Raw genomic sequence first — 57,671 nt, 5'->3', positions numbered from 1 at the left:
TTAGAGCAAGCAATCCTAGAAATGACTATGCTTATTGCTGAAATGAGTGTTAATAAATGAGTATTTTTGAAGCATTAAAGACGATTGATCCAAAAAAGGCAGAGTATTTTAAGTTTAAGTTTCCTGATTTACGGTATGACCAATCCAAACCATTGAAAACGGAAGATGATTTCTTACGATTAGTCGAAAGGAAAACAATTAATCCATTTTTGAAATGGGAAAAGAGTCCTGAGTATAAGAACCTTATCCAATTGTATTTGGACACTAAAATTGCAGATGATTACAAAGAGATATATCAAGTTGTGGCCAAGAATGCAAAATCAGGGGACGAGAAGGCAATTAGATTATTTTTAACCCTACAAGTGGATATTCAGAAAAATTCTAAAACGGCTGCTAAATCATTTGAGGATGATAATGAGGCAGAAGTGGTTGAAGATGATGGGTTAGTCCTAGATTGATATTCAATATAGCAATATAGCAAACTGACCTTTCCCGCATGTTTCCCTGATATTTCCGATAGCCTGTATTTCATCTTTCCCAACCATGTTTCCCGCCTTGGGAAATTTCCCAGACGTTCGGAAAGGTAAAATGGGAAAGAGTGAGATGTGGGAAATGTGCTTAATTTTTAATTTACCAATATAAGTTTGAGTTAGAGAGGGTTCCTAAATGGAACTCTCTTTTTTGTGATTGAGAGGTGAGAAAAAAATGGCAATCAAAACTAAAAATGAACGACTAAATAAAGTTTTAAATTCTTTTCCTTTGTTCGCTAAAAATATGATTTACATAATCGACAACAACAATGAGAAGGTAAAGTTTGAATTAAATTTGGCACAACTGGAACTTGAAGAATTAATGGAAAATAATCGTTTTGTAAACGTAAGTAAGGCTCGACAAGGTGGGATAAGTACCTACTCGGTAGCCAAAGCGCTATTCAGGGCGCTAACTAATGAGAACGAAAATATCCTAATTGTTTCGTATAAATCAGATTCAAGTAAGGCGCTCTTTGAGAAGTTAAAGTCGATGAACGAGTGGTTACCTAGAGATAAGTATCCAGATGTATTTCCAAAGGTAAAACGTGATAACAGAGATGAATTACTCTTTAGTAATGGATCAAGGATTACATGTCTGGTGGCTTCTAATAAGAGCATAGGGCGTGGTTCCACTTATTCATGGATTCACATGTCAGAGTATGCTTTCTATGACCGTCAGGAGATGCAGATACTTTCAGCAGAGCAATCTTTACAGAAGGGTAGCAAGAGTATCCTAACTATTGAAACAACGTCAAATGGTACTTCTAACAACTTTTACAGGCTTACAATGGCATCCATGAAGGGCAACTCGAAGTACAAAACTATGTTCATTCCCTTCTATCATGACTTGTACAAGAAACAGTTCAAATATGAGCATGATGAGGCAGAAACTTGGTACAAAGAGAGTAATAAGGGTGTAAGGCTATCTGTGAAGGAATTAGAGCCTGATGAGAAGGTTTTATATGACGCAGGAGCCAACTTACGGATCTTAATGTGGAGACGCTACAAACTACTTGATATGACCATGCAGGAGTTCCAACAGGAATATCCATCCAATGTATTAGAGTCATTTATTAGTACAGGTAGCAGTGTATTTAATCAATCTATGATAATACAACGGTTAAATTCAGTCATAAAGCCATTTAGTAAGCGTGACGTCATGGATGAAGTACCTGTATTACTACATAAGTTTATCGGTAAAGGACTAGACATCTTTCATTTACCTAAGAAGAACAAAAGGTATTACGGTGGAGTGGATAGTGCATCAGGTGGAGGAAATGACTTTTCAACTATCTCCATATTTGATGAAGAAGGGCAACAGGTAGCGTCCTACTACAGTAACACAACACCAGTTTACGAGTTCGCAGAGGTAATTGACTGTATAGGTAAGTTTTATGGATATGCGTTCCTATGTGTAGAGAGGAATAGTTATGGATTACCAGTTTTGGAGAGGTTACGTAAGTCATTTAATTACCTTAATTTATATAAACAGAGGTTATTTGATACGAAAACAGGCAAGAAGAAGACGCAATTAGGCTTTACAACTACAGCACAAAGTAAAAGCGTCCTTATATCCGACTATAAAGAGAACTTCGAGAAAGGTTTAATCCTAATTGAATGTAAAGAGTCTCTACAGCAAATGCAATTGTTTGTTGAATCGGCTAATGGATCAATGGGGAATAAGAAAGGCGAAAAGAACCATGATGACTTGGTTATCGCTAATAGTTTGGTAGTTCAAGCAATGAAGGTAGGCAAATGGTATGTATAAGTGCTCAGGTTACGGCTGAACCCGAGTAAGTTTGCGAGGTCATGAAAGAACCTCACTAAAATAACAAGAAAGAGGAGGATTAATATTGAGCAATTTAGATGAATTTATCAAAGACAAGTACAATGACCCTTATTGGTTTGTTGAGTTTGTTGGTGAAATACCCAATCAATTAAGAGTACAAGACGTACAAAGTAAGAAAGAATATTTGGATGGCAGCCATGCAATCTTAAACAAACCTAGTTATAAGTATAATGGCAAAGAGTTCGTTCCACGTAAGATTGTATTACAGTATGCTAAGACGTTATTAAACTTCCAAAAGGCTTATTTATTACAGTTACCAGTTACATTGACAGGTAATGACGAGGTAGTTAAATACTACTCACAAGTCACAAGGAAAGGTAAGTATGACCGATTAAACATAAAATTATTGGATAAAGTCCTGAAGTATGGTCAAGTGGCTGAATATGTGTATCTACATAATGGAGTTATTAAGTCTAAAATCATTGATGCTTCAGAAGGATTCCCAGTATATGACCATGAGAACAACCTATTAGCGTTTGTAGAGGCTTATGTAGTGGATGCAATCAGTTACTTTATTGTCTATAAGGAAGATGTAGTCGAGAAGTACAACAACAATGGTGGAGATATGAGGATGACAGAGAGGTACGCAAACCTTAGTGGATTACCTATCATATACCACAATGACAATGAACTGTATGAGAATCAAGGTAAATCAGAATTAGATGACTGGATCAGTATCTTAGATTCAATGGAGGACTTAATAAGTAAGTATACAGATTCCTTCTATAAGTTTATGAACCCTATTCCAGTAGCCATAGGGCAACAGTTAAAAGGGCAAGGATTACCTACAGATGTTATTGGTGGAGGAGTTAACCTAGATGATGGTGGGGAGTTTAAGTTTGTTAGTAATCAATCAGATTATAAATCATTCGAAACAATCTATAAGACTCTAGTACAATCCCTATTGGATGTATCACAGACACCTGCAGTCAGTATGAATAAGACTGATATAAGTAATCTAAGTGAGGTTAGTATTAAGTTGCTATTCCAATTGGCTAACATCAAGGCTGGTATGAATGAAGTGTTTATGCGTGAAGGCTTTGAGGAGAGGTACGAGAAGATACGTGTACTATCTGAAGAGTATAAAGGTATTGTGTTTAATGATGATGAGTATGATTCATTAGACATGGTGTTCCAGTATGCTCAACCAAGTAATGATAAAGAGATAATCGAGAACATTAAGTTGTTACGTGAGTTAGGCGGTATGAGTCTTGAGTCTATGTTAGAGAAGAGTCCATATACTACAGATGTACAGTATGAGATGAAACGGTTAAAGAGTGAGGAACCAGTCGAGGTAGTGGTTGATAAGGTTAATGATGATGAGGATAAGAAGGAAGATGACAAGGAAAGGGACTTGGCAGTTTAGTAAGAATGTAGGCAGGAGTAGGCGTGAGGCGATGTAATGATATGTTGTCTCGCACGTTCTTGTTATATCAGCGCAGGGTAAAATATGCAGGGAAACCGAGTACCAAATGGTACACGTGTATGATTAATTTTTTTATATGATTAGGGTTCGACGTCGAATCGAGACTATAATTATCATGTCCTTTAGAGTATGCAATATTGCAGAGTCATCTAAAGCCTATAAACACTGGAAAACACTGATATATGGGCAATGTATAGAATTATGTATGTCCAATAAAATAGGCAGTCTGATAAACGTTGACCTATAAGGGTTTATAATGGCCATATGTGCGTATAATCTATATTTTACGCATAGTTGAATGTATAAATAGTACATAATATCTGTATAAAATAAATCTTTTATATGATGAGTTCCACATATAATAAACCTTATGAGTAGAACTCAAAGCCTATTGTGATACCCCTAGTTGACCAGTTTCTTCCACAACATACCCCTTTACACATGAACAAAAAAATATATCTTTTTAGAATAATACAGTAAAAAAAAGAATATATACCTTATATTGCCAATGTGGTAAAATTTAACCATAACTATTGGGAGGGGTATGATGGAGGTAATAAACGAACCAAATAATTTATTAATTAAAAAAGGTAAAAAGCACACAAAATTAATAATTATTTCTATAGTTGGAGTTTTGATAACACTTGGAATTGTCATGGGTTGGATGAAATATCAACAAAATAAAAAAGAAGAATATGCAAACATTTTAGCAGAAACTTCTGTTGATATGTATTATGAATTTTTAATGTCAAGTATGGTTCTTGCTTCATACTCGAATGTTTGGGAAAAAGCAATAGATGACGGAAGAGACTTTAATGTGGCTTTAGTTAGTTTTCGTGATGATATTTCAAATAAGGGTATAATAGAAGAAACAGAAAAAGGCCAGGATAAAATTCGTGGAAATATGAAGTTGTTACAAAATCCACCAAAAGAATATATGGAATCATATATTGTATTAAAACAAATGTATGGATCATATTCAAAAATGGTTGATCAAACTTTTTCACCCTCTGGTTCATTAATAGACTTTAACAGAAAAACGAATGATTTATATAGTCAATTTGAACAACAACAAGAAGAATTAACCATCACACTTCCTGCTGATATTAAAAAGTTGAAGAAAAAGTATGAAAAAGAAAAGAAAAAAGAAGATAGTGAAAGTAAATTATAAATTCAGGAGGTCGTAATGAGCGATAATTATCATGATGTAAGAATAAAAGAACTAAACGAGATACTAATAAAACAAAAAAAAGAAAATGAACTTCACTCAATCATGGGGAGAATAATGAATGCTTCTGATGGTTTAACTTTGGTATCTTTATTGGAAAAAACAGAAATTTTAATGAAATATGGGTTTATAAATGAGGAAGAGTTTAAATTTATAACTGAAAAATTTGAAATGGATTACAAGTAGGGCTAAATGCCTTACTTTTTTTGTTTAGTAAAGGAATATTCTCCCTGTATGTCGAAAGATATAGGTGTATGGGGGGTGAACTTATAATGAAGGTACAAGTAATATGTGAAGTTTGTAATAAACTTGTTGAATTAGTGCCGCTAACAAATGGTCAACATGCGGATATTGGCAAAATCGAAAGTGATTTTAGAATTCAAGAAATTGAATTAGATATGGATTATAATGTAGATGAAATTGATGAAGTTACAGCAGAAGTAAAAGAGTTACGGATTGATTGTAATTCTTGTGGAAACTATATTGTATTAAATGAATTTCCTACTCATGTATATAGATAAAAACTTAATCAACACTCTCATTAAATTGAGGGTGTTTTTTAATGCCTAAAAAAGGAGGACAAATAATGAATAACTTACAACGTCTACAATTAGAGACAAAAGGTATCAAACTTGAGCAAGAGGAACTAGTGGTCTATTTACAAGAGAATTATTTAGAACCATTTGATGAATATTATGCTATATCACCTATAAATAAACGTAATATCTATTCAGCAGCATTAAATATTCTCGAATCAATTGCTAATGACGTCAGCAGAATGAAGACAGTTAAAATAGATGATACAACGGTTTCTGACTTCTCTGAATCTATTCAAAATAGAATTGATCAATTAGAAAGAAAGATACGTACACTTAAAGTAGAAGAACAATCATCTGGTACTAATTTCTTTATGTTGTTTGACAGTTAATTATTAACTCTTATTACCAATTTCTACTTACTCCATTATCTTATGACTATGGCTCTGAGTAATGACTGAGGGACGGTAATTAGCGTTAGTAATAAGAAGTACGAGTATCCAGTAATAAGATGAGTTATAAGATGAATAGGAGGTAAATGAATGTTTGGAATTAATCAAGAAGATTTAGATTACATATTTGAATCAGCAGGACAAGAAGTATTAGTAAATGACAATCTAATGAATGTAATCGTAACTAATCCACCATTTGGAGAGTATGAAGAGAAACATATACATAGCATTCAGAGGGTTTTACAGGGTGATATGGTGACTTTAGAGGGTAATCACTACCTATGCCTTGTAGAGAGTGTTACTAAGCGCGGAGGCAAGTACAAGACTAGAATTAGACATTGTAATTTTATTGTAGAAGTTCCAACAGAACCTACCTCTATATTAATTGGCTATAGTGACTTCGGAGAACCGATATACGAAGAAGTCCCCGGAGTGCCAATTGAAGTACCTTCATTCCTAGAAACTAAATCCTATTCGGTTACAAGTGGAGTATGGGTTACTTCTAACAATGAAATTCTTGTCACTATGAAGGATAGCGCGGAATACAGGAGTTTAATTGAATTAGGGGATGAATTTAAGGTAATGGGTAAGACATGGAGAATTACTAATTTACTTTTAGATAAAAAAGGGTTAATCACTGTGAATTGTGAGAGACGATAATTAATTCCTTCATGTGTTGATGACTGATTAACCACATTATTTTCCTTTTCTTAACTATTTGTAGACAAATGCAAATAAGTAAGGTATATTTTTCTTAATAGAAAAAGTGGTCGGTTAAGGTGGTTGAACCCCGATGTATCAATGATGATGATGCAAATGGGTATGAAACCATCCCAAAAGAAAATTAATCAAATGATGAGCGCCATGAATAAACAACAAACAAAATAAGATAGCATGAAACCTTGATATATCATTGTTCTTGGAAGATTGGATGCGAAATTTTATATAATATCGAAATGGTTGATCCATTTGGACTGAATCCTTCCACCGATTTTATATAAAATTTTGGTTTATCTTTCATTTTTGTTTCTTAAGCCACTTTTTCTGAATGAATGATTCAGTTAAGGTGGTTTTTGTTTTGGAATGGATAGATAAAAGCAGAACAGTATTTACTGAATGGAAAATTTAAAAAGAACGCATATTTATTTTAGTGGAAAAGGTAAGTCCCCATTCTAGTGAGGGCTTTTTTATTTGGAAAATAAAAGGAAAACAGAAAATGATACTTGTCCACACCTTCTATCAAAAGATGCATATATTGTATTAAGGAGGGTATTAGAATGATGAATGATTTAGTTAAAAAATGCTTTGAGGATGCTTGTTCGGTGTGGTTTCCTAAATGTGAACATAAATTTGAACACAAATGTAAATTTAAAGACAACAAATGGGAATCAAAATTCAAATGGAAATCTAAATGTAAATGTAAAAAATAAAATCTATTCTAGTCATTTTTGTATTTAAGCACTTAATCAATAAAGAGTGAGTGAATATATAAAATTTAGTAAAGTAAGCACCTGAGAAATCGGGTGTTTTTTATTTGAATGAACTTAATAAATAGAAAGCACATTATAGTGTGTAAGTTATTCAATAATTTTAACACCGAGTCTTATTTTAGGGTCATTAACTTCGGCAACACTATTAAAAGCGTAAAGTGGGGATTTCATTGCAATAATAATGTAATCAATAAAGGTGTGGGAGTGTTGAGTTTTTTGAGTTGACAATATAAACTGTAAATATTAATATTACAGTAATCTCCTTGAGGAGGATGCATAAAGTGAATAGTGACTTTACAATAGCTGTGCATAGTTTAGTCTATTTAGCTTATTTACCAGATCATATGGCAAGCAGTGAGTCTATCGCAGAAAACGTTTGTACAAACTCGGCAAGGATTCGGAAAATGATGAGCTGCTTAAGAAAAAAAGGATTTGTTAAGACTAAAGAAGGTGTGGGCGGAGGCTATATTCTAGACTGTGATCCTGAAAAGGTCAGTTTGGCGGATATTTATATAACGGTCTCACACGGAACCTTGAAACCAAAGTGGTGTACAGGTGATCCTGAGAAAAGATGTGTCATATCTTCTAATACTCAGGTAGTCATGGATCAAATATTCGATGAAGCTGAATTATATTTCGAAAAATATTTAGAAGATATAACGCTAAGCACTTTTTTGGAAAAAATTAAACAATGTCCGTGATATTGATTTAGTTTTTTCTTTACACTAAATGTATATTTTATTATTACAGTTAATAACTTTGAATATCAAATGAACATAAAAGGGGTGTTAAGGAAATGGTTGAAAATAATCAGTTCAAAAATGGGGATTGGGTACAGGGAAAATCAAGAGATGGGGAACTTATCCATGGTTTCATTGAAACCGTAAGTGATAATCGAGAAATCGTTAAAGTGAATGTGGTGGAAAGTGACAATGAAAAAGCGGTAGGGAAATCGATTTGGATTCCGAGTAAATGGACTGAAAAATTACCGGATCTAGAAATCAGTAATGAAACTCATCTAATGGCCTTAATAGATTTGGCGTTACTTTCTAAAGATGAAACATGGTTTATGGAGTTATCCGGTAAATTGGAATCCATCAAAATCCATCCGAAAATAAATGCGAGGAAATCAGAATTTCTTATGCCGGGAAATAGAATCGCAAGAATTGATTTAAATAGATGATGAGTAAAGATCTTAAATATTTCGGATAATACAAGGAGGAAATGATCATGACAATAGAACATGTAACAGATGATAATTTTGCTAGTGAAATCAAGGAAGGTTTAGTATTGGTTGATTTTTGGGCACCGTGGTGCGGTCCGTGTAAAATGATTGCCCCAGTGCTTAATGAAATAGACTTGGAAATGGGTGATCAGGTTAAGATCGTAAAACTTAATGTGGATGAAAATTCAGATACGACAAGCGAATATGGAGTGATGGGAATTCCAGCTCTAATTCTATTCAAAGATGGAGAAAAGGTAGATCAAGCTATTGGCTTCCAGCCAAAAGAAGTCATTTCGGCATTAATCAGAAAACATGGATGATTATTATCATAATTTGCGGATGTATATTATGAATTAAGGACTTATATCAACAACATGGTGGGTAACTAAATGGAGGAATACTAATTGAGTTCTAAATATACACCATTATTTGAATCATTCGATTTAGGAAAGAAATTAGTAGTGGCCTTTGACAGGACTTCAACCGACGCCGAAGTTAGCTAGTATGAACGTTTTTTCATCGAGGAACCGGAAATATCAGGAATCACCATGGAGGATACACTAGGATTAATTGATGGATTTGTAACAAAGGATCTGGATTATCTTTCATGTTTCTATAATGGATTTCTGGTCGAAAGCTAGGAGGGGAACTGAGGTTGACCAACCTCGGATAGAGATTATTATAGAATGTATCGGGGATCAAGTTACTTTAATTGGTGTTAGTTCCATCTATAAAGCGGATGATGCGATCAAAGCACTGCAATCGGGCGTTCCGTTAATCGCATTAGGCCGTGAAATCATCATCGATCCTGAATGGTTACAAAAAAGTGGAACAAGGCAGGGAAGCTGAAATCGTGACAAAAATAAACAGCAGCAACTTGATATTCCAGCGCCATTATGGGAAGCGATCATTCACTCTCCAGGATGGTTGAATAAATAGACGCACATATATTAGTGAAATAAAAATTGCGTAATGGTTTTCATAAAACCCCGGATAAGGAACACATATAAAAGTGTTTCTTAATCCGGTTTTTTTTTGGAAGGATCATTTATATGATTGAAGTGATTTTCAGATTGAATCTTTGTAAAGAATGAAAAACTGAGTATTCTTTTTCCAAGCTGTTTCGGAAACTAAGACATACTATTTTTCATTGACCAGCAAAAGTCTCAACGGCAGATACATTTGGGAATTTTGGTGAGGAAAGGGAGTTTCTTTAAGGAACGCTTAGAAGAGGGAGGAGGACACGGCTCTTCCAGGTCTCAGTATTTAGGGGACCAATTAATTTAGTAAAGCCTTCACACCAGAAGAGTGTCTACATTTTTTTATGGCTTGTACAATTGGGATGTTGATGGAAAGAAGCCTTTTCCTCCGGATAAATTTGATAAGAAACAAACCCAAGAAATAAAAGAAAGTACAATTGATTCAAAGAGTGGCTACTGGGTGAAAGATGAACGAACAAAACAGTTTGCCTATTCATTCCACGCGACCGAAGACCGCAACGGTTTTGTATGAGGAACGATTGTAACACTTGGAAATACACATGATAGTCAAATCTTATAGCCATTTGTTGAACAATTGATTGAGAAAGTTGGAAAAACGGAAGCCGTTGCCGTAGATGCAGTTTATAAAACACCAGCAATTACAAACTACCTATTTAACAAAGAAAGCATACCGGCTTTACCCTATTACGTCCCTGAACAAAAGAAGGGTTCTAACGCAAACATGAATAGGTATACGATGAACATGTTGATGGTTTCATTTGCTCAACGGGTGAGCTATTAACGTATCCAACAACCAATAAAGAGGGCTATCTCGAGTACAAATCTCGCAAACACATCTGTGCAAGCTGCTCATCTTTATCACGGTGTACAGAAAGAAAAGTTTATCAAAAAGTGGTGACACGGCATATCTGGCAAACATATGTGGAAGAAGCAGATCATCTGCGTCACATCAAGATGTAAAACCTATCTATGCGAAACATAAAGAAACGATTGAGCGTGTATTCGCAGATGCAAAAGAAAAGCATGGCATGCGTTGGACTACTTTAAGGGGACTTAAAAAATGATCGATGCAGGATGCTTACTTTCGCTGCCATGAATGTAAAGAAGATGGATGGCCAGTTGGACATGGCAAGCTCTAAAACTGACCTAACATAGTGGGCTCGTAGAGTCCTAATCTCTTAAATTCAGGCGAACATTCAAAGGGGATTTCAAAAGGGGTTCGGAATGTTTAATTCCGAACCCCTTTTGTCTACAAACTGAACACGGAGTGGCTTTATCGAACTCCGTGTTTTTCATAATGTAGGATTTGCAAGCCCGAGTGATTTCCTTAAAAAAGAAAGGAATCAAGTGAGTATGGGCCAGCTCCGGTTATCGCAATGCCAATAGCAACTGCAAGAATGGCAAGATTATATTCATAACCGTCTTGAGTTGCCCAGTAGCCATTCGCTCCATGGACTTTAACGATCGCAACAAGCATGGTTAGTGCAATTAATATACCTGCAAAGGGTGTAAGGAGACCTAAAGCAAATAAAGCTCCGCCAATAAGCTCTGATAGACCAGCAAATAGTGCCATGGTAACTCCTGGCTTCATACCAATCGAATCAAACCAGCCACCTGTACCTTTCAAGCCATAACCGCCAAACCATCCAAATAATTTTTGAGCTCCATGTCCAACAAATGATAACCCGATTACTACACGTATAACTAATAAACCTATACCAATCATTTATGATTCCTCCTGGAATTTATTTTGAATTTAGATATCTTTAATTCGAGATTATTGCCCAAAAAAATAAAAAGTATTATCTCGAATTAATTAATCTTTAATTAAAGATAATATAGTTTAAGCGATTTGTCAAACCTAATTTTTATCATTTTCATTTGAATGACCTGTTGAATGAACCTGGACTAGTATTTGCTAAGCCGCTGTTCTTAAATAATTCCTTAATTGTACTTTCTGGTAGCGCCCTATAAATAAAATTAAATATACTGATCACGAGTAAATGCGCGAAATTCACAAAATTCGTTTTTTCTCGGATACGGGTGAATCTGGGACTGTCTGCTGTATTAAGTACTGAAAACAGATCTTCATATGAGGTGTTTATTAATGGGTGCTGCAAATGGAATTTAACAACATACAACAGGTGCCAATGGGGGAGGAAGTCTTGTGAACAGTGTCTGGGGATTTCCTATCTTAGCTGGATATCCTATTGTTCTGTTGTGGCAAACAATGCACCGACATCCGATGTTGATATGGCAAAATGATTCATATGCATCATTTTATGAAAAAACAGGAAAACAGGCATCGCACTTAGCGCTTGCCTGTTTTTTTATATAGCAAAGGTCATGCCCATGTATTCAAATTGTGAAAGAATGTAAAAAGGAGAGATTGACGGCAAAATAATTCATATAATAAAATATGTGGTTATCTATGGGAGATGAACTGAGTTAAAAATCTGTACCGGTTTTATAAAAAAGTTCATTATATTTATTTAATAATTGATCAAGTTGCTGGCTATATTCAACGGCAACATGCGAGTTTAAACCATCTTTAGCGACAATCTTGATAAGTTCATTTCTCTTTAATTCAATCTGTTCGAGAAATTCATTCTTTTTAGCCATTATATTTCCTTTCTGGCCCCAACATTTTTTCAAGGTACCCTTAATTTATGCGTTCGTTGTAAAATATGTATGAATATAACAATTATATCGGCTTGGACTAATGAATTCAATAAGTTCTCTTAATCCGTCGCCCCATCCAGTTATAAGCAATTGGTTGTCATGAAATATTCACAGTTCCATAAATGTATTTTTTTATCTTATTTGTTACAATGTTTATAGGTTGACATACATAGGAGTGAGCTTATTTGAATGATATTAATATGTTTTTAGCTTTTGGGGCGGGATTTCTAAGTTTTATTTCGCCATGCTGCTTACCGCTATATCCGGCCTTTTTATCTTATATTACTGGTATGAGTGTTGGTGAAATCAAATCCGAGAACGCCATGCTCCAAAGAAGAAGCATGCTGCATACTTTATTCTTCCTTCTTGGGTTTTCTCTGGTTTTTATTGCAATAGGCTTTAGCACAACATACCTAGGTGCTTTTTTCGCGAATTACAAAGAATTAATCCGGCAAATCGGTGCCATCCTGATTATCATTTTTGGCTTATTCATTGTTGGAATATTTCAGCCAAAATCTTTGATGAAAGACAGTCGTTTTGAATTTAAGAACCGACCTAGCGGATATATAGGTTCCATTCTTATCGGACTTGCCTTTGCGGCTGGATGGACCCCATGTGCAGGTCCGCTATTAGGTGCTGTCATATCACTGGGGGCAACTAATCCTAGTGCTGCGATGAGCTATATGACTGCCTATATTTTAGGATTTGCCATACCTTTTTTCATATTATCCTTCTTTGTCGGAAAATTGAAATGGATTAAAAAGTACAGCCAATACATCATGAAGGTTGGCGGATATTTAATGATAGTAATGGGTGTGATTTTGTTTTTTAATTGGATGACCAAAATAATCGCAGTCCTGTCTAGACTATTCGGTGGCTTTACGGGATTTTAGTCCATAATAAGCTATTTTTTCAATAATATTCTATTTGGATTACCTGCTGTTAGGTCTTATGGTGTGTCATTTCCTCCTTTCTCGTGTCATCCCTGTTGATTCTGCGTCTAAAGTTATATATTCTGAAAAATATTATATATAAAAATCATTATATTGCTTATGCGTGCTCTTGTTTGAATGAGGAGGACGCCTATGCTGACGCTAGAGTATATGATAATGACGCTTCAATTTGAATCCTGACCTTGTAACGATGGATATGAACATTCCAATTATGAGCGGGGGGCAGGATGCCGCAAAAAAATTAAGAAGGGTATTTCAGGCTGCAAAGGTTATATTGTTCTTTGCCCTGGATCAGCAAAAAGTGGTTGTCGAGGCAATAGAAAACGGGGCGCAAGATTGTATCTTCAATCCTTTTGACGAGGGCAGGGTATTGTATAACATCAAAATGGTCTTAATTAATAACACTCTTCTTGTTTATCTCAAATAGGTAATATATACTTTGTTTATAAATTGAAGTCATAATTTTTAATGGTACTTACCTATTTTTAGTTTAAAGGGATGGTTAAGAGATGATATATATATCAACAGGTATAGCGATTGTGATGGCTATAGGTGTTTTCGTATTACGGATGAAGGAAACGAAAAAACCAGTGAATGAAAAGAAAATCATCTTACCGCCGCTGTTTATGAGTACGGGTGCGTTGATGTTTATTTTCCCGATGTTTAGGGTGACTCGATACGAATTGTTGGAGGCTCTTGTTGCAGGGATGTTATTTTCCATCTTATTGATTAAAACATCTAAATTTGAAGTTAGGGATGAAAAAATTTACATTCTGCGCTCTAAAGCGTTCATATTCATATTGATTGGTCTCATGGTGATTCGACTGGTGGCAAAACTGATGCTGGGAAGCACGATTGAAATCGGTGTATTGAGCGGAATGTTTTTCTTACTTGCTTTTGCGATGATCGTTCCGTGGAGAATCGCCATGCTTTACCAATACAGGAAAGTTAAAGCAGCCAGTTTCGGCCGAAGTAGCATGGTGTGATATACATGTATTTAGGATTTATCATAGGGACAATAAAAAAAAACCTGAGTCGATTCATAATGACTCAGGTTTTTCATTAGCATGGGAACTTTTCATGAGGGTAAAAAAATTAATCCGAAAACCTAGTAATTTCATCCGGATTATACTATATTAGTAGTATTATTATTATTTTACTTAAGGGGGAAACGGTTCATGTTACAAATGATTGTGTTCGGGATTATTTGTGGTTTACTGCTTGGATTTGTGCTTCAAAGAGGCCGTTTCTGTGTTGTTGGTGCATATCGAGATTTGATTTTAGCTAACGATGGACGGATGTTCTTAGCTACATTCGTTGTTATAGCGATACAAAGTATTGGTGTTTATGCATTGAAGGATACAGGGGTCATTCAGTTTGGAAATGATGGTTTTCCATGGTTGGGAACAATCGTCGGTGGCTTTATTTTTGGTATTGGAATGGTTCTGGCAGGCGGTTGCGCCACTGGAACATGGTATCGTGCCGGAGAGGGCATGATTGGCAGTTGGGTTGCCCTTTTTGGATATATGCTTGGGGCAGCAATGACGAAATATGGTGTTTGGAAAGTGGCTGGGGATAATCTGCTGTCCTATCGGACAAGCGATACGTACATTCATGAAACATTGAATGTTTCGCCATGGGTCCTTGTAATTATTGTGACACTTTTGGTTGGCATCATGGTGATTCGCGAATTGAGAAAACCTAAACTACCAATCTTTAAAATCAAACAGAAAAAAACGGGATTGGCCCACATATTATTCGAAAAACGGTGGCATCCCTTTGTTACAGCATTATTGGTTGGCCTGATAGCAATCATTGCTTGGCCGCTAAGTGCAATGACAGGCAGGATGTTCGGACTTGGAATCACAGCGCCTTCTGCGAACATTCTAACTTTCCTTATAACAGGCGATGATGCGTTAATCGATTGGGGTACGTTTTTAGTATTGGGTATTTTCCTCGGGGCTTTCATTGCTGCCAAAGGGAGCGGGGAATTCCGTTGGCGCTTGCCTGATATAAAAACATTACGTAACAATGCTATTGGCGGTGTAATCATGGGATTCGGTGCAAGTGTTGCCGGAGGATGCACAATCGGCAATGGTCTGGTGAACTCGGCGTTATTTGCTTGGCAGGGTTGGATCGCGATTGTCTTTTTCCTACTAGGTACATGGGTAGCGACTTATTTCACGATTATCCGTAAGCAAAAGCAGGCAGCGGCTATATCCAAAGCGTCTTAAGATTCGAGGCGAAAATTTTTAATCAAGGAGTGGAATATAAATGGCGAAAGTATTGGAAACGACTGGAATGGTATGTCCATTTCCTTTAGTGGAAGCAAAAGAAGCGATAGTGGATATGGCAAAAGGAGAGGAATTGATCATTAATTTCGATTGCACACAAGCGACGGAGAGCATTCCGCGTTGGGCCGCTACTGAAGGTCATGAAATCACGGAGTTTGAACAAATCGATGACGCTAAATGGCGTATTATTGTAAAAAAAGGGAATTAAATGATTTGAAGAAAACGTGCTCGGGTTTCCTGTGCACGTTTTTTTTATTTTTCAAGGCTGAATTATTGGCGTTGAAAGCCTCTAGTGATAACATGACTTTAACCATAGTAAAGGAGTCGATGATAAATGGTAGATGAGGTCATATTAAATGATGTTCCACTGCATGTTACTGATTTTCATTCTGAAACCGTAAAGGATTCTGAAGGTAAGGAAGTCAGAAAAGTCAGTTTTAATTTCAAGGTTACACATAGTGAATATCATGATATTACAACACTGCTTTATCAAATGGTATTTGATTTAAAGATACCACAGTCAAACGAGGAGTTTCGAGCAGAGATTTTTAACTATGCAACTTCGGTCACAAATCTATATGAAGAAAATGCGGTGGGGGATTTTTCGCTCGTCTTGCTGGAAATGAACGGTCAGGAATGATTGCATTGCCAGTCTTGTAAAGATATGGGTTACTGTCTATAATAATAGTGACGATCATTCTATACATATGAGGTGGTACTTTGCTTAGTGGATGGTTTTTATGGTTTATTCTATTTTGGGTAGCCCTTTTAATAATATTGATGAGCATAGGTGGATTTTTCATGTTTCGCAAGTTCCTGAAAAGGTTCCCCAAAGAAGATGGGAAATCCGATATGGATTGGGAAGAATACTATTTGGAACAAACAAAGCACTTATGGTCAAAACAGCAAAAGGAATTACTAGAAGATTTAGTGAGCCCTGTGCCAGAACTTTTTCGTGATGTTGCACGTCATAAAATCGCGGGGAAAATCGGTGAGTTGGCGTTAAAGGAAAAAGCGGGAGATATTACGGAAGATTTAGTGATACGCGGTTATATCATTGCTACACCAAAACGTGACCATAAATTTTTACAAAAAAAATTAGCTGAGAGAAAGGTGAATATGGGTCCATATGAACACCTATTCAGCTAATGATGAAAAAGGCAGACTCTTTTGGAGTTTGCTTTTTTATTCTGAATAATTCAAAAGAATGGGGCAGTGTGGTAAAAATTAGAACATTTGTACCCAAACCATGCTATTCGTTAAATTTTTGATATAATAATAGGAAGAAAAATGAGGACGGAGTGAAACTATGAAATTTATCCATACGGCTGATTGGCATTTAGGGAAAATCGTTCACGGGGTACATATGACAGATGACCAAAGGCATGCGCTCTTGCAATTCATAGAAATTGTCGAAGAGGAAAAACCGGATGCTGTTGTGATTGCCGGTGACCTATATGACCGTTCCGTTCCGCCTACTGAAGCGGTAGAGCTTCTTGATGAGATTCTTTATACGATTAATGTGAAAATGAATACACCGATCGTAGCGATATCGGGAAACCATGATTCTGCGGAGAGGCTTGCATTCGGTTCATCATGGTATCGTCATAGTCAGTTATACATTCATGGGAAATTGACAAAAGCATGTGAGCCGGTTCGCATTAAAGGCGTGAACTTTTATTGTGTACCATATGCAGAACCTGGGACGGTCCGCCATCTTTTTGAAGATGATAGTATCCATTCACATCAAGCAGCTATGAAGCGGATAACAGGAACGATTGCCGAAAATTTCAACAAGGATGAGCCGAATGTCTTCGTAGGACATGCTTTTGTATTAGGCGGGAAAACGAGCGATTCGGAAAGGGTCTTGTCGGTAGGTGGTTCGGGCTGTGTTTCATCCGACTTATTCGATGCGTTCGATTATACGGCACTTGGGCATTTACATAGTCCAGACGCGATACGTCATCCAAAGGTGTTTTACTCTGGATCACTATTAAAATATTCTTTTTCTGAGGCTAAGCAGAATAAATCGCTTTCCATCGTCGATATGCAAGAAGATGGAAGCTTTAATATACGCTATCGTTCTTTGGCACCCAAGTTCGATATGAGGGAAATATCCGGAGATATGGAAGAGTTACTCGACCCCGTTTTCTATCAATCGCAAAAAAGGGATGACTATTTAAAAATAACGCTAACTGATGAGGGGGCACTGATCGATCCGATTAACCGTCTACGCCAGATTTATCCGAACGTACTGCATCTAGAGCGAAAATGGGATTTGACCGACCTTAGAAGGAAAAAATCCTTCTCTTCTGTAAAAGATGAACGGAAATCAGAATTGGACCTATTTGAAACGTTTTATCAAGAAATGACAGATCGGGACTTTGATCTTCAAAAGCAGGATTTGATGGTTTCGGTAATTGAGGCTGTTAAGAAAGAGGAGGCTTCGAAATGAGACCGGATATTTTAACGATGCAGGCATTTGGGCCATATGCAGGAAGGGAAACCATTGACTTTAATTCCCTTGGAGAACGGACCATGTTTGTCATTTCTGGAAAGACAGGAGCAGGGAAAACTACGATTTTTGATGGGATTAGTTTTGCGATATATGGAAAAGCAAGCGGTGAAGATCGAAGCGGGCAAGATTTGCGAAGTCAGTTTGCCGAAGATGATATGTTGACGGAAGTCTCGTTACAATTTACCCTACGTGGAAAAACGTATTTGGTGACCCGATCGCCGCAGCAGGAACGCAGGAAAAAATCAGGTGAAGGAACAACAACAGTTGGAGCAAAGGCTGAATTATATGAGCTATTGGCAGACGGTGAAAAATTGCTGGGTGCAAATGTACGAGAAGTTGAAGAAAAAATCAAAGTACTCATTGGACTTGATGCGAATCAATTTCGGCAAATCCTGATGATTCCACAGAATGAATTCCGAAAACTGTTAACTTCCGACAGCAAGGATAAAGAACAGATTCTCCAGAAATTATTTCATACTGAACTTTATAAGCGAATAGAAGAAAAATTAAAAGAAGAGGCCTCCATCCTAAGAAAGAAAAGTGAAAAAAGTGCTCAGCGGCGAATTGAATTAATGAAAGGCATCCAGCCTGGCAACCATGAAGAATTGCAGGTACAGTTACAAAGGGAAGAACCTAATGAACAGCAGGTTTTACCAATGTTACAAAAAGTCATTTTGCAAGCGGCAGAAAAAAATGAGGATATAAATAAACAGATACAGGATAAGCAGAAAGCTCGTGATCAAGTAAACCAAGAACTTTCAAAAGCTGTCGATTTATTAAATCGATTTTCGGAAAAAGAAAAACTGCGCGAAGAAAAGGAGGCCCTTGAAGCAAAGCTGCCAGAAATGGAGCTAGTGAAAGTCCATATAAAAATGGCACACAAAGCGGCCTCGCTTGAAAAGCAGGAACAATACTATTTGCGAATCGGCAAACAAGTACAAGATGCGAATGCCGAACTTCAAAAGTTAAGCACTCAGTCCGAGAAGCTACGGACTGAGCGCATTGAGAAGCAGGATTCCTATGATAAGGAAAAGTTGAAGGAAAATCAAAGAGTGCAGGCAGTCCGGACTGTTCATCAGCTTGAGCAGGTAAAAGAAGCTGTCATGACTTTCGCAAGCTTAAAAGCACAAGTTACTTTAGATGAAAAAGAGTGGCAAACTAGTAAACGGCTTCGTGAAAAAACTGTTTCGGAACATCTGTCGATAGAAGCGGAAGCAGAGAAAGTTGCTCAAGAAAAAACAGAAGCGGAAAAAGCGGCTGTCCTCTATCGTGATCAGGAAATTGAAGCAGAAAGAAATAATCAATCGTTATCGAAAATTAAAAAGCTTCAAGAAGTTCTTTATGAAATCCAGAATACGAAACGAGTTCTGGATGAAAAGGATAATCGGTTCCAGGCGTTGCAAAAAGTACAAATTCAGGACAAGGAAAAACTGGAAAACCTGAACCGAAACTGGAGATCAGGCCAAGCGGGCATGCTTGCTTCCATGCTGCACTCCGGAGAAAACTGTCCAGTGTGCGGTTCGCAAAGTCATCCAAAACCAGCGCAAATGCATGAGCATATGCCGACAGATTTGGAACTGAAAGAACAAGAAAACAAGCTGAAAACTGCAGAAGAACTAAAAGGCCAAGCTGAAAGTGAATATTATCAAGTGAAATCCAAATATGATGCACTGCTAGTGTCTTCACAAGAAAAGCTTAGTGACTTACAAAATGACATGCCGGAGTTTAGGTGTGAAGATATTGATGAGCATTTGCTACAGTTTGTACAAAAAGGAAAAGGGCTGCAAGAGCAGCTAAAAGAATTAATACGGAAAAAATCTGTATCCAATGATCTGGAAAAAAGGTTGGTGGATTTAAAAGAGAAAGCATCCCAGCTTAAGGATAATCTGGTCTCCTTAGAAAGGAAAGAGGACCAAGGGAAAACCAGGTATATAGAAAACTTTACAAAACTAACAGGATTAACCGATTCCTTGCCAGACGGAATACGGACAGAGGAAGAATATAATGCAGCTTACCAAATGGCTGTAAAAACACAGAAACGCTTACAATTGGCCTTTGAAGATGCACAAAAAACCCTTCAATCGGTGAAGGAAAGAGAAGCGGCCATCAATGCAAAAAAAGAATCGTTAAGTGGAAATTTAGAGGCTTTAAATGAAGAATTGAAAGAGGAGCGGGAAAAGTTTATTACAGATATGACCAATCAAGGCTTTTCCAATTATAAAGAATATACGGCAGCAAAAAAATCGGAAGCGGCTCTTGGAAATTTGGAAGACCAAGTTCAGCAGTATAATCAAAAATGGCAAAGTGTTTTAAGCCTGTTTCATGATTTGGAAATGAAATTAAAAGATGTGACCAAACCGGATTTTGAAGGATTGAAAAAGACTTTCGATTTCATAGATGAAGAATTGGAGTCGTTACGCCAAAATCAGAATGAGTTGAAGGCTGAAAAACGGACTAACGAAGAAATCGAAAGGAAATTGGCGCAAATCAGGGAAGATCAAAAAAGTTTGGATGAAAGGTATAGTATCGTAGGTCATCTGTCTGAGATTTCCAAAGGTCAAAACTCGTTCAAAATAACTTTTGAACGTTATGTACTGGCAGCCTTTTTAGATGATATCCTAAAAGAAGCCAATTCAAGGCTGCTGAAAATGACAAGCGGCAGATATCAGCTGTTGCGAAAGCTTGATCCTACACGCAGGAATATCCAGAGCGGTCTTGAGTTATCTGTGTATGACCAATATACAGGGCATGAGAGGCATGTCAAAACACTTTCGGGAGGCGAGAGCTTTAAGGCATCCCTTGCACTTGCCTTGGGCCTTGCGGATGTTGTCCAGCAGAATGCTGGCGGAATTTCACTTGAAACGATGTTCATAGATGAAGGTTTCGGTACACTCGATCCTGAATCTCTTGATCATGCGATAGAAGCATTAATGGATATACAAAGCACCGGGAGATTGGTCGGGATCATTTCCCATGTACCGGAATTAAAAGAAAGAATTGATGCCCAGCTTCAAGTCATTTCGACACAAAAAGGAAGTCGAACGTCCTTTTATTTTGCTGGTTAAAATTAAGAAAAAAGAATGGCTAAGGGGTAGGTTTCCTTAGGCCATTCTTTTTATATTTATGAATGAACTACTCAATGTTAATATCTTCAGCTGTTTTTCCGGGGGAAAACTTATGGATGCGAATCACCAATATCGGATTCGAGAATTCAGCGGAAATTCTTCGTGAGCAAATCGAAAAGGGGAAAGGAATCTTTCTCTGTGTGGGTAGTGTATCTTCTTTTTTTTCAAGAAAATGCTTTTCGGTATCGTCAACGATGATCGATAGCTCATTATCACATAGGCAAACTTTTATATCTTTCACATCATGATCTTCCAAAACCGCTTCCACCATATACTCATCGTCGCTTTCGTATATATCAATTGAAAAAAGTTGATGATCCAACGCACAAGTTTCCGGATCCAGAAAAAAACTTTTTACCCATTCATCAAACTTTTCAACCTCATTCATTTGCGATCCGTGTTGATTGTCTTGCATGTTGATACCCCCGGTTTTCCTTTGATGTATTATATGTTTAGTATGAAGAATGGTGATTGAAAAAACTAAAAAGTAGAAGTAAGGGTAAGAAAAGTGATGACCAGTTCTATATGAGCTGGTCATTTCTTTATAATTGATCTTGTTGATCTATTAAGCGCATATCCAACTCACATCTATATCTTCATATCCGAAACCAGGGTTTAATGCTGTCAAAATGAACAATTCCTATCATTGTTAATTCATTATAAATGTATCGTTAAATGTAATTTTTAAATAATTTACCAAAAATAATTGCAATTCTGAAAATTTAGTAGTATATTATGTAATATAAACGGAGGGAAATAAAACGTAATATAAAAATTAGAGGAGTGTTGATGAATGAGTACAGCAGTCGAAACGAAGCAAACGCTTACAATCCAAAAAAACAAAGAAACTGGAGTGGCGGAGGTACATCTTCATATTAATAAGTCGAATGCCTATACGCTTGATTTTTACAAAGAATTAAATGCTGCAATTGATGATATTCGTTTTGATCCAGATATGAAAGTAGCTGTATTAATGAGCGATATGCCTAAATTTTTCTCGGTCGGAGCGGATATTAACTTCCTCAAAGCTGCTGATCCGGTTTTTAAAACACAATTCTGCTTATTCTGTAATGAAACTCTTGATAAAATTGCCCGTTCACCGCAAATTTGGATTGCATGCTTGGAAGGTCATACAGTAGGTGGGGGACTGGAAATGGCCATGGGTTGTGATCTTCGCTTTATGGGTGATAAGGCAGGGAAAATCGGTTTACCGGAAGTTAACCTTGGGGTCCTTGCAGGTACAGGGGGGACACAACGTATGGCTAGATTAGTTGGTCACTCCAAGGCAATCGACCTAAATATCACAGGGGAGTCCATCTCGCCTCAGGAAGCTAAGGAAATACGATTAGTAGATCGGGTTTTTCCACAAAATGAAATACGTGAAAAAACATTGCAATATGCCAAAAATGTCGCAAGTAAAGCTAGTTATGCAGTAACCAATATTAAACTATCGATAATGAACGGTAAAGAAATGCCTTTAAATGCGGCGATCCGTTATGAAGGGGAAATACAGAATCTTTTATTCCGCTCAGAAGATGCTAAAGAAGGTTTAGCTTCCTTCCTTGAAAAGCGTGTCCCACAGTGGAAAGGTAAATGATTGATTTGTCCTTTTAAAAGTAAAAAAGCAATATCGGTTCCTGCCGATATTGCTTTTTTTACTACGAATGCTACTGGAAGGATGGTGTAACTATAATGGAAGAAACTCATATGAAAAGGCGAGTGAACGAAACGAAATTCCAAATTCATTGGGGTGATACAGACCGGGCAGGAATTGTCTATTATCCGAATTATTATAAATGGTTCGATATAGCGGGTCATAATTTTTTTCGTTCTATAGATATGAGCCCTAAATATTTGGAAGAAGAGAGGGGAATCATCATCCCATTGCTCGAAGCGAAGTGTACTTTTGAAAAACCGCTGTACTATGACGATGAGGTGACAATATACACGCATGTGAATGAGGTGAAAACAAAGACCATTCGTTTTCATCATGAAGTTTATTGTGGAAAAAAAAGGACTGGGTACGGTTATGAAATTCGCGCTTGGACTTCCATCGGGGATGATGGGTTTAGGGCAGTACCCATTCCAGAAAATATAAAAGGAATATTAAAAGTTATATAGCAATATGAAGGGGTGTTTATCTCCGATAAGTTTGAAAATTGAGCCAATTTAGATTACATTAAGAAGAAAAGGCTTTATGAGAACAGGAGAATCAACATGAAACCAAGGTCATTATTGTATACTCTTTTTGGTGATTTCGTCCAATTCTACGGTGGGGAAGTATGGATTGGGACACTTATTAAAATGATGGGACATTTTGGTGTTTCTGAATCCTCTGTGCGTGGAGCGATTCTGCGTCTCGTTCAACAGGATTTGATAACTGGGCGGAAAATAGGCAATAAAAGCTATTATTCATTAACTCAAAAAGGGAAACGCAATATGGATGATGGTGTCAAACGTGTCTACACGATCCGGAATAATCATTGGGATGGTTTGTGGAGAGTGGTTACATACTCCATCCCTGAGGAGAAACGTGTGCTGAGGAATCAAGTGCGTAAGGAATTGAGCTGGACAGGTTTCGGGCTTTTGTCCAATAGTATTTGGGTCAGTCCCAATCCTTTAGAAAAACAGGTTCTGACGTTGATGGATACATATGATTTAAAGGACTACCTGATTATTTTCAGTTCTAGTCAAGTCATCACCCACTCAAATGAAGAGATTTTACGTGCTTGTTGGAATCTAAATGAAATAAACAAAAACTATTTAACTTTCATACAGCAATATGAAACGAAGCTCCAGGACATGCAGCAGGCTGTTTGGGAAGATAGCATTTCAAATGAAGAATGTTTTTATGAACGAACCCGGCTTGTTCACGAATATAGGAAGTTCCTTTTCCTGGACCCTAGTTTCCCGCTTGATTTATTACCTGAAGACTGGCATGGGATCAAGGCTAGGGAGCTATTTTGGAATATTCATCAGCTTACCTCGGTCAAAGCGGTGAAATATTTTGAATCAATCATGGAATATCCTCCTGATAAAGCGGGATTTGTAAATCGTGAGAAAGCAATCAACCCGTTTTCAGAAATCTATCATGATTAAAGGGGGATGCAAAAAATCGATTGCCCATGCCATGTGGGATCATTTGGAAGAGATGATTGACCTTGATTATGAGTAATATGCGATTAATAAAGGGAGAGCTACTGGTTTACGAACAGGCATTGCTCTTGTATTGCAATCAAAAGCGTAGAGGTTAACGATTGAAACAAGGGATAGAAAGGAAGTGTTGTTTTCCTTTCAACAAAGATGGAATCCAGTTTTAGGAGTGATAACCATTTCTGAGCCATCAGGAAACTATCAACAATTAACGGATTATTTATTTCGCATAGGGATACCTGTTCCATTCCCCATGAAGCATGTTTATTGTTATTTATTTCGAATGCAAGAAGAAATCGTACTGGTGGATGTTGGTTTTCCAACAGAAGTCGCTAAGAAGTATTGGGAAAAAGTCCTTCAGGAATTGTCCATCAATCCAACAGATATATCAAAGATTATCCTGACCCATTTTCATCCCGACCATACTGGTTTAATCGACTGGATGCAGCAAAGAACCGGTGCACGCGTTTATATGAGTAAAGTGGAAGCCAAGATGATTAGAACTGTGTTTGGCGGTAATACAAAACAAGCCGAAGCAACATATGACTTATTTGGTAAACATGCTGTTCCAGAGCCTTTGTTGACGAAAGTGAAAGAGAATGTAATGTTTCTTTCAAATAAAGTGAATCCACTTCCTGGAATTGAGGATTTTGAAGATGAATATTTAGAAAGTCCTGGAGGAAGATGGAGCGTCAAAACATATAGTGGTCATGCAGAGGGACATCTATGCTTTTATCAGGAGACCCAGAAAATCATGTTAATAGGCGATGTCGTCTTGAATAAGATTACACCGAATATTAGTCTATGGCCCAATTCTGATCAAAACCCTTTAAAAAGTTACCTTTCAACTTTGCATCAACTTGGTAATCAAGATGTGAGCATAGCATATCCCGCCCATGGAACACCAATAGAAAATCTTGCACAGCGAGCTAAGGAAATCATGGAACATCATGATGAACGCTTAGCAACCATTTTAACCATTCTGGAATCAAGACAAGTGGCGTACGATATTACGGAAAAGCTTTTTCAACATAAGAAGTTAACTGATCATCAATGGAGATTCGCCATTGCAGAAACGTTAGCCCATTTGGAATATTTAGTCTCAGAAAAAAGAATTCAAAAAAAATTGGATGGCCCAATGTTTCGTTATGAGTTATAAACAAATAAAGCGAGATGCCCTATAGTGCATCTCGTTTTATTTGTTTTCTGAAAAATCTGATAAAGTGTTGACTAACCAGATAAAGTAAATTATTATATTACTTATATAAGACGATGGTTAAAAAAACATAATATGACAGGAGAGGGAGAAATGACAGAATCTACAAATGATTTAATGAGCAAGGTCCAAGCCGGTTTTGTGGTGGAAAGAGTTGAAGATATGGATGAAAATTATAAAAAGGCATTGAAACAAACTTTAATGATCGTTGGGGATACAGAATTATTAAGTGTCCCGCCACTTTTGACTGTTTATAAAGATGCCCCGAATTTAAATTATAAAATTACGGCACTTGCAGTGATGCAGGATGAAATCGGCCATGCGCATATTGCCTACAGGTTATTAAAGGATCTAGGCGAAGATGTTCAATACATGTTGTATGAGCGTCCATCAAATAGATGGAAGAATCCCTATGCTTTTGACTTTAAATTGGATAACTGGGTCGAGCTAGGAGTATTCAATGGCTTATTTGATCGAGCAGGATACACCTTATTGGGGGATGCACACCAACATACGTCATATGGTCCTTGGAAACGGGCATTGGTCAAAGTTGATAAAGAGGAACTGTTCCATTTAAGAAACGGTGAAATCATAATGAAGGCAGCCATGAAAAATCCAGAAACGGCTAAGCAGGTTCAAGAAGCGATTGATTGGATGTTTATCATGTCCCTCGAATTCTTTGGTGTAGCCGATGAATTAAAAAGTAGGTCATCCCAGTTGGATTACAAATTGAAAGGAAAAACGAATGATGAATTAAGGCAGAAATGGATGTCAACAGCTGTTCCTTTCTGTGAATCTCTTGGACTTGAAATCCCGGCCAGATACATTGCAGAGACTGGGAAGTATGAATTGAAAGTTCCCTTCCCGTGTAAATTCGATGAGGAAAACAAACGGTGGAAATATGATGAACCTGACACTTGGGATAATGTCATCAAGCGTTTTAAGCAGCGTGGTCCCCAAAATCAGGAGTTCGTTAACCGGATCCAAAAGGGGCAGCAGTTACTTGAGGCCTATCGAAATGAGGCGATCTAGATGGATGGAATGTTAAATAAGGATCCCGTTCTAATCCTTGCGTTACAAGAAGTAGCTGATCCGGAATTTCCGATTAGCATTGTCGATATGGGCTTGATTTATGGCGTTGAAAAACAAGGGAATACAGCATATGTAACAATGACATATACTTCAACAGGATGCGGGTGCATGCAGTGGATTGAAAACGATATCAAAAAAAGACTGCTACAAGAAGAAAGTGTTCATGAAGTGGAGATTGAGGTGGTTTGGAGTCCTGCATGGACGGTGGACCAAATGAGTGAAGCAGGCAGGCAGAAATTAAAAACTTGGGGGGTTAGTTCCAGATGAGTGATAGTAAAGTCCAAAACTATGAATATGATGTACTTTCCCGAATCAATCGTGGTGACGATTTAATGCATATTGGAACGGTTGAGGCCAATAGTGATGAGTTGGCACGTGTTTATGCCCGGTATATTTATGATGAAGAAAAATGGGCGGAAATGTATATAGTCAAACGGGACAACATGATATGCATTAGAGAAGTAGAACCATTTTTTAAGAAAAGGGTGGTTTAATATGATGAATTCCACAAAAGTTAACGCTGAATTGATTACTCTAATAGAAACAATTGCTGATAATAAGTTCATTTTAGGAGACCGTCTTGTTGAGGTCGGTGTCAGTGGTCCAGATTTAGAGGGAACTCTTGCCGCAATTGCAATGGCCCAGTCGGAGCTAGGTCATGCACGCCTTCTCTATAATTGGGGAACGAACTTGAAGAACGGAAAAGGAAGCAAAAAGGAACTGAAGGAACAGACGGGTAAAGCGTTTGAAAGCATTGTTCAAATCGGGGAGTGGATACAACTGATTGCAGGGCTCTATTCTATGAATACGGCACTCCATACATTGATAACCGCTTTAACCAGACACCAAAAGGGCAGTGAAATCGAACTGCAATTCAATAAATTGGCAAGAGAACAGTTAGAGCATATATTATACTCGAAAAACTGGGCACTCAAGTTACTGAATGATAGAGGTTCAATTCCTGCCCGTTTTGGGAGAGCTTTTAAACTTTGTGAACAAGAAGTCATTACATGGTTGAAACAAGTGGAAAACAACAGTGTGCTTATTGAAAACGAAATCCTTCCTGCAAATAGTAATTTAGTAAACTCCTATAAGGATGCTTTGATCCCGCGTTTAAGGGACGAGGTGATAATTAATGGCCATTGAAAAGGAAAATCCGACATGTCCATTTTGTGATGGCAAAAATGTTGAATTATATTCATCCTTCGGTACTGCGCAGCTCGTTAGGCAATATTATTGCCTAATCTGTAAATCGGTTTTTGAAAGTATACGTTGGAAAAGTTCTTACTCTACTGACCGGCCTCATGAGCCTTCTGATCTGAATGGGTAGTCATTATTTGTTAAGAGGGATGTCTTATCAGGAACCTGTTCAGTGCATTTTGCACTTATAACTGTGTAAAATATGGACGTGGATATCAGAATATAAATTTCATAGTCTGTTGGTATTACTTTACCTTTGATAGTGGGGACTGATTTGAAAGCGGTTACCGAAAGGGAAAGCATTGTCAGGAAGGGGATTTGCTCAAAATGGAGTCTCTTATAGCGATTCCAAATGAATGGCCTTTTTCTACAAAGGAGATTTTGAAAATGGAAAGGTAGAGAAATTATCCGGCTTTGTAATGGCAGCCGCCTACTTTTTGGTATAAAAGAAGACGGTGGGAAGACGCTTGAAAACCAGTAGCTTTTTGAGGAGGGTAAATGTGTGATAAAAACCGAATGTAAAATTAGAGGATTAGGCTCAATGTACAATGCTTCCTATAAATTTTTTCAGAAAAATATTGAAGCAGGCAGAGGGGATAAAACCGCTATTTATTATGAGAATCAATCTTATACGTATCAAGAAATCGATACCCTAGGCAATCAATTTGGTGCGGCATTAAAAGAACTGGGCATAGAGATGGAACAGCGCGTCCTACTTATATTACATGATTCTCCAGAATTCATCATAAGTTTCTTCGGTGCAATAAAGGTTGGGGCAATACCGATTCCATCCAATACACTTTTGCCGACAAAGGATTATGAGTATCTTTTGAATAATAGCCGTTCAAAAGTGTTGGTTACTACTTGTGAACAGTGGGAGAAGTTAAAGATTGTTAACAATAGATTACTTTTCTTAAGGCATGTCATCTTGGTTGATGGGGATGATCAGAACTTGAAGGAAGATAACGAACATTCTTTCCAGAATCTTACTCGCAGACCAAATAAAGACCTGCCTCCTTGTTTTAGCAATATTAATGATCAAGCGTTCTGGCTCTATACATCAGGGAGTACAGGTGAGCCAAAAGGCGTCATTCACCTTCAAACCGATATGGAAGAAGCCTTCAAAAACTACGCTAAAAATATTTTGCAAATCACCGAAAATGACATTACTTTTTCGGCCTCGAAGCTATTCTTTGCATATGGTTTGGGAAATGCGATGTATTTTCCTTTTGGAGCCGGGGCTACCACTGTTTTAATGCCAGATCGACCGACTGCAGAAAAGGTGTTCGAGACGATAGAGAAGTATCGTCCCACCATTTTTTTTGGGGTCCCGACTCTGTATGGATCGATGCTCAATCACATTGAGAAGACGAAGGAAACCTATGATCTTTCTTCAGTTAGACTTTGCGTATCGGCAGGAGAGGCACTGCCGGCTTCTTATATCGAACAATGGAAGAGCGTTTTCGGATTGGATATTATAGACGGAATCGGGTCGACCGAATCACTTCATATCTACCTTTCCAATCAGGTAGATGATATTCGGCAAGGAAGTACAGGAAAAATCGTTCCCGGTTACGAAGCTAAAATAGTGGATGAGCAAGGCCATGAAACTCAGGTGAATGAAGTGGGTGACCTGTTAATTAAAGGAGAAAGCATTGCAGCCTCTTATTGGAATCTTAATGAGGAAAACAAAAAGAAGTTTATTGGTAATTGGTTGATGACCGGAGATAAATACTTTAGGGATGAAGATGGCTTCTATTGGTACGCGGGCCGTAATGATGACATGATGAAGGTAAATGGAATCTGGGTATCGCCAATAGAAATAGAAAACGCACTCTTATCACATCCCGATATACTGGAAACTGCTGTAGTGGCTGTAACGGATGAAAATGGTTTAATAAAGCCAAAAGCCTATATAGTATTAAAAGTAAACGCGGAATCAGGTGAAGGAGCAAAAGCAGAATTAAAAGGATTTGTCAAAAAAATGTTAGCGCCGTATAAATATCCTCGCGACATTGAATTTGTGAACGAGTTACCAAAGACTTCGACAGGAAAGATACAAAGATTTAAATTAAGAGAGCTGGAGATCAAATCGCAATCGTAAACAAACAGCAAGGAAGATTCAATTTCCATGAAGGTGGACTTGATATGAATGTCTGCAAATTTATAATGTGATTCATCCAACATGAAATAATGTTCAATTGTCATTTGAATGGTGGGGGAGAGGAAAATGGATGCAAGAGCGGAACGGAAAGAATTGATTGAAGTGGCACAAGGAAAACGACCCGCTGATATGTTTATTAAAGGCGGAACGGTTATTAATGTTTATTCTGGTGAATTTCTTCAGCAAAATATTGCGCTATATAAAGGTTGCATTGCATATGTAGGGGAAAATGAAGTGAGGATGAATGAAAACACCACTGTAATAGATGCCAATGGTATGTATGTATCCCCAGGATTCATCGAAACTCATGCACATCCCTGGGTTATATATAATCCTATAAGTATCACCGCAAAAGTATTGCCGTTGGGGACTACCACTACTGTGAATGATAATCTATTTTTTTATTTGCACTTGGGTCACTCGGGCTTTAAAAGGCTTCTAGGAGAGTTGAAGAAACTGCCAGGAAATTTTTTTTGGTTAATAAGATTAGTTTCACAGGCTAAATATCCGGGTGAAAGGGACTGGTTCAATAAAGAGGACATAATGGAGCTACTTTCGATTGAAGAAGTACTTGGAACGGCAGAAGTGACTCGTTGGCCATTACTATACAAAGGGGATCCAGTTTTACTCGATATTATAGATGCAGCTAAAAAAATGGGGAAAGTAGCTGATGGGCATAATGCAGGTTGCTCATATGAAAAATTAAATTCAATTGCAGCTACAGGTATAAGTGCCTGTCATGAAGCGATAACCGCGGAAGAGGCCCTGGATCGTTTACGGTTGGGTTTATGGACGGTCCTAAGAAATAGTTCGCTTCGTCCGGACTTGTCAAAAATAATAAAGCTGATTACAGATGGACAAGTAAGTACGAGCAGGATTTTGATGACCACAGATGGTCCGCATCCATCTTTTATTGAAAAAGAAGGATTCGTCGATGGACTTGTCAGGCAGGCTGTGGAACATGGAGTCCCGGTTATGAAAGCTATTCAGATGGTTACCATCAATGCGGCTACATACCTAAAACAGGACGATTATATTGGCGGCTTGGCTCCAGGTAAAAAAGCGGATATATTATTGTTGCCAGATTTGGTGCAGTTTCGACCAGACTTAGTGATCTCAAACGGGGAAATTGTTGCAGAAAATGGAGAGTTGACGATCCAGATGCCAGATTTGGATTGGGATATGCATTTACCTAAAAATCCATTTTCCTTTTCAAGTGGAATTCTGGAAAATCATGATTTATATCTTTATCCAATCGAATCTTCAAGTGATTCAGTACCTGTTATTCATTTTCTGAGCAATGTAATAACCAAACGAAAAGATTTGGGGCTTCCAACCAAGAATGGGTTTGTCGATCTTTCGAATCAAGAAGGACTTATGTATGCAGCTCTGATCGATAGAAAGGGGGAGTGGGTGACAAAAGGTATTTTAGAAAAGTTTGCAGTGGATTTAGATGGAATGGCATCGACCTTTAATACAACGACTGACTTGCTCACCATCGGAAGAAATCCAGAGGCGATGGCAAAAGCTGCTTCACGTGTTCATGAATTGGGAGGAGGAATCGTAATTGTCGATGGCAAAGAAATCATACTCGAAATTCCTTTACAGCTTACGGGAATGATGACTTCTGACCCTTCATTTGAAAAGGCAGTAGAATGTAATGATGAATTATTAACGAGTGTCCAATCGAGGGGGTTTCCATTCCACGACATCTTATATACCTTATTATTTTTAACTTGTGACTTTCTTCCTGGGCTGCGTTTAAATCCCTTTGGGCTATACGATGTGAAAACCGATAGCATCATATTTCCTTCTATATCCATGACGAAATTTTTAAAAGAAATGGAAAGCATAGAGAATAGGACAGATGATATTTGTATTTAATTTTGCGAATATTTTATTAAATAAGCGATGGTATTATTAAGGAGCGAGATTCCAGTTACCCATCGTAAGTTTTAAAAAAATCTTCTTATTGCCATACAGTAATAAGAAGATTATTTTAGATAGGGTGTAGATATTTTTTGATGACGATGCGCATATAAGTGACTGTGCGACATGACCGTTATAAAGAATCCGAATAAATAAGGACCGAATCGAGGACCGACATCTATAAATATAGAGAACGTTGCAGTAGATAGACCAATTTTCTCAACAGGAACACAATAAACATTGCAGTTGCCCATCCTTAGCTGGATGGGCTTTTTCAATTTTATAATACATCAAGGATAAAATTAAAATCACGATATGTGAGTAGATATAATCTATAATATGGTAAAAACCTATTTTTCAATATCGATTGAAAACCAACCGGATTCTGTAAAAATTCAATAATGAATTATTGGTATTTCGATGAATCCTCTATAGAAAGGCATTATATGTGAATAAAATTCATTAATGAATTGACTGATCTTAATATTAAGCGATTTTACACAAAAATAGGACTTGGCATGCAAGTTGCATAATCATAATAATAATAATAAGTATAAATCAAACATGCACGATATGAAATTCGATTATGTATGGAGGGATAATGGTGCGAAAAACGATAAATAAACCATGGGAGCAGTGGTATGTTGAAAGAATGAAATCTATGAAGTTACCGGAAATATCCGTCTATTCACTGCTTGATGTAGCAGCAAGTAAGTTTCCACACCATACAGCCATCATTTATGAAGACCAGTCCATGGATTATAAGAATCTAAAACTGCAGGTAGACAAACTTGCAGGGAAATGGAAAGAAATGGGTTTCGTTAAAGGTGAACGGATTGGTCTGATGATGGCCAACCACCCATATTTCATAATCAGTTATTATGCTGCCCAGGCTCTAGGTCTGTTAGTTGTACAAATTAATCCGATGTATAAACCACGGGAACTATTGCAAATTTTAATAGATTCGGATACCAAGAATATTATATTTGACCAAACGGCCGCAAATACAATCGAAGAAACGAAAGCGATATATGAATTTGATGTTTGCATTGACACGGAAAATGATCAAATTGGTTCTTATTCCCTTCAAAAGATGATTGAAACCGGTGAGGCCATTAGGAAGCCCGAAAAGATAAGCCCGCGTGAAGATACCGCAGTCATCCAATATACTGGCGGCACTACTGGGAAGATGAAGGGTGTCATGCTTACTCACCATAATTTAACCTCCAATGTCGTGCAGAGCTTTGTAATGTATGGGGATTCCCTGAAACCCGGCGAAGAAATCGTTTTGGCAGCTACGCCTCTTTACCATGTTTATGCCATGACAAGTGCAATGAATTTAGGTATCTATATTGGAGCTGCCATTCTCTTATTTCCTAGATTCGAACTTCAAGAGGTACTTGCAAAAATAAAAAAGTACCGTCCGACTTTCTTTCCAGGAGTTCCAAAGATGTACAATGCATTCGTCAATCATCCAGGAATTGAAAACTATGGACTGAATTGTTTAAGAAGTTGCTCTTGTGGATCGGCGCCCCTGCCGGTTGAAGTAATTAAGAGATTTGAGGAGCTGACCGGTGCCAAAATAGGAGAGGGCTTCGGTTTGTCGGAGGCTTCACCTTCCACTCATCGTAATCCACCTTTCGGAAAAAGGAAAATAGGAAGCATTGGCATCCCATTTCCTGGAACGGACTGTATGATCATTGACGATGAAAATAATGAAGTGCCTGACACATGCGTCGGGGAGTTGCTCATAAAAGGTCCGCAAATCATGAAGGGTTATTGGAATAACGAAGCAGAAACCAAAAAGGCCTTGCAGAATGGCTGGCTATATACCGGCGATCTTGCTGTGATGGATGAAGAAGGATATTTCTATATAGTCGGCAGAAAAAAAGAAATGATCATCGTCGGCGGATTCAATATTTACCCGCAGGAGGTAGAAGGGGTTCTGTATGAACATCCGGCAATTAAAGAGGCAGCTGTGGTGGGCATTCCCCATAAGGAAAAAGGCGAAATTGTGAAAGCATTCATTGTACCTAAAGAAAGCGCTTCCGTAGATCTTGAAGAAATAGAAGGATATTGTTATTCCCAATTGACGCCTTATAAGGTACCGAAAGTATTTGAATTGAGAAAAGAACTTCCGCGAAATACAGTGGGAAAACTATTAAAAAGATTGTTAGTTAAAGAAGAATTAGAAAAGGAATGAAAGAGGGGAATGCGGTTTGCTCATCAACCATTATGATTAAACCCACGTTGGAAGGTATATGATGTTGTGAACAAAAATAAAGAAGAGGAGGGATTCATATGCGTTGGGTTGTTCTCATTCTGTTATTCTTTGGAGCCGTCATCAATTTTGCAGACAAATCGATCGTAGGACTTGCTGCTGTTCCCATTATGAAGGAGTTCGATCTTACCTATGCGGAGTGGGGGCTTGTTGGAAGCAGTTATTATTGGCTTTACCCGGTAACAGGGATCTTTGGGGCAGCATGGGCTGATAGGCTGGGGGCTAAAAAAGTACTGGGATTCATCATGCTGACATGGACTGTTTTACAATTCGGCGTTTTGGCCATTACCGCTCTTCCATTATTAATTCTATACAGGATTTTACTGGGGGCATTCGAAGGGCCCTATAGTCCAATTGCTTACAGCCATGCCGATAAGTGGTTTCCGCCGAAGCTGAAAGGCTTTGCCAATTCGGTAGTGGTTGGCGGAGGAACCGTTGGTGCGATGATCGTGGCTCCGGTCCTTGTTTCCTTAATTACGATATTCGGCTGGAAAGTTGCCTTTGCGGCTCTTGGTGCAGCAAGCCTCGTCTGGTTTTTCCTCTTTCAATTTTTAACAAAGGAAAATCCAGTGGAAGTATATGAAAACATACAAAAGAAAAAGAAATTAAAACTAGAAAAAATAAAAGTGAAAGACTTTTTATTGCTACTGGCTTCACCTACTGCTTTGTTTACTACACTCGCTTATTTTTCAACGTATATTTTAGTTGTCTGGTTTTCTGTCTGGCTCCCGATTTATTTAGTGGAAGCAGTAAAAATGACTCCAGGTCAAATGGGAACCAGCGTTGCGATAATCGGTGTCGTTTCCGTATGTATTTATATGGGTGTTTCAATGGCGTCTGATCATATATTCAAGAAGAATCAGAATTGGCGGTCATCGAGGGTATTTGTCGTCGCGGGCGCTATGATTATTGGTGCATTGTTCTTTGCCTCTATTATGGTAGTTCAAAATCCAATCTGGGTGATAGTCGCCATGTGTTTAGCAAAGGGACTTACATATGCCATTTTACCGATCGGACCAACGATCATGATCAATGAAATGCAAGAACGGGGGGGATTGATGACAAGCATTTTAACATCATCAGGGAATATAGCAGGCATTATTGCACCTCTTTTAACTGGTTACATCATAAGTTTAGCTGGAGGAAATCAACTATTGGGGTATAACTTATCGATATTGTTCATGGCCATCCTTGTCCTGACTTTTGGCATCCTGTTTGCGATATTCGTAAAACCTGCCAAACCAGAAGGGAATCATAAAAATAAAAGATCGGATAACGTTGATCTTAAGTCCTCATAAGCATGGCCGATCCTGCTTACATTCAATGAAACTAGTGAAATGAAGGAATGCCTGCACAAAATGGTGTGAATACAAGGAAAAGGAGCGGATGGGGAAATGAATAGAGATGCCGTCATAGTTTCTGCAGTACGAACAGCAATTGGAAAACAGGGAGGTGCACTTGCATCGGTTCCTGCCCACGTTTTTGGGGCAGAAGTGATGAAAGCAGCTATAAAACGAGCGAATGTCGAACCTCGAATGATAGATGATGTCATCATGGGGAATGTGTTAAGCGGTGGTGGAAACATTGCTAGGTTAACTGCTCTGGAAACAGGCCTCTCGATTCTTCTTCCGGGACTGACCGTCGACCGTCAATGCGGATCGGGAATAAATGCTGTCAACTTGGCTGCACAGGCGATCCGGGCAGGCGAAGGCGATGTCTATATCGCTGGTGGGGTCGAGAGCATGAGCAGGGCGCCATACTTGATGGATCGTCCGGAAAAACCATATAGTGCCAAGCCACCACAGTTCAGAAAGTCCCGGTTGTCCCCAAAAGAGATTGGCGATCCCCCGATGGGAATCACGGCTGAAAACTTAGCGGAAAAATATGAGGTCAGCAGGGAAGAACAAGATGCATTCGCTTTGCAAAGCCAAAAAAATATGGCCAGGGCTGTGGAAGAGGGCCGTTTCAATGAGCAAATTGCACCTATTTACATTCCCGTCAGAAAAGGCAACGATATCGAATTTAAATTGGATGAACATCCACGACCGCAAATAACGAAAGAAGGGCTGGCCAAATTATCACCTGCGTTTTTAGAAGGTGGGTCCGTTACTGCAGGCAATAGTTCGGGATTGAATGATGCCGCATCAGCCCTGGTCATAATGTCGAGGGAAAAAGCGGCGGAATTGGGGATTAAGCCTTTAGCGACGATTAGGGCCCAGGCTGTTGCAGGGGTAGATCCAAATTATATGGGTATAGGACCTGTTCCTGCTATTAGAAAGGTAATGGACAAATCAGGGCTTACCTTAAATGAAATGGACATCATTGAAATTAATGAAGCCTTTGCCGCTCAAGTCATTGCTTGTGATAGGGAGCTTGATATGAATCCGGCAAGAGTGAATGTGAACGGGGGAGCCATTGCACATGGACACCCATTAGGTGCGACGGGTGCCATCCTCATGACGAAAGCAGTTTATGAATTGAAGCGTTCTGCCGGAAGATTCGCTCTTATTTCAGCTTGCATTGGTGGCGGACAGGGAATTGCTACGATAATTGAGCGTGACGTTTGACTTTTTTAATAATATACCAGAACAAAATGAATTCCATTAAATGATTAGATGATAACAAGACATTCAGCTATATCCAATGAGAAGAAAACTTAATAATAGATACCATACATACCAAGGAGGAATATACTCATGACAATCACTTTAACCAAGGAAATGCAGCAAATGAAGGAAATGATCCGTAATTTTGTTGAAAGGGAAGTGGAGCCTTATGCCATACAAATAGAAGAAGAAGATGCCATCCCGGAGCATTTGGTGGAAAAAGCAAAAGACCTTGGTTTATTCGGGATAAGCATTCCTGAACAGTACGGTGGAATTGGCTTAAATGCGGTGGGAAAGGCTACCGTATTAGAGCAGTTAGGAAGGACCCATAATGGTTTTGTTTCATTAATTAGCGCTCACACCGGGATTGGCAGTACAGGTCTGGTTAAGCTTGCATCCGAACATTTGAAAAATAAATACTTGCCTGAAATGGCAGCAGGCACGAAAATTGGCGCTTTTGCTTTATCTGAACCCGGAGCGGGATCGGATGCTACCAATTTGGCAACAAGTGCAGAAAAGAAGGGTGATTACTGGATGATGAACGGGACGAAACATTTCATCACGAATGGGCCGATAGCTGATGTTTATACAGTATTCGCTTTAACGAATAAAGATAAAGGGGCAAAGGGAGGGATTACTGCTTTTTTAGTGGAAAGGGATTTTCCCGGTTTGGCGGTCGGCAAAAAGGACAAAAAAATGGGGTTAAGAGGATCATATACCTCACAGGTCATTTTCGAGGATTGTATCATACCTGAAGAAAATGTTATCGGCGAAGTTGGGATGGGATATATCTCTGCCCTTAAAATTTTAGGTGAAGGGCGTGTAGGATTGGCTGCAAGAGCAGTGGGATCAAGCGGTAAATTAATTGAATTATCAGCCAAATATGCAAAAGAGCGCATTCAATTCGGTAAACCAATCGCGGACAACCAAGCGATTCAATGGATGCTTGCTGATATGGCAACCGAAACGGAAGCCGCAAGAGCATTGACGATGATGGCGGCACAAAAGATTGATGAAGGAAAAAAGGTGATCAAGGAAGCATCAATGGCAAAACTGTTCGCTTCAGACGTTTTTAATAGGGTGGCGGATAAAGCGGTTCAAATTCATGGCGGAATGGGATATATGGCCGAATATCCAGTTGAACGTTTTTATCGGGATGCCCGCATAACGAAAATTTACGAAGGAACGAATGAAATCCAACGTTTAATCATCGCAAGGAATGTCCTGGAAGAGTGTTAAGTGTTTACTGTTTTATTCGGGCAAGTAGCCTTTAGCCAATGTATCTTGTTTTAAGAGGGAGGAACGAAATGGGAGAAGATATCGTAATCGTGAGCGCTGTACGAACACCAATTGGAAAGTACGGTGGAGCATTTAAAGAGATTAGTTCCGGTCATTTAGCGAGCATTGCCATTAATGAAGCGATCAAGCGGGCTAATATTGCTGCTGAACAAGTCGATGAAGTCATTTTCGGGGAGGTTAGGCAAACAACCGAATCCTCGAATGTAGCGAGGGTGGCAGCTCTGCGCTCAGGGATTCCCGATTCTGCACCGGCTTTTACGGTAAACCGGTTATGCGCATCTGGAATGCAAGCCATCACCTCAGCCGCACAGCAAATAAGCTCAGGTCAAGCAAATATAGTTGTTGCCGGCGGTACGGAAAGCATGAGCCGTGCTCCGCTTTATTTAAGAAGTGCCCGTTTTGGGGGAGACAGGACTAAACTAGTGGATTCAAATACTGAAGCAGGACAGCAACCACAAGAAATTTACGGAGAAAGTTTAGGGATGGGAATCACCGCTGAAAATGTTGCACAGCGATACAACATTTCCAGGGAAGAACAAGATGCCTTTTCAGTGGAAAGTCAACGAAGAGCGGCGCAAGCGATAGAAGAAGGGAAGTTCAAGGATGAGATCGTTCCTGTTCAGGTCTCTGACAGGAAAAGTACGGTTACCATTGAAACGGATGAATATCCACGCCCCGAAACCACAATGGAAAAGCTTGCAAGCTTAAAACCGGCATTCAGGGAAAATGGAACCGTCACTGCAGGGAATGCTTGTGGCCGTAATGACGGGGCTGCTGCATTGGTATTAATGAAAGCCAGTGAAGCGAAACGGTTACAAGTAAAGCCAATCGCAAAGGTTGTCGATTGGGCGACTGCGGGAGTTTCGCCTGAAGTGATGGGAATTGGTCCAGTACCAGCCGTCGGAAAACTTATGGAGCGCACCGGGAAAAAAGTAGAGGAAATTGGGCTTTTCGAATTAAATGAAGCGTTCGCTTCACAGGCATTGGCAGTAATCAGGGATTTATCGCTAGATGAAAACAAGGTGAATGTAAACGGGGGAGCCATTGCACTCGGGCATCCTGTCGGATCGACGGGTGCCAGGATCGTGACAACGTTAATACATGAACTGATTCGCAGGAAAGAAAGATATGGAGTTGCTACACTTTGTGTTGGCGGAGGACAGGGAATGGCTATCATGATTGAAACGATCTAGAGAATCTCTATGAGAAAGGAGTGGAAACCCCATACGTTTCTGCTCCTTTCCGTATATAAGTTTAATCGCGCAAAGGTGAGGGGGAGGAAGATTGCCTGTTGAAGTGGAAGATATTCGTAATCAATTTGAAAGTAGTGCATTCTTTTCACATATAGGGTTTGAAATCATTCGGTTTGAAGAAGGGAATGTAACTATAAAGTTAAACATTGAAGAACATTTACTAAATGTTAATGGAACACTGCACGGGGGCATTCATGCTACCATGCTGGATACCATTCTAGGAATGGTGACTCGCTCCGTTACCAAATCTAAAGTCGTGACCACAAGTTTAACTGTACATTATTTAGCCAGTATATCGAGCGGGGAATTATTTGCGGAAGCAAAAGTCCTTCAAAAAGGATATAAAATTGCCTTTACTGAAGGAGAAATAAAAGATATTGAAGGCAACATCATCGCGAAGGGCACAGGAATTTTTAAAATCATTCGTGAAAAATGAGGCAAGGATGATCAAAGTTGGCTTGTCTATGTGCCATTTTATTAGAAAAGAATGAGGTGTGGAAAAATTGACTAGAACTTGGCATGATTTTTATCCGAAAGGAACTCCTGCTGAAATTGACATTCCGTTATTGTCATTATATGGACTCCTGGAACGTTCATCCCGATATTACCCAACCTGTAAAGCTGTAATAGATGGGGAGCGGGAAATGACATATATGGAATTGAAGGGTGCCACTGATCGTGTTGCTGTGAATTTATACAACCGTGGATTTCAAAAAGACGATCGTATAGCAATCATGCTGCCAAATTGTCTAGAATATATCATTGCCTATTATGCCATTCATCGTTTGGGAGGTGTGGTCGTTCAAGTGAACCCACTGTATCAGTCGAGTGAATTGGATTATATATTACGGGATTCCGAAGCCAATTGGTTCATTGGACGTGAGGAACAACGGGAAAAATTAGTGCTAACAAGTTTCTCTGAAAGATTAACGTTCATATCTGCCGAACAATTAATGGAAACTGGAACGGATTTAACAACGGAAGATATGGACCTTCCTGCTCTGGCTATCGATCCCAAGGAAGCTGTGGCTGTACTTCAATATACAGGGGGGACTACAGGGAAATCAAAAGGAGTCATGCTCACGCATTTTAATTTGATCTCGAATGTTTATCAAGACTTTGCCTTCACGGCAAACGCCCTTCAACTCCAAAGTCCTGGTGAACGTATGCTTGGTTTGACTCCATTATTCCATGTGTTTGGTAATGGTCGATTGAATAGTGCCATTTATGCCGGATCAACTTATATCACATTGGAGAAATTTGAAATAAACAAGGTGGTAGATTTGATTCGAAAACATCGGCCAACCATTTTTCCTGGTGTCCCGACCATGTATATTGCTTTACTGAATCACCCGGATTTAACGGCGGACGATTTAAGCTGCTTCAAGTACTGCAGCTGTGGTTCAGCCCCTCTCCCGATAGAAATCATTCATCAGTTTGAAAGGAAATTACGGGTGACAATATTAGAAGGTTTTGGAATGTCGGAAACTTCACCCACTACCCACCGCAATCCAGTTATAGGTCAGAAAAAACCAGGAAGTATCGGAATTCCTTACCCTAATACCGATGCTAAAATCGTAGAACTGAAAATAGGCATTGATGAATTGCCAACAGGTGAAATTGGCGAACTGATCATTAAAGGTCCGCAAGTAATGAAGGGATATTGGAAAAATCCAGAGGAAACGGCAACGGCTTTGCGGGATGGGTGGCTTTACACTGGAGATATCGCGACGATGGATGAAAACGGATATTTTTATATAGTAGGCAGGAAGAAAGATATGATTATTGCAAGCGGTTATAATGTTTATCCAATCGAAGTCGAAGATATTATTTATCAGCATCCAGCCGTAAAAGAGACATGTGTATTTGGAGTGCCGGATTCATACCGTGGAGAAACGGTAAAAGCGGCCATAGTTTTAAAGAAAGGAAAGTCAGTCTCGGAGCAGGAGATCAGGGAGTTTTGCGTGAAACGATTGGCCAGATATAAAGTACCGCGAAGTTTTGAGTTCAGGGAACAACTGCCCAAATCTGCTGTTGGGAAAATATTGCGTAGAATATTAATGGAGGAAGGAACGGAGAACTATACTGTCGGGGAGAGATAAGCTTATCAGTTCTCGTTAGGGAGCTCATAGGAAACCCTAAATATGTGAAACCATTTTTCGATGTCCCCTTATTTAGGGTTTCCTATCCTATCTTTATAGACTATAAAACTACTTTCCTTTTAGGGGAATTTCAAATGAAGTCCCATCCACCAATAATTCATGAGACTCACCATCCGCAATATCATCGGTAGTGAATGTAAAGGAATCGAGCCGTTCGAAGTTATCCTCGGGATCAACCAATAATCCAATTGTGCCTTTTCTTTTTTCTCCTGGTTGGTAATCTGATCGACTTACTTTTTTTGTCCCCATCAAAGTATCTTCGAAATGGATGAAATTTTTAGAAGGCACATCATATGTAAGATCATCATTGAAAGTAACATTTTCCATACTGAAGAATTGAAGTTCCTTCGAATCTTTATTTTCAACAGAATAAGTTACCTCTAGATAAGAAACCTCTTCATCAATATCCGTTTTAGACAACGCAGCCTGTTGATCGATTTCCTCCATGGATAAATTCTCTTTATAGTAAATCGAATAGGCCTCATCAAAACTCAATCCTGTATAGGTCTTAAGCTCCCCCTTCACTTCATCTGTGAGTGAAGATAATTGAATCCTTCGGATATCCTTGATTGTGATGACCATGGATGCCAATTCAAATGACTCATTAATAGGCTTCGTTTCAAGTAATGTGAATGTGCCCCAATTTATTTGGCGAACCTTATCGCCGACTTTTTCAAGATAGGTCCCGCCATATTCCTGCACTTCAGGTATTTTGGATTCCTTGGCTTCCGCATCTTTCCCTTTCTCCGTTTTATCGCTCTCGAAATAATTGAAGGTTAATACACATACAAAAATAAGTATTATTCCTGCAATTGTTGATATAATCCATCTTATATGGATAGTTCATCACTCCTGTCTTAAACCATAAACCATTGATGTCAAAGTAGTAATATACCATTTTTTTGCGAATGAAGGAAAGAAGAGTACATTGAGATCCATCTTGTTTATGCAATGGTTGACATTAAGGCGTTTCCAATTAAAATGAAAAAAATAAATCAACCGATAATGTCGGCTGACATATTCTTTATTAAAAGAACGAAAGAATAAGCCGAAAAAACAGGAAGTGACCTGGCATATGTAAAAACCCTTGAATGTAAATCATCGTCAGTGACATGATGATATTTTTTATGTAACCGCATACAAAATAACTTGCTATTACACAAATAACCTGGTAATCTAATTCCAAGAATAATCTAAACGTTTACATTTTATAATGATTAATTTCATGATTTTAACTTGTTTTATACGGATTTATTTTAAAAAATCTAAACGTTTACATTTTGAGGTGTTAAAAGATGGAGTCAAAGCCAACTATTCAGGATGTTGCAAATCTTGCTAACGTTTCTATTGCAACCGTATCCCGGGTCATTAATAACCAAGGAGGCGTTCGCAAAGTAACGGAAGATCGGATTTTAAAGGCCATTGAGGAACTGGGCTATATTCGCAGTGCTGCAGCAAGGACTATGAAGCGAAAAGAAACGAATACAATCGGGGTCATTGTACCTGATATCATGAACCCTTTCTTTCCGCTTGTTATGGCAGGGATTGAACAAAAAGCTCGTGAAAAAGAATATTTCACTATTTTAAGCAGTACAAATGAATCCCCAAAAATCGAAGAAGAGATTGTGAGAAATTTTATTGAGCGAGGTGTGGATGGTGTTATTATCACAACGGCCAATGAAGATGGTGAACACCTAAAACTGCTTGAAGAGCAGGAAATTCCTGTAGTAGCAGTTGATCGAAGCATCAAAAAATTTGAAGTGGATACTGTTCTTGTTGATAACAAGAAGGGGGCCTATCAAGCTGTCCAGCAATTGATTCTTCAAGGGCATGGAAAGATAGCAATTATATGCGGCCCACAGAACACAACCCCTGGGCTAGAACGGTTCTTGGGTTATAAAAATGCCCTAGAGGACTACAACATTGAAATAGATGAACGATATGTCATTCATGGAGATTTTGGAGAGCAAAGTGGTTATCGGTGTACTGAAAAGCTTTTTGAGCTTGATGATAGGCCAACTGCTATTTTTTCTTCCAACAACATGATGACTATCGGCTGTTTGAAAGCGCTGGTCGATTTAAACTGGAAGCTTGGCAGCGAGGTGTCATTTATAGGTTTTGATGATGTGGATATCGCGACATTTTTGAGTCCGAAGCTTAGTGTAGTTGCAAGGCCAATGAATGCTATAGGAGAGATTGCCTTTATGCTTCTGCATGAGCGGATTTGTTTCAAAGGAGAGCTTCCGAAGCGGGAGTATCTATTGTCTCCAGACCTTAAAGTCAGGGAGTCCTGCCGGTTAGAGCATCATACATTCTGATTATATGAAAAGGGCACTAGGAGATTAATTCATCTGGTCGCCCGCTACCTTTTATAGATTGAAAGCGTTTTATTCTAATTAAAGAAAGAGGAGAGATTAAGATGAGTACTGCAAAAATGATTGACCATACCTTGTTAAAGGCTGAGGCAACAAAAGAACAGATAGTGACTCTATGTGAAGAAGCTAGAGAATATGGTTTTGCTTCTGTATGTGTAAACCCGATCTGGGTGAAAACGGCAGCAGAGAAACTTAAAGGAAGCGATGTGAAGGTGTGTACAGTCATCGGTTTTCCTCTAGGAGCCTCAACGACTGCAGTAAAAGCTATTGAATCAGAGAATGCAATTCAAAATGGCGCCGAAGAAGTGGATATGGTCTTAGCTATTGGCGTATTGAAATCAGGCGAATATGAGGAGGTAGAAGCTGACATTCGTGCTGTTGTTGATGCTGTTAAAACAAAGGCACTAGTCAAAGTGATCATAGAAACATCTTTGCTTACTGAAGAAGAGAAGGTTATTGCTTGCGAACTTTCACTTCGTGCAGGTGCCGATTTCGTGAAAACGTCTACTGGATTCTCAACAGGGGGAGCAACGGTTGAGGATGTTGCATTAATGCATGAGATTGTTAAGGATAAGGCGGGTGTAAAGGCATCCGGAGGAATTCGTGACTTAAAAGATTTGAAGTCGATGGTTGAGGCTGGTGCTACTCGTGTCGGTGCAAGCTCGGGCGTGAAGATTATGAAAGGTGAAGCAGTATTGGATGGATACTGATACAGATAAAGAATCATATATGCGCTTTTAAAAACTATGGACACAAGGGGATGTTAGATAATGAAAAAACAAAACATAATTCAGCTGCCAGATGGTTATTTGAATCGTACACCTTTTTTTCAGTTTATCCTGTTGTCTCTGCTCTTCCCTTTATGGGCGGTAGCTGCCAGTTTGAACGATATTTTGATTGCACAGTTCAAACATGTGTTTGAGTTGAGTGATTTTGCGAGTGCTTTAGTACAAAGTGCATTTTATGGAGGATATTTCCTGATAGCAATACCTGCTTCTATGGTAATCAAGAAAACTAATTATAAGTTTGCCATAATTACAGGCTTGCTTTTCTATATTGTAGGATGCTCATTGTTTTACCCAGCTTCGCATATGGCTACCTATACAATGTTTTTGTTTGCAATCTTTTCCATCGCGATTGGCTTAGGTTTTCTTGAGACAGCTGCAAATACATATAGTTCCATGATTGGCCCGCGCAAGTATGCGATTCTTCGATTGAATATCAGCCAAACATTTTATCCAATTGGTGCGATTTCAGGAATTTTACTTGGGAAATACCTCGTTTTCCAAAAAGGAGCAAGTCTTGAGGCGCAATTGGCGACTATGTCTCCAGCGGAGGCACAGGCTTTTGGACTGAAAATGCTTGAAAATACTCTAGAACCTTACAGATATATGATTTTTGTTCTTATCGGTGTACTTGTCCTGTTTATTTTCACTAAGTTCCCTTCCTGTAAGCCGGAAGTGAAAAGCGGCAAAGTTACAGAGAAAACACCTGGAATCATTGAAACTCTGAAATACTTAGGTGGAAACAAACGATTCCGAAAAGGGATTGCTGCACAATTTTTATACGTCGGTATGCAGGTAACGGTTTGGTCATTTACCATTCGGCTTGCACTCGATTTAAATCCTGACATAAATGAGCGTACAGCCTCAACCTTTATGGTATATAGCTTTAGTGCTTTCTTTGTAGGGAAGTTCATAGCCAATTTCTTGATGACCCGCTTCTCTCCATCTAAGGTATTGGTTAGCTACTCCATCATTGGTTCAGCCCTTCTTGCGTATGTGGCATTTGTACCGAATATGACAGCTGTGTACGCTGCGGTTGCGGTAAGCATGCTGTTTGGACCATGCTGGGCGACGATTTATGCAGAAACACTTGAAGTTATACAAGAAAAGAAATATACAGAAACGGCAGGAGCAATCCTCGTCATGGCTATTGTAGGCGGAGCGGTCATCCCTGCATTACAAGGGTTTGTATCTGATTTCTTCGGTTCCATGCAATTGGCCTTTCTTGTATCGATGGCATGCTTTATCTACGTCGGTTGCTATTTTTTCGGTGAAATGAAAAAGCAAAATGCATCGGTCCATCCTTCAGAAAAGCCAGTCGAATCAGTCTAATATAGTAAATGCTCATCTGATCAGGACAGCTCTAAACTTTGCTGTCCTGTTTGGACATAATAGGAAAGGGATGGGAATCATGAAGGGAACAATTGAACTGCAACGGGACTATTTTAAGGAAATCAAAACAGTGTTTTTTACCAACAATGAATTCAGTGTAAACTTATTCCGCTACCCATCAGGTATTGAAGCGATTGAGCTGACAAATTCAAGAGGAAGAATGGTTGTACTCCCATACATGGGTCAGATGATTTGGGATTTGGAATTTGACGGTGTAGATCTTAAAATGAAGAGTATGTTCTCTCAACCTAAAAAGGTTGATAGAGTCATAGATACATATGGATGTTTTGCCTTTCATTCAGGGTTAATCAGCAATGGCTGTCCGGGATCGGATGATGACCATGAAATGCATGGAGAAATGCCATGTGCCGAGATGGATAGGGCTTGGCTTGAAATTACGGATAGTGGTATAAAAATAAGTGGTCAGACAGAGTACGTCAAAGGGTTCGGTCACCATTATCTTGCCACCCCAAGCGTTGAAATGTTCAAAGAGAAAAGTTTTATTAAAATGAGCATGAATGTGAAAAATGTATCGGGTGCAGAAATGCCGCTTCAGTATATGTGCCACACAAATTATGCATATTTAGAAAATGCCGTAATGAAGCAGAACATTCCAAACAGTGTTTTCAAGCTTAGAGAATCGATTCCAGGTCATGTGAAGCCAACAGAAAAATGGCTGGATTATAATAAGAAGCTACTAAATGGCGAAGAATCGCTCACAATATTAAACAATCCGGAAATGTATGATCCGGAGATTGTATATTTTGCGGATGAGCTGAATCTATATCAAGAAGAGGCTGAGTTTGAAATGGGTGCTCCCGATGGAGTCACTTTCTTTACAAGTTTTTCGACAGCGGAATTGAATTATGCTACAAGGTGGTTATTACATAATGCAAATCAGCATGTAGCATCATTCGTGCTGCCTGCAACATGCAGGCCGGAAGGCTTCAGCGCTGCAGAAAAATCAGGAACATTGATTATGCTTGAAGCAGGGGAAGAGAGAACTTTCACGATTGTTACCGGGAAAAAATAAGGGGGAAAAGAAATGGATATCGCAGTAATTGGATCGAACATGGTTGATTTGATTTCATACATTGATAAAATGCCGAAAGAAGGGGAAACGCTTGAGGCGCCGGACTTTGAAATTGGATGCGGGGGCAAAGGAGCAAATCAGGCAGTGGCAGCTGCCAAAATGGGCTCAAAGGTTATGTTAGTAACAAAGGTTGGCGATGATCTCTTTGCCGATAACACCATCCAAAACCTCGAAAGTCATGGAATCGATACCGAGTTTACCAATAAAGTCAGAGGCACATCGAGCGGTGTTGCACCAATTTTTGTGGATCAAGAATCAAAAAATCGCATCCTGATTATTAAGGGAGCAAACCAACACCTGTTGCCGGCAGACGTGGAGCGAGCAACTGATAAGCTTAAGACATCCTCTTTAATTGTCCTTCAGCTGGAAATTCCGCTTCCAACCGTTTACCGTGCCATTGAATTTGGTTATGAGCATGGCATTCCTGTCATTTTGAATCCGGCACCGGCATCAAAGGAACTTGATTTTGATCATGTGTGCAAAAGTGACTTTTTTATCCCGAATGAGAGCGAACTGGAGATTTTAACAGGAATGCCTGTGGCCTCTCATGCCCAAATTAGACAAGCAGCGTCCATGTTAATTGAAAAAGGAGTGAAAAACGTCATTGTAACAATGGGAAGCAAGGGCGTCATGTGGGTTACAAAGGAAAAAACGCAAACCGTCGAGTCACATCAAGTAACTGCGAATGATACTACTGGCGCTGGAGATGCATTTATAGGATGCTTTGCACATTTCTTTGTGAAAAATGGCGACGTACTTCATGCGATAAAAATGGCTACAGCTTATGCCGCATTAAGTGTCACTAAACGAGGAACACAGTCTTCTTATCCAAATTCTGGAGAATTAGAAGAGTTTTTGAATAAGGTAGTTTAACTATTGTAAGTGATTCAGAAATACGCTTGGGTAAGCAGACAGAACCACATATGAATCTCATAGCTTTAGGATTGACGTTTCTTTATCAAAAGGATCGTTAAGTTTTTTTAGTTGAAAGTGATGCATGGTTTAACAAAATCCCAATAAAACGAAGTGAGTATATCCTAAGGTATCCAAATGGAAAGACGAAATAAAGTATAGTTGGACAGGTGGCAAATTATTTGTCATCTGTCTTTTCATTATATTTGCATAAGGAGCCATTGAAAAAATGCAATCTTTCAATTTTACGAGAATGGCGAAGGCAAATATAGCAAACTGGCTTTAATATATAATGGTGCCGCGTTATCGGATCCTTTGGGAAGGGGAATAGGTAAGTGCAATAACAGGTATAGGAGACTAGGACACATTTTAAGGACTGGGGGGCATTCCTGGCCCCACTTCTTTTGGAATGTGTATGAATTTCCCCTTAATTGTACACTCCATTTTTTCATAAAAATCATATCATGTTACGAAGAGAGAATATTATGAAACTGGGCAGTCGCTAAGTAATATGGATTTTTATGGGGGATAAAATTTGTATTTGTACTCTGTAATAACCAAAATCTTTACTTAATAATGATTCTATGTATTTTTTTTACAGCTCTCTGGAAACCATCTCTCTAGTAAATGAAAGGAGACGTTTAGGGAATGTGGTCAATTACCAATGGTAAGGGAAGGATACATCAGCCGAATAAAAGTACAATGCTATCCCGGCAAGAGATAAAAGCCATTGAGTCCTGGATATCTCAAATAGGGAAAATCCAATTTTATAAAACCGCTGGACAAAGAATGTCTACGGCCAGAAAAGCGCTAAAGCTCAAGTATAAAATCATTGGCTATGGTTTTAACCGGGTCGTCTATGATTTAAATAATGGCTATATTTTAAAAGTTGCCTTTTCAGAAGTAGGGTTAATTAGCAATGCAAATGAAGCCTATATATATAATAACTGTGATGAGGAAACCACAAAGTATTTTTGTCCGGTTAAGGAGTTTGGAACGGGCTGGATTATCATGAAGAAGGTGGACACGAAAGTGCCGTTTGCAATCAAGGAATATACGAAACTCATCAAGTTGGAATTAAAATTCCTGAGGTACGGTATTATACCAATAGATTTGCGTTTAGATAATGTCGGATATAACGAGAATAATGAAATGGTCGTCATTGATTACGGTCTATTCACCTTGGATCTCAATAGCCCTGTGCTGCGATGGCTAGTTTGATGCAGGATCTCTTTCCAAAGAAAAAATATATCCTGTGTCCCGTTCTTCAGAGTTCTTTAATTCCTAGAAATAAGTTTATCTACTTACAACCGGTGAAGGGATAGTATCGAATTATCTAAACGAAAAAAGCATGTTACGAAGGGATTTTTTGTGCAACATGCTTTTTTATCCAGTTTAAAGGACCATAACTGATGACACAACGCTTGCCACTTTTTTATCATTTTGAATTAAATCTGCGAGTACATAAGCTGTTTTTTTTCCGATTCGGTCTACTTTTGCTTCAACCTGTACGTCCCCCAATCTTACTGGCCGATGAAAGGTAGTATGTAAATCGATGGATGCGAAGGATTGTCCGATACTTAATTTAGATGATATCGCATAAGCCATTATAATATCTGCTGCAGAAGTGACAAAGCCACCCATTGCTACACCATTTCCGTTTATGAATTTTTCATCCACCTTCCATAGTCCCCTCGCAATTCCATCCTGGGCATAATTTGCTTCAATCTGTAACGTTAAATCACAATTTGGGGGTTGTTTCCCCTCCGTTATAACTTGTAAAAGTTCGTGTCCTTTAAGTGATTTCCCCATTAATTTGCCCTCCTTGAATAAGTTGAAACTACAATACAGAATATTCTAACATATATCTTGATATTAAATATCACTGAAGTTGTTGATTTTACAAATAAAGTAATTAAACAATGAAGAAGGGGGATTTCTGAAATCAACTGGAATATTCTCTTTTTGAGTGATTGTAAAACTAGCACGTTGATTTCCCCTCGCTTGCGCCTGCGGGGTCTCCCCTAGACGCGCTTTCCCCGCAGGAGTCTCGAACACCCGCTCCAATCAACTGGTTTATTTGGATGAAACCTTCATTGGATTGAAGAAATCTGCGCAATCCCGCTTGTATAACTGGCTACCCGAGATGCCACAGACGCTAGCGATGAGGAGGCTTGGCGACAGTCGGCGGAAAGGGGGCGGGATTTCTGAGGTCATCTGGTATGTCTTTTTATAAAAATTGTAGGGAAAGTTGAAGTTAGTAATTATCTAAAATATCAAAAATCTTCTTCTTTTTCCATTTTATTTGTGCTAGTCTATAAAAAAAGAAGTATTACCTTCATCATTTTATTTATAAGAAGTATTTAATTCATCGGAAAGGGGTTATATTTTGGAACATCTTCCTTTTAAACTACTAGTAAAGGAAAAATTTGACCATCTGTCGGCAGGTCAAAAAAAAGTTGCTGCTTACCTGATTGAAAATTTGGATGAAGCCGCCTTTAAAACGGCTTTTCAAATTGGTAAGGAAGCGGAGGTTAGTGAAACGACTGTCATTCGTTTTTCCTATTCCTTAGGATTTGAAGGATTTAGTAGAATGCAGGCCAGGATTCAAAAACAGCTGCTGCACCAAAATCAAATAGACCTATCCAATAATGATTCCATTCTCCGTATTGATGACAAGCAAGATCCATTTACCAAAGTGATAGAAAACGAAGTTCATATTTTAAGACATCTATTAGATCATACGAATGTTCAGGATATATGGAAAGCAGTCGATGTCCTGATCCAGGCTGATCAAATATTAATTGCTGGGCATCGGATTTCCCATGCCGCCGCCTATTGGTTCTCCTATACGCTAAGTTCATTAAGGGAAAATGTTAGTTTATGTTCACCAACAGGTGACTTCTATGAAAAGTTTTGTAATCTCACTAACAAGTCTGTAGTGGTAGTTTTTTCGTTTCCAAGATATGCGAATGAAACATTAAAAGTTGCGGAGTGTGCCAAAGAACAAGGAGTTTGTTTAATTTCAATTACAGACCGCCTCCTGTCCCCTGTTGGCCGAATCTCTGATATTGCACTGACAACTGAAGAAAACGCAGAAACCGGAACCAACTCAATCGCTTCCGTTATTAGCTTATTGGACTTGGTTATTGCTGGTATACATCAAAAAGACGCAAAACGGATATATACCCATCAGCAAAAGTTAGAAAGGCTATATTCAAGTTATGAAGTGTTTACGGAATGAGTTTTTAAGAAAGTTGAAATTCTTGTAAAGGAGACGCATCATCATGCACCCGATTCAATATATAGATCAGCAACAAGAATCATTGATAAAGTCCTACCATGACCTGCATTCTTTGGCTGAGCCAAGCTGGCAGGAGGAAAGGACGTCTAGCTATATAATGAAATGTCTTAAGAAAGCGGGAATAACCCTAAAAAAATTTCAAGGCCATTTTGGAATCATTGCCGAGATTCCGGGCATCTCAAAAAAGGTTGTGGCATTAAGGGCAGATATGGATGCACTTGTTCAGGAAGTAGGTGGCACGGTAAAGGCCAATCATTCATGTGGACATGATGCACATAGCACAATGGTTTTATATACAGCATTGGCCATTGCCTCTAGCGGAATCCGGCCCAAACACACTATCCGATTTATATTTCAGCCTGCGGAAGAAAAAGGAGAAGGCGCTCTTCAAATGATCAATGATGGCGCATTGGATAATGTTACATATTTATTCGGGGTACATGTAAGACCCAGTTCGGAGGTTCCTTATATGAAAGCTTCCCCCGTCATTGTCCATGGCTCTGCCGAAACAATAAGGGGAACCATCAAAGGTCTTCAGGCGCATGCATCCCGTCCGCAAGATGGAATAAATGTCATCGAGGCAGCAGCGTTGCTTGTCCAAAAGTTACAGCAGATTAATCTGGAAACCGAAACTCCTTATTCCATCAAAATGACTCAATTTGAAACAAACAACAAAGCATCAAACATTATTCCGGAAACAGCTGTCTTTGCAATTGATGCCAGAGCTCAGTCAAATGATGTGATGAATGAACTAAACCGCTTAACAAAGGAAGCCATTGACCAGACAATGGAACAAACTGAAACATCCATCTCCTGGTCTGCAGAAGAATTCGTCCCAGCAGCGAGTTTGCATGAAAAAGCCATAAAGCTGGCAGAAATTGCAATAGCAGATATACTTGGCAAGGAAAATGTCGTTCCAGTCTGTGTTTCTCAAGGGGGAGAGGATTTTCATTTTTATACAGCCCACACTCCTGATTTACCAGCAACGATGATAGGGTTAGGTTGTGATTTAACGCCTGGTCTGCACCATCCGAATATGAAATTTAATCTAGAAGCACTTATTTATGGAACGAAAATTTTAATTAACACAGTAATTACGGCGACAGGAGAATAAAATTTTTCACTTTGAAAATTAATGAAGGGGTGTTTTATGGAAAATACCGCACAAACATCACAAACTGGTGGCGAAGCAGCCACTAATGAAAAACAACTGGAGCGCAAGCTGAAACCAAGGCATCTTTCCATGATTGCAATCGGCGGAACCATTGGAACGGGACTATTTTTAGCAAGTGGTTCCATTATTCATACTGCGGGTCCTGGAGGAGCTGTAGCTGCCTATATAATTGCCGGAATCATGGTTTTTTTTCTTATGACAAGTTTAGCCGAAATGGCTGCCCTTATTCCTATTACAGGCTCTTTCAGTACCTATACATCAAGGTTTGTCGATCCGGCATTAGGATTTGCGATCGGATGGAACTATTGGTATAACAATGCAATCGTAGTCGCTCTTGAATTAGCAGCTTCCTCCCTGATTATGAAATATTGGCTGCCTTCTGTTCCGGGAATCATTTGGAGCGCATTATTTCTTGCACTCATATTTGGCCTGAATATTTTATCGGTAAAAGGATATGGAGAATCAGAATTCTGGTTTGCCATTATAAAGGTTTTGACGATTATCATTTTTATAGCAGTAGGGTTATTAATGATTGTAGGAATCATGGGGGGGATGCAGTAGGTTTTGAAAATATCACCAAAGGGGAGGCGCCGTTTAAAGGAGGCTTTTTATCCGTTATAAGCGTTTTTATGGTGGTTGGATTTGCCTTTCAAGGCACCGAGTTAGTAGGAATTGCGGCCGGCGAGAGTGAAAATCCGAGAAAAAATATACCCAAAGCCATTAAGCAAATCTTCTGGAGGCTGCTCTTGTTTTATGTATTGGCGATAATTGTGATTGGATTTTTAATCAATTATAATGATCCGCGTTTGCTAAGCTCGGATATTGAAGATATTGCGGTAAGTCCCTTCACTCTAGTATTTCAAAACGCAGGGCTTGCGATCGCTGCCTCCGTTATGAATGTGGTAATCCTTACTTCTGTTCTTTCTGCGGGCAATTCCGCCATGTACGGAGCTTCTCGAGTCCTATGGGTGCTGGCAAAAGAAGGAAAAGCCCCTTCGTTTCTAAAAAAAGTGAATTCAGGCGGCATTCCAGTGAACGCTGTGTATTTTTCTACCATTGTTGGAATGGCAGCTTTCCTAACCTCTTTTTTCGGTGAAGGCATGATTTATACTTGGTTATTAAATGCTGCAGGATTATCAGGCTTTATATCCTGGTTAGGAATTTCGATTACACATTATCGTTTCCGGAAGGCGTTCATTGCACAAGGAAGAGATTTGAAAGATTTACCTTATGTATCAAAGTGGTATCCCTTCGGTCCGATATTAGCCACATTTTTATGTGTTACGGCTATTCTGGGACAAAATTACTCTGCTTTTTTTGGCCCTGAGATTGACTGGTATGGAATATTAATTTCTTATATCGGGCTTCCTTTATTTTTCCTGGCATTTCTAGGTTATAAAATCGTAAAGAGAACAAAAATGATTCCATTGCAAGGGGCTGATTTCAGTAAAGTTGAATAATCTCTTTGTGGGAAAAGTAGGGATAGTATTTCATTTTTAGAAAACCCTTTACATTATTGCTGCCGTGCCTAGCCAAGGCAGGCCGTCAGCTGAGGAACTAACTTGTCCATTTTATGGTAGGTTGATCAAGGCGCTTGTGATTTTCCGAGGAGGTTGACCATGATGAAAACAAAGGAAATTGTAATTCGTTCTCTTCATAGAATTGAAGAGTTGGAGGAAGTAAGAAGGCTGGAGTCCAGCATTTGGGGAGAAACCGACTCTATCCCCTCACACCAAACCATAACAGCCGTGAAAAACGGTGGTTTGGTTATAGGAGCATATTGCGAAAGGAAACTGATTGGATTTCTATACAGCTTTCCGGGATTCAATGGGCAATCAGCCTACCTTTGTTCACATATACTAGGAATAGATGAGCAATTTCGCAACAAAGGTATAGGGGAGAAGTTAAAGTTAACACAACGTGAGGAAGCGATAAAGCTCGGCTATTCCCTTATTACTTGGACATATGATCCATTAGAAAGTGTTAATGGGTACTTAAATATAGCCAAGCTTGGCGGGGTATGTTCCACATATATCACAAACTGCTATGGCGAAATGGAGGATCTTTTAAACAGTGGAATTCCTTCCGACCGCTTTCTTGTCGAATGGCATATCGGTAAAAACGATACAACGGGTTCTAGTGGACGGGGAATATCGTTGGAATTTGTGATAGAAAACTCGCTTATTCAATGGGATACCATTGAAATGGGAGTGCCTATTCCTACTATCACTCTTCCGCTGCCTGAATATGAATGTGATACAGCCTTTGTGGCCATTCCAAAGGACTTCCGAACAATAAGAATCACAAATATTCAAGCGGCCAATGAATGGAGAATGAAAACCAGGGACATTTTTACCGATTTATTTCAGCAAGGATGGCAGGTAACTGATTTATTAAAGAATTCCATGATAGAAATTCCCGTTCAGTTTTATGTACTATCAAGGAAATGAACTAGTAAGGATTACTATCATTTTTTTAGTAATTTCAGGCTGCTGTCAGCCTATTTAATAAAAAATTTGGTAAGCCTGTGTCTTTTAACAGTTTTATCACAAAAGGAGAATTTCCAAGTGAAAATTAAACAAGTTATTCTAAGACATCTTAAGCTAGACTTGCTTGAACCTTTTACAACAAGTTTTGGTACGGAATACGATAGGGATTTTATCCTTGTAGAAGCCAAAAGCGATGATGGAATTTCCGGTTGGGCTGAATCGGTTGCGATGCTCGACCCTCTGTATAATGAAGAGACCTTAAAAACAAATTGGCATATACTCGAAGATTATCTAATTCCCATTATTCTTAAAAATGAAATCAAACATCCGGATGAACTCTCTGAAAAATATTTCAACCATATTCGCGGGAATTATATGGCAAAAGCCGCATTAGAGGGTGCTGTTTGGGATTTGTATGCTAAAAAACAAAATGCTTCTCTCTCGAGTGTGTTGGGTGGAACAAAAAGGAAAATTGAAGTGGGGGTAAGCATCGGAATAAAGGATTCGATCGATTCGACTCTAGCTATGATTGAAGCATGTCTACTTGAAGGCTATAAACGTTTTAAACTTAAAATCAAACCGGGCTGGGATGTTGAATTAATAGGCAAGGTCAGAAAAGTATATCCAGAAATCCCGCTCATGGCAGATGCGAATTCAGCTTATACATTGCAAGATATAGACCGGCTATCCGCCTTGGATGATTTTAATTTAATGATGATTGAACAACCACTTGCCTATAATGATATCATTGATCATGCAGATTTACAGTCAAGGTTAAAAACACCTATTTGCCTGGATGAAAGCATTCACTCATTAGAGGATGCTAGGAAAGCTATTAAATTAGGCAGCTGTAAAATTATTAATATTAAGATTGGCCGTGTTGGAGGTTTGACTGAATCCAAGAAAATCCATGATTTATGTCTTGAACATGAAATTCCGCTATGGTGTGGGGGGATGCTGGAATCAGGTATTGGAAGAGCGCATAATATTGCAATCACTTCACTGCCAAATTTTACTCTTCCTGGAGATACCGCAGCTTCCTCCCTCTACTGGGCAGAAGATATTATTGACCCTGAAGTTACAGTGGAAAACGGAATGATCATGGTTCCAGAATTGCCCGGAATTGGCTATGAACCAAGCATGGAAAAAATCGATAAGTATACTATTCACAGTCAAACATTTAATTTAAGTTAGAGGTTGAAAGAAACGCCTAAGGTAGTTCCTCCCTGCATTATCTATTTTTCTACATAAGGCAAGTATGCTGCAATCATTCTTGTAAAAGTGCAGTCGTAAAGTTCCAAATAAGCAATGGCTTAAAAGCCAGCGGCATTAATTGTACTTGAATGGCTTACAGGGTAGTAGTATCGAAGCAGTAAATTGAAGGACCAAAAATAGTATATCGTAAGGGAAATGGAAATTTCAGAGAAAGTTATTGACATCCTATTAGCGGGTTTAGTTGAAGATGGGGTTGCGACGGCAGCTCTTTTTTCTTGCTGATCAGCTAACGAATGGGCAAAGGGACCACACATATTAGACATATCAAAAATGTGTGGCCCTTTTAATATTCAAGGCTTAATCTTACCTTATCAAAATATAACATGCGATCGTTTGTCAATCTGGATTTTTTAACTTTGCTTTCCATACACAATCAGTGATTTCTCTTTTTGTCTTCCCAAGGTTCAAATGAAAAGGGAATACCAATCATTTTAGCAGTCAGTTCATCATACGAAACTAAATCTTTTTTTGACAACTCCTTTAATGAACGTTTCCCCATCGCTCTTAATGCCATTTTCATTTCTTCTATACTTGCTGTAAAGAATTTCTCTGCTGCTTTTACTCCATCTTCTATCTTAAATTGATCCTTGAATTTACCTTGATTCCAAACAACTTGTGTAGGTGGTTCGAAGGGAAGAGCATTCAATGCTTGACTATGTGAGACAGCAAATAATATGGCAGATCCTACATAAACAGCATCAGCACCGAGTGCAAGTACTTTTAAAAAGTGCCCAGGCACTAATAGACCTCCTGAGACAATTAAACTAATTTGGCCCTTCATCTTTCTCTTTTCTAAATGATTAACAGCCCGGACAACTGCATGCAATGTTGGTATTCCCATGTCATCGGATAAAATGGGGGGGGCACCGTGTGTGGCTGCTTGGCCGCCGTCAATTGTAATGAAATCAACACCGAGTTCAATTAAATGATCTATATCATCTTCGATTTTTCCACCTGCCCCCATTTTTACACCAATGGGAACACCACCAGTTATGCTCCGAAGTTCATTAACAAGTTTTTTAATATCATTCAATGTTTGATTTTCAAAAAATTGTTCAAAAATGACTCCATCCTCATTCTCTTTAAGCCCCATCACTTCACGAGCCCGGCCTGTTAAATTTTCGGGTGAAATTTTCCCCCCCATCCCAGCTAGTGCGCCTTGTCCCAACTTTATTTCAATCATGTCGGCACGCTTAATAAGATCTTCT

General features: G+C 38.8%; 55 protein-coding genes and 3 pseudogenes (1 of these 58 cut by a window edge). 52 read left to right on the top strand and 6 right to left on the bottom strand.

The window, feature by feature from the left end; all coding sequences use genetic code 11:
* The first annotated feature begins 56 nt into the window (after positions 1-56).
* From IOC57_RS06460 to IOC57_RS06395, 14 genes and pseudogenes are all read left to right on the top strand, one after another.
* On the top strand, positions 57-458 hold the full coding sequence (locus tag IOC57_RS06460; RefSeq protein ID WP_207437923.1) for a hypothetical protein: 402 nt from the start codon (positions 57-59) through the stop codon (positions 456-458).
* Between the two features lie 247 nt (positions 459-705).
* The gene (locus IOC57_RS06455) at positions 706-2,298 is read left to right on the top strand and encodes a terminase large subunit (protein ID WP_207437922.1); all 1,593 of its coding nucleotides are present in this window, start codon (positions 706-708) and stop codon (positions 2,296-2,298) included.
* An 85-nt stretch (positions 2,299-2,383) separates the two neighbouring features.
* Positions 2,384-3,745: a phage portal protein gene (locus IOC57_RS06450; protein WP_207437921.1), complete on the top strand. Its 1,362-nt coding sequence runs from the start codon at positions 2,384-2,386 to the stop codon at positions 3,743-3,745.
* A gap of 607 nt (positions 3,746-4,352) precedes the next feature.
* A complete protein-coding gene (locus IOC57_RS06445; protein WP_207437920.1) occupies positions 4,353-4,976 on the top strand; it encodes a hypothetical protein in 624 nt (207 codons plus the stop codon).
* A gap of 15 nt (positions 4,977-4,991) precedes the next feature.
* On the top strand, positions 4,992-5,219 hold the full coding sequence (locus tag IOC57_RS06440) for a hypothetical protein (protein WP_207437919.1): 228 nt from the start codon (positions 4,992-4,994) through the stop codon (positions 5,217-5,219).
* An 86-nt stretch (positions 5,220-5,305) separates the two neighbouring features.
* The gene (locus IOC57_RS06435) at positions 5,306-5,554 is read left to right on the top strand and encodes a hypothetical protein (protein WP_207437918.1); all 249 of its coding nucleotides are present in this window, start codon (positions 5,306-5,308) and stop codon (positions 5,552-5,554) included.
* 65 nt (positions 5,555-5,619) lie between these two features.
* Positions 5,620-5,961, top strand: coding sequence for a hypothetical protein (locus IOC57_RS06430; protein WP_207437917.1), 342 nt, complete (start codon positions 5,620-5,622; stop codon positions 5,959-5,961).
* A 150-nt stretch (positions 5,962-6,111) separates the two neighbouring features.
* The gene (locus tag IOC57_RS06425) at positions 6,112-6,681 is read left to right on the top strand and encodes a hypothetical protein (RefSeq protein WP_207437916.1); all 570 of its coding nucleotides are present in this window, start codon (positions 6,112-6,114) and stop codon (positions 6,679-6,681) included.
* Between the two features lie 141 nt (positions 6,682-6,822).
* Positions 6,823-6,909, top strand: a pseudogene (locus IOC57_RS06420) (YneF family protein); the annotation flags it as partial.
* Positions 6,910-7,792: 883 nt separating this feature from the next.
* Positions 7,793-8,212 (top strand): RrF2 family transcriptional regulator, encoded by a 420-nt coding sequence (locus tag IOC57_RS06415; protein ID WP_207437915.1) that lies wholly within the window; start codon positions 7,793-7,795, stop codon positions 8,210-8,212.
* Positions 8,213-8,307: 95 nt separating this feature from the next.
* Positions 8,308-8,694, top strand: a complete 387-nt coding sequence (locus IOC57_RS06410; protein ID WP_207437914.1) for an IDEAL domain-containing protein — start codon at positions 8,308-8,310, stop codon at positions 8,692-8,694.
* Positions 8,695-8,741: 47 nt separating this feature from the next.
* Positions 8,742-9,056, top strand: coding sequence for a thioredoxin (gene trxA / locus IOC57_RS06405; protein WP_207437913.1), 315 nt, complete (start codon positions 8,742-8,744; stop codon positions 9,054-9,056).
* A gap of 298 nt (positions 9,057-9,354) precedes the next feature.
* Positions 9,355-9,585 carry a hypothetical protein gene (locus IOC57_RS25745; protein ID WP_286184574.1) on the top strand — a complete coding sequence of 77 codons (231 nt, stop codon included), beginning with the start codon at positions 9,355-9,357 and terminating at the stop codon, positions 9,583-9,585.
* 501 nt (positions 9,586-10,086) lie between these two features.
* Positions 10,087-10,887 (top strand): annotated as a pseudogene (locus tag IOC57_RS06395) (transposase); the annotation flags it as partial.
* Between the two features lie 177 nt (positions 10,888-11,064).
* On the opposite strand, the gene IOC57_RS06390 reads toward IOC57_RS06395, so the two are convergent.
* On the bottom strand, positions 11,065-11,463 hold the full coding sequence (locus IOC57_RS06390) for a DoxX family protein (protein ID WP_207437912.1): 399 nt from the start codon (positions 11,461-11,463) through the stop codon (positions 11,065-11,067).
* Positions 11,464-12,185: 722 nt separating this feature from the next.
* Positions 12,186-12,359 (bottom strand): aspartyl-phosphate phosphatase Spo0E family protein, encoded by a 174-nt coding sequence (locus IOC57_RS06385; protein WP_192204353.1) that lies wholly within the window; start codon positions 12,357-12,359, stop codon positions 12,186-12,188.
* Between the two features lie 245 nt (positions 12,360-12,604).
* On the opposite strand from IOC57_RS06385, the gene IOC57_RS06380 reads away from it, so the two are divergent.
* The 9 genes from IOC57_RS06380 to IOC57_RS06340 all read left to right on the top strand — a co-directional run bounded on the left by IOC57_RS06380 (position 12,605) and on the right by IOC57_RS06340 (position 21,249).
* The gene (locus tag IOC57_RS06380; protein ID WP_207437911.1) at positions 12,605-13,312 is read left to right on the top strand and encodes a cytochrome c biogenesis protein CcdA; all 708 of its coding nucleotides are present in this window, start codon (positions 12,605-12,607) and stop codon (positions 13,310-13,312) included.
* Positions 13,313-13,541: 229 nt separating this feature from the next.
* Positions 13,542-13,799, top strand: a complete 258-nt coding sequence (locus tag IOC57_RS06375; protein ID WP_286184572.1) for a response regulator — start codon at positions 13,542-13,544, stop codon at positions 13,797-13,799.
* Positions 13,800-13,881: 82 nt separating this feature from the next.
* Positions 13,882-14,358, top strand: coding sequence for a CcdC family protein (locus IOC57_RS06370; protein WP_207437910.1), 477 nt, complete (start codon positions 13,882-13,884; stop codon positions 14,356-14,358).
* A gap of 192 nt (positions 14,359-14,550) precedes the next feature.
* A complete protein-coding gene (locus tag IOC57_RS06365) occupies positions 14,551-15,606 on the top strand; it encodes a YeeE/YedE family protein (protein ID WP_207437909.1) in 1,056 nt (351 codons plus the stop codon).
* Positions 15,607-15,646: 40 nt separating this feature from the next.
* The gene (locus IOC57_RS06360) at positions 15,647-15,874 is read left to right on the top strand and encodes a sulfurtransferase TusA family protein (RefSeq protein ID WP_064466206.1); all 228 of its coding nucleotides are present in this window, start codon (positions 15,647-15,649) and stop codon (positions 15,872-15,874) included.
* A gap of 126 nt (positions 15,875-16,000) precedes the next feature.
* Positions 16,001-16,306 carry a DUF3219 family protein gene (locus tag IOC57_RS06355; RefSeq protein WP_207437908.1) on the top strand — a complete coding sequence of 102 codons (306 nt, stop codon included), beginning with the start codon at positions 16,001-16,003 and terminating at the stop codon, positions 16,304-16,306.
* 80 nt (positions 16,307-16,386) lie between these two features.
* Positions 16,387-16,815: a DUF2621 domain-containing protein gene (locus IOC57_RS06350; RefSeq protein ID WP_137018029.1), complete on the top strand. Its 429-nt coding sequence runs from the start codon at positions 16,387-16,389 to the stop codon at positions 16,813-16,815.
* 160 nt (positions 16,816-16,975) lie between these two features.
* Positions 16,976-18,121: an exonuclease SbcCD subunit D gene (locus IOC57_RS06345; protein WP_207437907.1), complete on the top strand. Its 1,146-nt coding sequence runs from the start codon at positions 16,976-16,978 to the stop codon at positions 18,119-18,121.
* The gene (locus IOC57_RS06340; RefSeq protein WP_207437906.1) at positions 18,118-21,249 is read left to right on the top strand and encodes an AAA family ATPase; all 3,132 of its coding nucleotides are present in this window, start codon (positions 18,118-18,120) and stop codon (positions 21,247-21,249) included. The genes IOC57_RS06345 and IOC57_RS06340 overlap by 4 nt, the downstream gene beginning before the upstream one ends.
* 67 nt (positions 21,250-21,316) lie before the next feature.
* Here IOC57_RS06340 and IOC57_RS06335 read toward each other — a convergent pair whose 3' ends face one another.
* Positions 21,317-21,724, bottom strand: a complete 408-nt coding sequence (locus tag IOC57_RS06335) for an Hsp20/alpha crystallin family protein (RefSeq protein ID WP_207437905.1) — start codon at positions 21,722-21,724, stop codon at positions 21,317-21,319.
* 378 nt (positions 21,725-22,102) lie between these two features.
* Here IOC57_RS06335 and IOC57_RS06330 point away from each other — a divergent pair, with 378 nt between their 5' ends.
* The 18 genes from IOC57_RS06330 (at position 22,103) to IOC57_RS06250 (ending at position 41,604) form a co-directional block, all read left to right on the top strand.
* Positions 22,103-22,906, top strand: coding sequence for an enoyl-CoA hydratase/isomerase family protein (locus tag IOC57_RS06330; protein ID WP_207437904.1), 804 nt, complete (start codon positions 22,103-22,105; stop codon positions 22,904-22,906).
* A 95-nt stretch (positions 22,907-23,001) separates the two neighbouring features.
* A complete protein-coding gene (locus IOC57_RS06325) occupies positions 23,002-23,430 on the top strand; it encodes an acyl-CoA thioesterase (protein ID WP_286184568.1) in 429 nt (142 codons plus the stop codon).
* Between the two features lie 96 nt (positions 23,431-23,526).
* Positions 23,527-24,408 (top strand): PaaX family transcriptional regulator, encoded by an 882-nt coding sequence (locus IOC57_RS06320; RefSeq protein ID WP_207437903.1) that lies wholly within the window; start codon positions 23,527-23,529, stop codon positions 24,406-24,408.
* A gap of 181 nt (positions 24,409-24,589) precedes the next feature.
* Positions 24,590-25,621: an MBL fold metallo-hydrolase gene (locus IOC57_RS06315; RefSeq protein WP_207437902.1), complete on the top strand. Its 1,032-nt coding sequence runs from the start codon at positions 24,590-24,592 to the stop codon at positions 25,619-25,621.
* Between the two features lie 150 nt (positions 25,622-25,771).
* Positions 25,772-26,710 (top strand): Phenylacetic acid catabolic protein, encoded by a 939-nt coding sequence (locus IOC57_RS06310; protein WP_207437901.1) that lies wholly within the window; start codon positions 25,772-25,774, stop codon positions 26,708-26,710.
* The gene (locus IOC57_RS06305; RefSeq protein ID WP_286184567.1) at positions 26,711-27,037 is read left to right on the top strand and encodes a metal-sulfur cluster assembly factor; all 327 of its coding nucleotides are present in this window, start codon (positions 26,711-26,713) and stop codon (positions 27,035-27,037) included.
* Positions 27,034-27,264, top strand: coding sequence for a hypothetical protein (locus IOC57_RS06300; RefSeq protein WP_207437900.1), 231 nt, complete (start codon positions 27,034-27,036; stop codon positions 27,262-27,264). The genes IOC57_RS06305 and IOC57_RS06300 overlap by 4 nt, the downstream gene beginning before the upstream one ends.
* 4 nt (positions 27,265-27,268) lie before the next feature.
* Positions 27,269-27,916, top strand: a complete 648-nt coding sequence (locus tag IOC57_RS06295; protein ID WP_207437899.1) for a Phenylacetic acid catabolic protein — start codon at positions 27,269-27,271, stop codon at positions 27,914-27,916.
* Positions 27,906-28,100 (top strand): PaaD-like zinc ribbon domain-containing protein, encoded by a 195-nt coding sequence (locus IOC57_RS26715; RefSeq protein ID WP_286184565.1) that lies wholly within the window; start codon positions 27,906-27,908, stop codon positions 28,098-28,100. Before IOC57_RS06295 ends, IOC57_RS26715 begins: the two co-directional genes overlap by 11 nt.
* A gap of 411 nt (positions 28,101-28,511) precedes the next feature.
* On the top strand, positions 28,512-30,074 hold the full coding sequence (locus IOC57_RS06290; protein WP_207437958.1) for a benzoate-CoA ligase family protein: 1,563 nt from the start codon (positions 28,512-28,514) through the stop codon (positions 30,072-30,074).
* Positions 30,075-30,200: 126 nt separating this feature from the next.
* On the top strand, positions 30,201-32,018 hold the full coding sequence (locus IOC57_RS06285; RefSeq protein WP_207437898.1) for an adenine deaminase C-terminal domain-containing protein: 1,818 nt from the start codon (positions 30,201-30,203) through the stop codon (positions 32,016-32,018).
* A gap of 649 nt (positions 32,019-32,667) precedes the next feature.
* Positions 32,668-34,266 (top strand): long-chain-fatty-acid--CoA ligase, encoded by a 1,599-nt coding sequence (locus IOC57_RS06280; protein ID WP_309487678.1) that lies wholly within the window; start codon positions 32,668-32,670, stop codon positions 34,264-34,266.
* A 98-nt stretch (positions 34,267-34,364) separates the two neighbouring features.
* A complete protein-coding gene (locus tag IOC57_RS06275) occupies positions 34,365-35,642 on the top strand; it encodes an MFS transporter (RefSeq protein WP_207437896.1) in 1,278 nt (425 codons plus the stop codon).
* Positions 35,643-35,738: 96 nt separating this feature from the next.
* Positions 35,739-36,911, top strand: coding sequence for a thiolase family protein (locus IOC57_RS06270; RefSeq protein WP_207437895.1), 1,173 nt, complete (start codon positions 35,739-35,741; stop codon positions 36,909-36,911).
* A 129-nt stretch (positions 36,912-37,040) separates the two neighbouring features.
* Positions 37,041-38,189 carry an acyl-CoA dehydrogenase family protein gene (locus tag IOC57_RS06265; RefSeq protein ID WP_207437894.1) on the top strand — a complete coding sequence of 383 codons (1,149 nt, stop codon included), beginning with the start codon at positions 37,041-37,043 and terminating at the stop codon, positions 38,187-38,189.
* Positions 38,190-38,257: 68 nt separating this feature from the next.
* Entirely contained in the window at positions 38,258-39,442 is a 1,185-nt protein-coding gene (locus IOC57_RS06260; RefSeq protein WP_207437893.1) for a thiolase family protein, read from the top strand.
* Between the two features lie 91 nt (positions 39,443-39,533).
* Positions 39,534-39,938 (top strand): PaaI family thioesterase, encoded by a 405-nt coding sequence (locus tag IOC57_RS06255; RefSeq protein WP_207437892.1) that lies wholly within the window; start codon positions 39,534-39,536, stop codon positions 39,936-39,938.
* A gap of 67 nt (positions 39,939-40,005) precedes the next feature.
* Positions 40,006-41,604 carry a long-chain-fatty-acid--CoA ligase gene (locus IOC57_RS06250; RefSeq protein WP_207437891.1) on the top strand — a complete coding sequence of 533 codons (1,599 nt, stop codon included), beginning with the start codon at positions 40,006-40,008 and terminating at the stop codon, positions 41,602-41,604.
* Between the two features lie 108 nt (positions 41,605-41,712).
* Here the strand turns inward: IOC57_RS06250 and IOC57_RS06245 are convergent, their stop codons facing one another.
* A complete protein-coding gene (locus tag IOC57_RS06245; RefSeq protein WP_207437890.1) occupies positions 41,713-42,366 on the bottom strand; it encodes a hypothetical protein in 654 nt (217 codons plus the stop codon).
* 593 nt (positions 42,367-42,959) lie between these two features.
* Here IOC57_RS06245 and IOC57_RS06240 point away from each other — a divergent pair.
* The 6 genes from IOC57_RS06240 to IOC57_RS06215 all read left to right on the top strand — a co-directional run bounded on the left by IOC57_RS06240 (position 42,960) and on the right by IOC57_RS06215 (position 49,442).
* Positions 42,960-43,982, top strand: a complete 1,023-nt coding sequence (locus IOC57_RS06240; RefSeq protein WP_207437889.1) for a LacI family DNA-binding transcriptional regulator — start codon at positions 42,960-42,962, stop codon at positions 43,980-43,982.
* A gap of 101 nt (positions 43,983-44,083) precedes the next feature.
* Positions 44,084-44,749: a deoxyribose-phosphate aldolase gene (gene deoC, locus IOC57_RS06235; protein WP_286184564.1), complete on the top strand. Its 666-nt coding sequence runs from the start codon at positions 44,084-44,086 to the stop codon at positions 44,747-44,749.
* A gap of 60 nt (positions 44,750-44,809) precedes the next feature.
* On the top strand, positions 44,810-46,156 hold the full coding sequence (fucP, locus tag IOC57_RS06230; protein ID WP_207437888.1) for an L-fucose:H+ symporter permease: 1,347 nt from the start codon (positions 44,810-44,812) through the stop codon (positions 46,154-46,156).
* Positions 46,157-46,235: 79 nt separating this feature from the next.
* Positions 46,236-47,249, top strand: coding sequence for an aldose 1-epimerase family protein (locus IOC57_RS06225; protein WP_207437887.1), 1,014 nt, complete (start codon positions 46,236-46,238; stop codon positions 47,247-47,249).
* Between the two features lie 12 nt (positions 47,250-47,261).
* Positions 47,262-48,182 carry a ribokinase gene (gene rbsK, locus IOC57_RS06220; RefSeq protein WP_207437886.1) on the top strand — a complete coding sequence of 307 codons (921 nt, stop codon included), beginning with the start codon at positions 47,262-47,264 and terminating at the stop codon, positions 48,180-48,182.
* 687 nt (positions 48,183-48,869) lie between these two features.
* Entirely contained in the window at positions 48,870-49,442 is a 573-nt protein-coding gene (locus IOC57_RS06215) for a hypothetical protein (RefSeq protein WP_207437885.1), read from the top strand.
* A 174-nt stretch (positions 49,443-49,616) separates the two neighbouring features.
* On the opposite strand, the gene IOC57_RS06210 is transcribed toward IOC57_RS06215, so the two are convergent.
* Positions 49,617-50,033 carry a PaaI family thioesterase gene (locus IOC57_RS06210; RefSeq protein ID WP_207437884.1) on the bottom strand — a complete coding sequence of 139 codons (417 nt, stop codon included), beginning with the start codon at positions 50,031-50,033 and terminating at the stop codon, positions 49,617-49,619.
* Positions 50,034-50,610: 577 nt separating this feature from the next.
* Here IOC57_RS06210 and IOC57_RS06205 point away from each other — a divergent pair.
* From IOC57_RS06205 to menC, 5 genes and pseudogenes are all read left to right on the top strand, one after another.
* On the top strand, positions 50,611-51,465 hold the full coding sequence (locus IOC57_RS06205; RefSeq protein ID WP_207437883.1) for a MurR/RpiR family transcriptional regulator: 855 nt from the start codon (positions 50,611-50,613) through the stop codon (positions 51,463-51,465).
* Positions 51,466-51,508: 43 nt separating this feature from the next.
* Complete coding sequence (locus IOC57_RS06200) at positions 51,509-52,639, top strand: amidohydrolase (protein WP_207437882.1); 1,131 nt, start codon at positions 51,509-51,511, stop codon at positions 52,637-52,639.
* A gap of 21 nt (positions 52,640-52,660) precedes the next feature.
* Positions 52,661-54,159, top strand: a pseudogene (locus IOC57_RS06195) (amino acid permease).
* Between the two features lie 159 nt (positions 54,160-54,318).
* A complete protein-coding gene (locus IOC57_RS06190) occupies positions 54,319-55,149 on the top strand; it encodes a GNAT family N-acetyltransferase (protein WP_286184562.1) in 831 nt (276 codons plus the stop codon).
* Between the two features lie 117 nt (positions 55,150-55,266).
* Positions 55,267-56,382: an o-succinylbenzoate synthase gene (gene menC / locus IOC57_RS06185; protein WP_207437881.1), complete on the top strand. Its 1,116-nt coding sequence runs from the start codon at positions 55,267-55,269 to the stop codon at positions 56,380-56,382.
* 454 nt (positions 56,383-56,836) lie between these two features.
* On the opposite strand, the gene IOC57_RS06180 is transcribed toward menC, so the two are convergent.
* Positions 56,837-57,671, bottom strand: partial view of an FMN-binding glutamate synthase family protein gene (locus IOC57_RS06180; RefSeq protein WP_207437880.1) — the 3' portion only. 578 nt of this gene lie beyond the right edge of the window; the window shows 835 of its 1,413 coding nt (coding positions 579-1,413); its start codon lies beyond the right edge, outside the window; the stop codon is at positions 56,837-56,839.

It is taken from the genome of Bacillus sp. SD075, from assembly GCF_017355165.1.
Taxonomy (GTDB): domain Bacteria; phylum Bacillota; class Bacilli; order Bacillales; family DSM-1321; genus Peribacillus.
Note: the sequence above shows the minus strand (reverse complement) of the source record. Positions and strands in the feature narration are given on the sequence as shown.

What these genes read in the sequence shown, in the direction of transcription:
- IOC57_RS26715 (WP_286184565.1), top strand. Translation starts at nt 27,906, where the DNA reads ATGGCCATTGAAAAGGAAAATCCGACATGTCCATTTTGTGATGGCAAA.
- IOC57_RS06430 (WP_207437917.1), top strand. Translation starts at nt 5,620, where the DNA reads ATGAATAACTTACAACGTCTACAATTAGAGACAAAAGGTATCAAACTT.
- IOC57_RS06435 (WP_207437918.1), top strand. Translation starts at nt 5,306, where the DNA reads ATGAAGGTACAAGTAATATGTGAAGTTTGTAATAAACTTGTTGAATTA.
- IOC57_RS06410 (WP_207437914.1), top strand. Translation starts at nt 8,308, where the DNA reads ATGGTTGAAAATAATCAGTTCAAAAATGGGGATTGGGTACAGGGAAAA.
- deoC (WP_286184564.1), top strand. Translation starts at nt 44,084, where the DNA reads ATGAGTACTGCAAAAATGATTGACCATACCTTGTTAAAGGCTGAGGCA.
- IOC57_RS06325 (WP_286184568.1), top strand. Translation starts at nt 23,002, where the DNA reads ATGGAAGAAACTCATATGAAAAGGCGAGTGAACGAAACGAAATTCCAA.
- IOC57_RS06240 (WP_207437889.1), top strand. Translation starts at nt 42,960, where the DNA reads ATGGAGTCAAAGCCAACTATTCAGGATGTTGCAAATCTTGCTAACGTT.
- IOC57_RS06260 (WP_207437893.1), top strand. Translation starts at nt 38,258, where the DNA reads ATGGGAGAAGATATCGTAATCGTGAGCGCTGTACGAACACCAATTGGA.
- IOC57_RS06265 (WP_207437894.1), top strand. Translation starts at nt 37,041, where the DNA reads ATGACAATCACTTTAACCAAGGAAATGCAGCAAATGAAGGAAATGATC.
- IOC57_RS25745 (WP_286184574.1), top strand. Translation starts at nt 9,355, where the DNA reads ATGGATTTCTGGTCGAAAGCTAGGAGGGGAACTGAGGTTGACCAACCT.
- IOC57_RS06385 (WP_192204353.1), bottom strand. Translation starts at nt 12,359, where the DNA reads ATGGCTAAAAAGAATGAATTTCTCGAACAGATTGAATTAAAGAGAAAT.
- IOC57_RS06330 (WP_207437904.1), top strand. Translation starts at nt 22,103, where the DNA reads ATGAGTACAGCAGTCGAAACGAAGCAAACGCTTACAATCCAAAAAAAC.
- IOC57_RS06300 (WP_207437900.1), top strand. Translation starts at nt 27,034, where the DNA reads ATGAGTGATAGTAAAGTCCAAAACTATGAATATGATGTACTTTCCCGA.
- IOC57_RS06365 (WP_207437909.1), top strand. Translation starts at nt 14,551, where the DNA reads ATGTTACAAATGATTGTGTTCGGGATTATTTGTGGTTTACTGCTTGGA.
- fucP (WP_207437888.1), top strand. Translation starts at nt 44,810, where the DNA reads ATGAAAAAACAAAACATAATTCAGCTGCCAGATGGTTATTTGAATCGT.
- IOC57_RS06290 (WP_207437958.1), top strand. Translation starts at nt 28,512, where the DNA reads ATGTACAATGCTTCCTATAAATTTTTTCAGAAAAATATTGAAGCAGGC.
- IOC57_RS06225 (WP_207437887.1), top strand. Translation starts at nt 46,236, where the DNA reads ATGAAGGGAACAATTGAACTGCAACGGGACTATTTTAAGGAAATCAAA.
- rbsK (WP_207437886.1), top strand. Translation starts at nt 47,262, where the DNA reads ATGGATATCGCAGTAATTGGATCGAACATGGTTGATTTGATTTCATAC.
- IOC57_RS06440 (WP_207437919.1), top strand. Translation starts at nt 4,992, where the DNA reads ATGAGCGATAATTATCATGATGTAAGAATAAAAGAACTAAACGAGATA.
- IOC57_RS06460 (WP_207437923.1), top strand. Translation starts at nt 57, where the DNA reads ATGAGTATTTTTGAAGCATTAAAGACGATTGATCCAAAAAAGGCAGAG.
- IOC57_RS06275 (WP_207437896.1), top strand. Translation starts at nt 34,365, where the DNA reads ATGCGTTGGGTTGTTCTCATTCTGTTATTCTTTGGAGCCGTCATCAAT.
- IOC57_RS06355 (WP_207437908.1), top strand. Translation starts at nt 16,001, where the DNA reads ATGGTAGATGAGGTCATATTAAATGATGTTCCACTGCATGTTACTGAT.
- IOC57_RS06360 (WP_064466206.1), top strand. Translation starts at nt 15,647, where the DNA reads ATGGCGAAAGTATTGGAAACGACTGGAATGGTATGTCCATTTCCTTTA.
- IOC57_RS06310 (WP_207437901.1), top strand. Translation starts at nt 25,772, where the DNA reads ATGACAGAATCTACAAATGATTTAATGAGCAAGGTCCAAGCCGGTTTT.
- IOC57_RS06305 (WP_286184567.1), top strand. Translation starts at nt 26,711, where the DNA reads ATGGATGGAATGTTAAATAAGGATCCCGTTCTAATCCTTGCGTTACAA.
- IOC57_RS06190 (WP_286184562.1), top strand. Translation starts at nt 54,319, where the DNA reads ATGATGAAAACAAAGGAAATTGTAATTCGTTCTCTTCATAGAATTGAA.
- trxA (WP_207437913.1), top strand. Translation starts at nt 8,742, where the DNA reads ATGACAATAGAACATGTAACAGATGATAATTTTGCTAGTGAAATCAAG.
- IOC57_RS06445 (WP_207437920.1), top strand. Translation starts at nt 4,353, where the DNA reads ATGGAGGTAATAAACGAACCAAATAATTTATTAATTAAAAAAGGTAAA.
- IOC57_RS06455 (WP_207437922.1), top strand. Translation starts at nt 706, where the DNA reads ATGGCAATCAAAACTAAAAATGAACGACTAAATAAAGTTTTAAATTCT.
- IOC57_RS06370 (WP_207437910.1), top strand. Translation starts at nt 13,882, where the DNA reads ATGATATATATATCAACAGGTATAGCGATTGTGATGGCTATAGGTGTT.
- IOC57_RS06340 (WP_207437906.1), top strand. Translation starts at nt 18,118, where the DNA reads ATGAGACCGGATATTTTAACGATGCAGGCATTTGGGCCATATGCAGGA.
- IOC57_RS06200 (WP_207437882.1), top strand. Translation starts at nt 51,509, where the DNA reads ATGCACCCGATTCAATATATAGATCAGCAACAAGAATCATTGATAAAG.
- IOC57_RS06320 (WP_207437903.1), top strand. Translation starts at nt 23,527, where the DNA reads ATGAAACCAAGGTCATTATTGTATACTCTTTTTGGTGATTTCGTCCAA.
- IOC57_RS06215 (WP_207437885.1), top strand. Translation starts at nt 48,870, where the DNA reads ATGTGGTCAATTACCAATGGTAAGGGAAGGATACATCAGCCGAATAAA.
- IOC57_RS06295 (WP_207437899.1), top strand. Translation starts at nt 27,269, where the DNA reads ATGAATTCCACAAAAGTTAACGCTGAATTGATTACTCTAATAGAAACA.
- IOC57_RS06270 (WP_207437895.1), top strand. Translation starts at nt 35,739, where the DNA reads ATGAATAGAGATGCCGTCATAGTTTCTGCAGTACGAACAGCAATTGGA.
- IOC57_RS06285 (WP_207437898.1), top strand. Translation starts at nt 30,201, where the DNA reads ATGGATGCAAGAGCGGAACGGAAAGAATTGATTGAAGTGGCACAAGGA.
- IOC57_RS06425 (WP_207437916.1), top strand. Translation starts at nt 6,112, where the DNA reads ATGTTTGGAATTAATCAAGAAGATTTAGATTACATATTTGAATCAGCA.
- IOC57_RS06390 (WP_207437912.1), bottom strand. Translation starts at nt 11,463, where the DNA reads ATGATTGGTATAGGTTTATTAGTTATACGTGTAGTAATCGGGTTATCA.
- IOC57_RS06345 (WP_207437907.1), top strand. Translation starts at nt 16,976, where the DNA reads ATGAAATTTATCCATACGGCTGATTGGCATTTAGGGAAAATCGTTCAC.
- IOC57_RS06210 (WP_207437884.1), bottom strand. Translation starts at nt 50,033, where the DNA reads ATGGGGAAATCACTTAAAGGACACGAACTTTTACAAGTTATAACGGAG.
- IOC57_RS06335 (WP_207437905.1), bottom strand. Translation starts at nt 21,724, where the DNA reads ATGCAAGACAATCAACACGGATCGCAAATGAATGAGGTTGAAAAGTTT.